The sequence below is a fragment of the Streptosporangium sp. NBC_01639 genome (genome assembly GCF_045209755.1).
In the GTDB taxonomy this organism is placed as follows: Bacteria; Actinomycetota; Actinomycetes; order Streptosporangiales; family Streptosporangiaceae; genus Streptosporangium.
In genome coordinates this window covers 4858885-4916555 of record NZ_CP109272.1, presented here as the reverse complement: position 1 = coordinate 4916555, position 57671 = coordinate 4858885, and the positions used below count along the sequence as shown (strand labels likewise).

At 69.7% G+C, this 57671-nt stretch carries 51 protein-coding genes (2 of these 51 only partly in view); 35 read left to right on the top strand and 16 right to left on the bottom strand.

The window, feature by feature from the left end; all coding sequences use genetic code 11:
* Positions 1-1082, top strand: the 3' portion of a protein-coding gene (locus OHA77_RS22460; protein WP_406311501.1) for a hypothetical protein. It extends 178 nt beyond the left edge of the window; 1082 of the gene's 1260 nt are visible here — the last part of the coding sequence; its start codon lies beyond the left edge, outside the window; its stop codon occupies positions 1080-1082.
* Between the two features lie 134 nt (positions 1083-1216).
* On the opposite strand, the gene OHA77_RS22455 is transcribed toward OHA77_RS22460, so the two are convergent.
* Complete coding sequence (locus OHA77_RS22455) at positions 1217-2236, bottom strand: LacI family DNA-binding transcriptional regulator (RefSeq protein WP_326826314.1); 1020 nt, start codon at positions 2234-2236, stop codon at positions 1217-1219.
* Positions 2237-2375: 139 nt separating this feature from the next.
* On the opposite strand from OHA77_RS22455, the gene OHA77_RS22450 reads away from it, so the two are divergent.
* The 4 genes from OHA77_RS22450 to OHA77_RS22435 are packed head-to-tail and all read left to right on the top strand — an operon-like array spanning position 2376 to position 7099.
* Positions 2376-3638, top strand: coding sequence for an ABC transporter substrate-binding protein (locus OHA77_RS22450; RefSeq protein WP_406311500.1), 1263 nt, complete (start codon positions 2376-2378; stop codon positions 3636-3638).
* The gene (locus OHA77_RS22445; protein ID WP_406311499.1) at positions 3635-4549 is read left to right on the top strand and encodes a carbohydrate ABC transporter permease; all 915 of its coding nucleotides are present in this window, start codon (positions 3635-3637) and stop codon (positions 4547-4549) included. Before OHA77_RS22450 ends, OHA77_RS22445 begins: the two co-directional genes overlap by 4 nt.
* A complete protein-coding gene (locus tag OHA77_RS22440; RefSeq protein ID WP_406311498.1) occupies positions 4546-5310 on the top strand; it encodes a carbohydrate ABC transporter permease in 765 nt (254 codons plus the stop codon). The genes OHA77_RS22445 and OHA77_RS22440 overlap by 4 nt, the downstream gene beginning before the upstream one ends.
* Positions 5303-7099, top strand: a complete 1797-nt coding sequence (locus OHA77_RS22435) for a glycoside hydrolase family 127 protein (protein ID WP_406311497.1) — start codon at positions 5303-5305, stop codon at positions 7097-7099. Before OHA77_RS22440 ends, OHA77_RS22435 begins: the two co-directional genes overlap by 8 nt.
* A 140-nt stretch (positions 7100-7239) precedes the next feature.
* Here the strand turns inward: OHA77_RS22435 and OHA77_RS22430 are convergent, their stop codons facing one another.
* Positions 7240-8127, bottom strand: coding sequence for a MurR/RpiR family transcriptional regulator (locus tag OHA77_RS22430; RefSeq protein WP_406311496.1), 888 nt, complete (start codon positions 8125-8127; stop codon positions 7240-7242).
* Between the two features lie 92 nt (positions 8128-8219).
* Here OHA77_RS22430 and OHA77_RS22425 point away from each other — a divergent pair, with 92 nt between their 5' ends.
* Genes OHA77_RS22425 through OHA77_RS22395 form a run of 7 tightly spaced genes read left to right on the top strand, consistent with a single transcriptional unit; the run spans position 8220 to position 16253 of the window.
* A complete protein-coding gene (locus tag OHA77_RS22425) occupies positions 8220-9764 on the top strand; it encodes an ABC transporter substrate-binding protein (protein WP_406311495.1) in 1545 nt (514 codons plus the stop codon).
* A gap of 2 nt (positions 9765-9766) precedes the next feature.
* Positions 9767-10738 (top strand): ABC transporter permease, encoded by a 972-nt coding sequence (locus tag OHA77_RS22420; RefSeq protein WP_406311494.1) that lies wholly within the window; start codon positions 9767-9769, stop codon positions 10736-10738.
* The gene (locus tag OHA77_RS22415; RefSeq protein WP_326826322.1) at positions 10735-11562 is read left to right on the top strand and encodes an ABC transporter permease; all 828 of its coding nucleotides are present in this window, start codon (positions 10735-10737) and stop codon (positions 11560-11562) included. Before OHA77_RS22420 ends, OHA77_RS22415 begins: the two co-directional genes overlap by 4 nt.
* Complete coding sequence (murQ, locus tag OHA77_RS22410; RefSeq protein WP_406311493.1) at positions 11559-12458, top strand: N-acetylmuramic acid 6-phosphate etherase; 900 nt, start codon at positions 11559-11561, stop codon at positions 12456-12458. Before OHA77_RS22415 ends, murQ begins: the two co-directional genes overlap by 4 nt.
* Positions 12455-13621: an anhydro-N-acetylmuramic acid kinase gene (locus OHA77_RS22405; RefSeq protein ID WP_406311492.1), complete on the top strand. Its 1167-nt coding sequence runs from the start codon at positions 12455-12457 to the stop codon at positions 13619-13621. Before murQ ends, OHA77_RS22405 begins: the two co-directional genes overlap by 4 nt.
* On the top strand, positions 13618-14652 hold the full coding sequence (locus OHA77_RS22400) for a serine hydrolase domain-containing protein (protein ID WP_406311491.1): 1035 nt from the start codon (positions 13618-13620) through the stop codon (positions 14650-14652). The genes OHA77_RS22405 and OHA77_RS22400 overlap by 4 nt, the downstream gene beginning before the upstream one ends.
* Positions 14649-16253: an ABC transporter ATP-binding protein gene (locus tag OHA77_RS22395; protein WP_406311490.1), complete on the top strand. Its 1605-nt coding sequence runs from the start codon at positions 14649-14651 to the stop codon at positions 16251-16253. Before OHA77_RS22400 ends, OHA77_RS22395 begins: the two co-directional genes overlap by 4 nt.
* A gap of 163 nt (positions 16254-16416) precedes the next feature.
* Here the strand turns inward: OHA77_RS22395 and OHA77_RS22390 are convergent, their stop codons facing one another.
* The gene (locus tag OHA77_RS22390; RefSeq protein ID WP_326826327.1) at positions 16417-16827 is read right to left on the bottom strand and encodes a hypothetical protein; all 411 of its coding nucleotides are present in this window, start codon (positions 16825-16827) and stop codon (positions 16417-16419) included.
* A gap of 56 nt (positions 16828-16883) precedes the next feature.
* Here OHA77_RS22390 and OHA77_RS22385 point away from each other — a divergent pair, with 56 nt between their 5' ends.
* Positions 16884-17507 carry a TetR/AcrR family transcriptional regulator C-terminal domain-containing protein gene (locus tag OHA77_RS22385; protein WP_326826328.1) on the top strand — a complete coding sequence of 208 codons (624 nt, stop codon included), beginning with the start codon at positions 16884-16886 and terminating at the stop codon, positions 17505-17507.
* 258 nt (positions 17508-17765) lie between these two features.
* On the opposite strand, the gene OHA77_RS22380 is transcribed toward OHA77_RS22385, so the two are convergent.
* Positions 17766-20765 (bottom strand): discoidin domain-containing protein, encoded by a 3000-nt coding sequence (locus OHA77_RS22380; RefSeq protein WP_406311489.1) that lies wholly within the window; start codon positions 20763-20765, stop codon positions 17766-17768.
* Positions 20766-21144: 379 nt separating this feature from the next.
* Between OHA77_RS22380 and OHA77_RS22375 the strand changes: the two genes are divergently transcribed.
* From OHA77_RS22375 to OHA77_RS22360, 4 genes are all read left to right on the top strand, one after another.
* Complete coding sequence (locus tag OHA77_RS22375) at positions 21145-22494, top strand: DUF1996 domain-containing protein (RefSeq protein ID WP_406311488.1); 1350 nt, start codon at positions 21145-21147, stop codon at positions 22492-22494.
* An 88-nt stretch (positions 22495-22582) separates the two neighbouring features.
* Positions 22583-23224 carry a DUF305 domain-containing protein gene (locus tag OHA77_RS22370; protein ID WP_406311487.1) on the top strand — a complete coding sequence of 214 codons (642 nt, stop codon included), beginning with the start codon at positions 22583-22585 and terminating at the stop codon, positions 23222-23224.
* Between the two features lie 136 nt (positions 23225-23360).
* On the top strand, positions 23361-25910 hold the full coding sequence (locus OHA77_RS22365) for a glycoside hydrolase family 3 C-terminal domain-containing protein (RefSeq protein WP_406311486.1): 2550 nt from the start codon (positions 23361-23363) through the stop codon (positions 25908-25910).
* Between the two features lie 7 nt (positions 25911-25917).
* On the top strand, positions 25918-26967 hold the full coding sequence (locus tag OHA77_RS22360) for a LacI family DNA-binding transcriptional regulator (RefSeq protein ID WP_406311485.1): 1050 nt from the start codon (positions 25918-25920) through the stop codon (positions 26965-26967).
* Between the two features lie 286 nt (positions 26968-27253).
* On the opposite strand, the gene OHA77_RS22355 is transcribed toward OHA77_RS22360, so the two are convergent.
* Positions 27254-27988, bottom strand: coding sequence for a helix-turn-helix domain-containing protein (locus tag OHA77_RS22355; RefSeq protein WP_406319857.1), 735 nt, complete (start codon positions 27986-27988; stop codon positions 27254-27256).
* Between the two features lie 221 nt (positions 27989-28209).
* Here OHA77_RS22355 and OHA77_RS22350 point away from each other — a divergent pair, with 221 nt between their 5' ends.
* Together OHA77_RS22350 and OHA77_RS22345 are read left to right on the top strand one after the other, a co-directional pair.
* Entirely contained in the window at positions 28210-28878 is a 669-nt protein-coding gene (locus OHA77_RS22350) for a DUF4097 family beta strand repeat-containing protein (protein ID WP_406311484.1), read from the top strand.
* A gap of 75 nt (positions 28879-28953) precedes the next feature.
* Positions 28954-30090, top strand: coding sequence for a serine hydrolase domain-containing protein (locus tag OHA77_RS22345; RefSeq protein WP_406311483.1), 1137 nt, complete (start codon positions 28954-28956; stop codon positions 30088-30090).
* 483 nt (positions 30091-30573) lie between these two features.
* Here OHA77_RS22345 and OHA77_RS22340 read toward each other — a convergent pair whose 3' ends face one another.
* Positions 30574-31302 carry a helix-turn-helix domain-containing protein gene (locus OHA77_RS22340; RefSeq protein ID WP_406311482.1) on the bottom strand — a complete coding sequence of 243 codons (729 nt, stop codon included), beginning with the start codon at positions 31300-31302 and terminating at the stop codon, positions 30574-30576.
* Positions 31303-31668: 366 nt separating this feature from the next.
* Here OHA77_RS22340 and OHA77_RS22335 point away from each other — a divergent pair, with 366 nt between their 5' ends.
* Both OHA77_RS22335 and OHA77_RS22330 read left to right on the top strand, forming a co-directional pair.
* Positions 31669-32898, top strand: a complete 1230-nt coding sequence (locus OHA77_RS22335) for a serine hydrolase domain-containing protein (RefSeq protein WP_406311481.1) — start codon at positions 31669-31671, stop codon at positions 32896-32898.
* A gap of 243 nt (positions 32899-33141) precedes the next feature.
* Positions 33142-35316: an ATP-dependent RecD-like DNA helicase gene (locus tag OHA77_RS22330; RefSeq protein WP_406311480.1), complete on the top strand. Its 2175-nt coding sequence runs from the start codon at positions 33142-33144 to the stop codon at positions 35314-35316.
* 150 nt (positions 35317-35466) lie between these two features.
* On the opposite strand, the gene OHA77_RS22325 is transcribed toward OHA77_RS22330, so the two are convergent.
* A complete protein-coding gene (locus OHA77_RS22325) occupies positions 35467-36279 on the bottom strand; it encodes a class I SAM-dependent methyltransferase (protein WP_406311479.1) in 813 nt (270 codons plus the stop codon).
* Between the two features lie 296 nt (positions 36280-36575).
* Here OHA77_RS22325 and OHA77_RS22320 point away from each other — a divergent pair, with 296 nt between their 5' ends.
* Both OHA77_RS22320 and OHA77_RS22315 read left to right on the top strand, forming a co-directional pair.
* Positions 36576-38309, top strand: a complete 1734-nt coding sequence (locus OHA77_RS22320; RefSeq protein WP_406311478.1) for a pyruvate dehydrogenase — start codon at positions 36576-36578, stop codon at positions 38307-38309.
* Between the two features lie 89 nt (positions 38310-38398).
* On the top strand, positions 38399-38767 hold the full coding sequence (locus OHA77_RS22315) for an MmcQ/YjbR family DNA-binding protein (RefSeq protein ID WP_406311477.1): 369 nt from the start codon (positions 38399-38401) through the stop codon (positions 38765-38767).
* 161 nt (positions 38768-38928) lie between these two features.
* Here OHA77_RS22315 and OHA77_RS22310 read toward each other — a convergent pair whose 3' ends face one another.
* Positions 38929-39474, bottom strand: a complete 546-nt coding sequence (locus OHA77_RS22310) for a hypothetical protein (protein WP_406311476.1) — start codon at positions 39472-39474, stop codon at positions 38929-38931.
* Positions 39475-39565: 91 nt separating this feature from the next.
* Here OHA77_RS22310 and OHA77_RS22305 point away from each other — a divergent pair, with 91 nt between their 5' ends.
* Positions 39566-39916, top strand: coding sequence for a hypothetical protein (locus tag OHA77_RS22305; RefSeq protein ID WP_406311475.1), 351 nt, complete (start codon positions 39566-39568; stop codon positions 39914-39916).
* Between the two features lie 115 nt (positions 39917-40031).
* Here the strand turns inward: OHA77_RS22305 and kynU are convergent, their stop codons facing one another.
* Positions 40032-41255, bottom strand: a complete 1224-nt coding sequence (kynU, locus tag OHA77_RS22300; RefSeq protein WP_406311474.1) for a kynureninase — start codon at positions 41253-41255, stop codon at positions 40032-40034.
* Positions 41256-41436: 181 nt separating this feature from the next.
* Between kynU and OHA77_RS22295 the strand changes: the two genes are divergently transcribed.
* The 4 genes from OHA77_RS22295 (at position 41437) to OHA77_RS22280 (ending at position 44120) form a co-directional block, all read left to right on the top strand.
* A complete protein-coding gene (locus OHA77_RS22295) occupies positions 41437-42135 on the top strand; it encodes a dienelactone hydrolase family protein (RefSeq protein ID WP_406311473.1) in 699 nt (232 codons plus the stop codon).
* 187 nt (positions 42136-42322) lie between these two features.
* Positions 42323-42865 (top strand): VanZ family protein, encoded by a 543-nt coding sequence (locus tag OHA77_RS22290; protein ID WP_406311472.1) that lies wholly within the window; start codon positions 42323-42325, stop codon positions 42863-42865.
* Positions 42866-43015: 150 nt separating this feature from the next.
* Positions 43016-43768, top strand: coding sequence for a GntR family transcriptional regulator (locus OHA77_RS22285; protein WP_406311471.1), 753 nt, complete (start codon positions 43016-43018; stop codon positions 43766-43768).
* A 130-nt stretch (positions 43769-43898) separates the two neighbouring features.
* The gene (locus OHA77_RS22280; protein WP_326826348.1) at positions 43899-44120 is read left to right on the top strand and encodes a hypothetical protein; all 222 of its coding nucleotides are present in this window, start codon (positions 43899-43901) and stop codon (positions 44118-44120) included.
* Positions 44121-44499: 379 nt separating this feature from the next.
* On the opposite strand, the gene OHA77_RS22275 is transcribed toward OHA77_RS22280, so the two are convergent.
* Complete coding sequence (locus tag OHA77_RS22275) at positions 44500-45687, bottom strand: hypothetical protein (protein WP_406311470.1); 1188 nt, start codon at positions 45685-45687, stop codon at positions 44500-44502.
* 140 nt (positions 45688-45827) lie between these two features.
* Between OHA77_RS22275 and OHA77_RS22270 the strand changes: the two genes are divergently transcribed.
* On the top strand, positions 45828-46382 hold the full coding sequence (locus tag OHA77_RS22270) for a gamma carbonic anhydrase family protein (protein ID WP_406311469.1): 555 nt from the start codon (positions 45828-45830) through the stop codon (positions 46380-46382).
* Positions 46383-46405: 23 nt separating this feature from the next.
* Positions 46406-47749: a hypothetical protein gene (locus tag OHA77_RS22265; protein WP_326826351.1), complete on the top strand. Its 1344-nt coding sequence runs from the start codon at positions 46406-46408 to the stop codon at positions 47747-47749.
* 484 nt (positions 47750-48233) lie between these two features.
* Here OHA77_RS22265 and OHA77_RS22260 read toward each other — a convergent pair whose 3' ends face one another.
* The 6 genes from OHA77_RS22260 to OHA77_RS22235 all read right to left on the bottom strand — a co-directional run bounded on the left by OHA77_RS22260 (position 48234) and on the right by OHA77_RS22235 (position 54381).
* Positions 48234-48515: a metal-sensitive transcriptional regulator gene (locus OHA77_RS22260; protein ID WP_326826352.1), complete on the bottom strand. Its 282-nt coding sequence runs from the start codon at positions 48513-48515 to the stop codon at positions 48234-48236.
* 18 nt (positions 48516-48533) lie between these two features.
* Positions 48534-49607 (bottom strand): glycosyltransferase, encoded by a 1074-nt coding sequence (locus OHA77_RS22255; protein WP_406311468.1) that lies wholly within the window; start codon positions 49605-49607, stop codon positions 48534-48536.
* Positions 49604-50398: a hypothetical protein gene (locus tag OHA77_RS22250; RefSeq protein ID WP_406311467.1), complete on the bottom strand. Its 795-nt coding sequence runs from the start codon at positions 50396-50398 to the stop codon at positions 49604-49606. The genes OHA77_RS22255 and OHA77_RS22250 overlap by 4 nt, the downstream gene beginning before the upstream one ends.
* Before the next feature lie 155 nt (positions 50399-50553).
* Positions 50554-52704: a (Fe-S)-binding protein gene (locus OHA77_RS22245; protein ID WP_406311466.1), complete on the bottom strand. Its 2151-nt coding sequence runs from the start codon at positions 52702-52704 to the stop codon at positions 50554-50556.
* A 188-nt stretch (positions 52705-52892) separates the two neighbouring features.
* Positions 52893-53519, bottom strand: a complete 627-nt coding sequence (locus tag OHA77_RS22240; RefSeq protein WP_406311465.1) for a TetR family transcriptional regulator — start codon at positions 53517-53519, stop codon at positions 52893-52895.
* Between the two features lie 49 nt (positions 53520-53568).
* A complete protein-coding gene (locus OHA77_RS22235) occupies positions 53569-54381 on the bottom strand; it encodes a sugar phosphate isomerase/epimerase (RefSeq protein WP_326826357.1) in 813 nt (270 codons plus the stop codon).
* Between the two features lie 159 nt (positions 54382-54540).
* Between OHA77_RS22235 and OHA77_RS22230 the strand changes: the two genes are divergently transcribed.
* The 5 genes from OHA77_RS22230 to disA form a co-directional block, all read left to right on the top strand.
* Positions 54541-55242, top strand: coding sequence for a class I SAM-dependent methyltransferase (locus OHA77_RS22230; RefSeq protein ID WP_406311463.1), 702 nt, complete (start codon positions 54541-54543; stop codon positions 55240-55242).
* Positions 55243-55333: 91 nt separating this feature from the next.
* Complete coding sequence (locus OHA77_RS22225) at positions 55334-55714, top strand: MerR family transcriptional regulator (RefSeq protein WP_326826359.1); 381 nt, start codon at positions 55334-55336, stop codon at positions 55712-55714.
* The gene (gene trxA, locus OHA77_RS22220; protein WP_326826360.1) at positions 55711-56025 is read left to right on the top strand and encodes a thioredoxin; all 315 of its coding nucleotides are present in this window, start codon (positions 55711-55713) and stop codon (positions 56023-56025) included. Before OHA77_RS22225 ends, trxA begins: the two co-directional genes overlap by 4 nt.
* 104 nt (positions 56026-56129) lie before the next feature.
* On the top strand, positions 56130-57530 hold the full coding sequence (radA, locus tag OHA77_RS22215) for a DNA repair protein RadA (protein ID WP_326826361.1): 1401 nt from the start codon (positions 56130-56132) through the stop codon (positions 57528-57530).
* Between the two features lie 79 nt (positions 57531-57609).
* Positions 57610-57671 carry the beginning of a DNA integrity scanning diadenylate cyclase DisA gene (disA, locus tag OHA77_RS22210; RefSeq protein WP_326826362.1) on the top strand. Its footprint extends 1024 nt past the window's final position, so only the first 62 of its 1086 coding nucleotides appear in the window; it begins with the start codon at positions 57610-57612; its stop codon lies beyond the right edge, outside the window.

Sequence of the window (57671 nt, the reverse complement as noted above, 5' to 3'; positions counted from 1 at the left end):
CGACCTCAAACGACACCGCCAACCCGCGCTGGGGCACCTGGCCCAACACCGGAGAGCAGTGGGCGCTGCTGACCTGGCCCCAGGCGCAGACGCTCACCTCGGCACAGGTCTACTTCTTCGACGACGGCGGCGGCGTGCGGGTGCCGTCGTCATGGCGGCTGCAGCAGTGGAACGGCAGCGCTTATGCGGACATCCCCGGTAGCTATCCGCGGGCGCTCAACGCCTACAACACGGTCACGTTCTCCGCGGTGACCACCACCCGGATACGCGTCCTGCTGCAGAGCGGCCAGGGCTCCGTCGGCCTGCTGGAGGTCAAGGCGATGGGGCAGGGCTCGCCGCAGACCGGCTGGAGCCCGCCGACCGGCCTCGTCACCCCCCTGAACGAGGTGTGGCAGCACGTCGAGTCGACCTACCCCAACCTGTACGGCTTCCGCAACTATGCCTGGGACCAGGTCATGGCCAACAGGGGGAGCATCAACTACTGCGTGCGCTGGGACTCGAGCGCTCCCGTGTCGGCCACGCTGCGCGACCAGATCCAGACCGCGCTCAGCCGCCAGTTCAAGAAGTGGATGGATGTCATGGCGGGCCACAACGGCTGGCCGTACCAGAGCGTGCCGGTGAAGGTGGTCGGCTGGGCGGTGCGCGACCGCTCCACACTGCAGTGGAGCGACACCTCCGTCGACGTCTACGTCAACGACATCAACGAGAACGCGCCGCAGTGCGCGCCGGCGTGCGGCCGGTTCTTCAACCAGAGCGGGAACTACCCGAACTGCCCCGGCGGGATCGCCCACCACTACGACATGTCGCTCTGGCTCACCTCCGGCTTCGCCGGGGGTGCGGGCGGCGACTGGGGGCAGCGGGTCGGCAGCGAGTATGCCGTGAGCAACGTCAACGCCGACAACATCCATATCCTGCTCCACGAGATAGGGCACAGCTTCGGCCTCGACGACTTCTACGACTGGACGCCCACCGGTGTCTGCTGCTTCGTGATGAAGGCGGGCAGCGCCACCCAGATCACCGATTTCGACGCGTGGATGCTGCGCGACTGGTGGCGTCACCTCAAGAACCGCTACGGCTACTGAGTCCGCGGGCGCCCCCGCCGATCGGGGGCGCCCGCCGGCAAGCGCCCGGTCACCGCGCCGGGCGGCCTCGCCCTGCGCGAGTCCGCCCGCGTCGCGAACCCCCGAGCGCCTGAGGCGATCTCACCGCGGGCCGGTCAGATCGAACTCGGACCCGTCGAGTCACGGATGACCAGGCGGCAGGGTGTCCGGTGCACACCCGGGGTGGCCCGGCCGTCGATGGCGGCGAACAGGTGCTGCGCCGCGGTGCGGCCGAGCGCCTCCAGGTTCATGTCCACAGTGGTCAGCGCCGGACGCGTCTCGGTGGAGAGCACCTCCCAGTTGTCGTAGCCCACCACCGCGACGCTGTCGGGCACCCGGCGCCCGCGCTCCCTGGCCGCCTCCACGAATCCGGCGGCGATCTGGTCACTGCCGCAGAACACCGCGTCGACGTCCGGTTCGCCCATCAGCAGCATCTCCGCGGCGTGCCTGCCCCACCGCTGCGACCAGGGCCCGTGCAGCGTCTCCCCCACCTGGGTGAGCCCCGCCTCCGCCAGCGCGAGTCGCATGCCCTCGGCCCTGTCCTGGCTGGCCTTGTAGTTCTCCGGGCCCGTGACATGGGCGATCCTGCGGCGGCCCATCGCCACCAGATGCCGTACGGCGAGCTCCGCACCGCCCACGTCGTCGGGGACGAAGGAGACGTCGTCGGGATCGTCCGACGCACCGTAGGCGTAGACCACCGGAATCGGCAGGTCCCGGCTGATGGAGGGCCGGATGTTGGTGCTCTCACCCACCACGATGAGCCCGTCGACCCGCCTGGACAGCAGCGTGCGGACGTAGTGCTGCTCTCTGATCGCGTCACCTCTGGCGTCGCAGAGCATGACCGCCATCTTGCCCGCGCCGAACGCGTCCTCCGCGCCGAGCAGGACGGGGATGCCGAACCTGCCCACGCTGTCGCTGGTCAGCAGCCCGACCGTGCGGGTCTGGCCGGACAGCAGGCCCCTGGCCAGGGCGTTGGGCTGGAAGGCCAGCTCCTCGGCGGCCCTCAGCACCCGCTGCCTGGTCTCGGCCCGCACGTCGTTCTTGCCGTTCAGGGCCTTGGAAGCGGTGGCGATCGACACCCCGGCGCGGGAGGCCACGTCGTTGATGGTCACCGCACGCGACCGCCTGCCCACCATAATCCGAAATCCTTTTCGTTAGACCGTTTCATCTAAGGCTATACCAACCCATTGACACCGCTAGATGTTTCTCCTATGTTTCCGAAAACCTTTAATTTTAGTTTCGCAGCGTGCGGGGGGCGCACTGGAAGGAGAGGTCATGCACCCACGTTCGCCGGTCAGGGTCGCCCTGCTCGCGATGTTAGCGATAACAATCACCGCGTGCGCAGATTCGGAGCCCGCACAACCCTCCTCGGAGGGCGTCACGATCACCATGTGGACCCGTGCCGCCACGCAGGCGCAGAGCGAACGGCTGGTCGCCGCCTACAACAAGGGTCACAAGAACCAGGTGAAGCTGACCGTCATCCCGACGGACAACTACCAGCCGCGCATCGCGGCCGCGGCCGGCGCCAAGCAACTCCCCGACGTGTTCGCGGCAGACGTGATCTTCGTTCCCAACTACACCTCGCAGGGCCTGTTCCTGGACATCAGCGAGCGGCTGGCGGCCCTGCCGTACAAGGACAAGCTCGCGCCCTCGCATCTCAAGCTCGGCACGCTGGACGGCAGGCAGTACACACTGCCCCACACGCTCGACCTGTCGGTCTGGTTCTGGAACAAGGATCTCTACGCCAAGGCCGGGCTCGATCCCGAGAAGGGCCCGAAGACGCTGAAGGAGTTCGCCGAGCAGGCCACCACCGTGCAGGACAAGCTCGGCAAGGACGAGAAGGTGCACGGCACGTTCTTCGGCGGCAACTGCGGCGGCTGCTACGTCTTCACCTTCTGGCCGTCGGTCTGGGCGGCGGGCGGGCAGGTGATGAACCCCGAGGGCACCGCCTCGCTGAACGACCAGCCCGCGATGACCGACGTGTTCAAGATCTACCGCGACCTCTACGCCAAGGGGGTCTCGGGTCCCACGACGAAGGAGGAGCAGGGCCCGACCTGGACCGGGTTCTTCCCCAAGGGACAGATCGGCGTCATGCCGATGCCCTCGACCACGCTCGGCCTGATGCCCGGGGACATGAAGATCGGCGTCGCGCCGATCGCCGGGCCCGACGGCGGCGAGTCCACGTTCGTCGGCGGCGACTCGATCGGCATCTCCTCCACGAGCGCGAACCCCGACGCGGCCTGGGACTTCCTGTCCTGGACGGTCTCCGACGAAGCGCAGGTCGAGGTCATGGCCAAGAACAAGGACGTGCTGGCCCGGACCGACCTGGCGAGCAACAAATACTCGGCGGCGGACCCACGTGTCGTGCTGATCAACTCGCTGGTGGCCAAGGGGCAGACGCCGTACGCGCCGCGCTTCGGCCAGACGTTCAACGACCCGCAGGGGCCGTGGCTGCGCTTCGCGCGGGAGGCCGTGTTCGGCGACGCGGGCAAGCTGCCGCAGCTCGACACCGAGATCGACAAGTCGCTTCAGCAATGACGTTGACACTCACCCGGTCCGGCAGGCGGGGGCGGTCCGCGCCCTCGCCCTGGTGGCGCGGGCGGAAGGCGCAGGGCTGGCTGTACGCCGGCCCCACCGCGGTGATCGTCGGCGTGCTGTTCGTGGTGCCGCTGGTGCTCGTCGGCTGGATGTCGCTGAACCGCTGGCCGCTGCTCGGTAAGGCGACCCCCAACTTCCCCGGCAACTACACCGCGATCGCCGACAACCCGCTGTTCGTCGACGCGGTCGTGTTCACGCTCAAGTACACCGTCATCACCACGGTCCTGCTGTCCGCGCTCGCACTCGGCCTGGCCCTGCTGGTGCAGGAGCGCAGGCCGGGGGTCGGCTTCTTCCGCACCGCGTTCTTCCTGCCGGGCGCCGTCGGCTTCGCCGCGGCCGCGCTGCTGTTCTACGGCATGCTGAACAACGACTTCGGGCCGATCGACCCGATCCTGCGCTCCCTCGGGATCACCGACGAGCCGGTCAAGTGGATCGGCACCCCGAACATGGCGCTGTTCTCCACGATCACCCTGGTGCTCTGGCGCTTCGCCGGGTTCAACATGCTGATCCTGCTCACCGGGCTCCAGTCGATCCCGGTCGAGGTCTACGAGGCGGCCAGGACCGACGGCGCCGACCGATGGCAGATCTTCACCAAGATCACCCTCCCGCTGCTGCGTCCGACGATCGCGCTGATGCTGATCCTCAGCGTCACCGGCTCGCTGCTGGCCTTCGACCAGTTCTTCGTCTTCACCAACGGCGGCCCGGACAACAGCACGGTCTCGATGGTGATGGTCATCTACCGCGACGCGTTCTTCCGCTTCGACCTCGGTGGTGCCGCCGCCCTCTCGGTCGTGCTGCTCGTCGCGCTGGTCGCACTCAACGCCCTGCAGATGAAGGTGCTGCGCAAATGAGGTACTACACGACGATGTCGGCGCTGGCCGTGCTCTTCCTGTTCCCGCTGCTGTGGAGTGGCTGGTCGTCGTTGGAGGATCCGGGCGACTACCTGAAGATGGCCCGCTTCGGTGAGGGCGTCGGCACCTACCTCACCAACAGCGTGCTCGTCTCCTGCATGACCGTCGCGGGCACCCTCGCGGTGTCCGCGCTCGGCGGGTACGCCTTCGCCCGCTTCGACTTCCCGGGCAAGAACCTGCTGTTCCTGGCCACGCTGGCCATCCTGATGGTGCCGTACGCGACGATCCTGATCCCGCTCTACGTCCTGCTGGGCTACCTGGGCCTGCAGAACTCACTGGTCGGGCTGGCGCTGGTGTTCGTGATGTTCCAGCTGCCGTTCGCGCTGTTCATGATGCGCAACGCGTTCGAGGCGATCCCGCGTGAGCTGGAGGAGGCGGCGCTGGTCGACGGCTGCGGCACCTTCCACGCCTTCTCCAGGATCCTGCTCCACACCGTGCGCCCCGCCCTGATCACGGTCGGCCTGTTCGCCTTCCTCGCCTCCTGGAACGACTTCTTCGCGCCGCTGATCCTGCTCAACGACGGTGCCGGCTTCACTCTTCCGGTGGCCGTGGTCAGCATGACCCAGGGCACGTTCGGCTCCATCGACTACGGCATGTTGCAGGCGGGCGTCATGGTCATGGCGCTTCCATGCCTGATCCTCTTCGTCCTACTGCAGCGCCACTACGTGCGCGGATTCATGTCAGGAGCTCTGCGTGGCTAACCCCGTCCAGCCCACGTCGGGCGTCCTGTCCCCGCTCGGTCTCGACGCGGTACGGCTCGCGCCCGGTTTCTGGGGCGACCGCGTGGCGCTGAACCGGGAGGTCACCGTCTCCCACTGCCGGGAGTGGATGGAGAAGGAGGGCTGGACGGCCAACTTCCGCGGCGCGCGACCCCGGCGCGGCAGGGAGTTCAGCGACTCCGAGATCTACAAGCTGCTTGAGGCCATGGCCTGGGCCGACCACCCGGCGCTGCCCGAGCTGGCCGAGACCGTCGCCCTGGCCCAGGAGGACGACGGCTACCTCAACACCCGGTGGAGCGGCGACCGCTACGCCGACTTCGAATGGGGACACGAGCTCTACTGCTACGGCCACCTCATCCAGGCCGGCGTCGCCCGGCTGCGGATGCACGGTGAGGACGCCCTGACCCGGGTGGTGCGCGGCGTGGCCGACCACATCTGCCGGCGGTTCATGAACACCCTGGAGACCTGCGGCCACCCGGTGGTCGAGATGGCGCTGGTCGAGCTCTACCGGGCGACCGGCGTCGAGCGCTACCTGGAGATGGCCCGCAGGTTCGTCGAGCGGCGCGGGCTCCCCGCGCTCGGCGAGATCCCCTTCGGCCGCGCCTACTTCCAGGACGACCTGCCGGTACGGCAGGCCCGGGTGTTCCGCGGGCACGCCGTACGGGCCGTCTATTTCGCGGCCGGTGCGGTGGACGTCGCGGTGGAGACGGGCGACTTCGAACTGCTGAAGATGATCGAGGCGCAGTGGGAGCGGACGGTCGCCCGGCGTACCCACCTGACCGGCGGCATGGGCTCGCGCCACTCCGACGAGGCGTTCGGCGACGACTTCGAGCTGCCGCCGGACCGGGCCTACGCCGAGACGTGCGCCTCGATCGGGTCGATCATGCTGGCGCACCGGTTGCTGCTGGCCACCGGCGACGTGCGCTACGCCGACCTGGCCGAGCGGACCATGTACAACGTGCTCGCGACGGGGGTGGCGCTGGACGGACGGTCGTTCTTCTACGCCAACCCGTTGCAGGTCCGGGTGCCCGCCGAGCAGCTCACCGGGGTGAACCACGCGGCGCAGAACGGACTGCGGTCGCCGTGGTTCGACGTGTCGTGCTGCCCGAACAACATCGCCCGCACCTTGGCCTCGCTGGCCGGCTACGTCGCGACCTCCGACGCGTCGGGGGTGCAGATCCACCACCACACGCCGGGCGAGATCCGTCACGCGGGGCTGGCACTGCGGGTGGAGACGGATTATCCATGGTCGGGGACGGTGACGGTGCGGGTCCTGGAGCGCGGCTCGGGCCGGGTCTCACTCCGTGTGCCCCCGTGGGCGGCGGGCGCCACCCTCACGCACCGCGGCGTCACCGAGGAGGTGGTTCCCGGGTACGCCGCCGTCGAGCGGAAGTGGCGGGCGGGGGACGAGATCCGGCTCGAACTGCCGATGACCCCCCGGTGGACCTATCCCGATCGGCGGGTGGACGCGTTGCGCGGGAGCGTGGCGGTGGAACGGGGGCCGCTGGTGTACTGCGCCGAGTCGGTGGACGACGAGCCGCCGCTCGCGCACGTGTCCGCGCGCGTGGGGCCGGTGACCGAGCACGTCGTGGACGGGGTCGTCGAGCTCGACGTCGACGCCGTGTTCGACACCCCGGGAGGCGGCGCCTGGCCGTACGGCTCCGCTCCGGAGGGCGACGCGCCCGGGGTCGTGACGGCGCTGCGGCTGGTCCCCTACCACCGGTGGGGCAACCGCGGCCCGGTCAGCATGCGCGTCTGGATCCCGGCGTGACACCCCCGGCCCGCGTCCCGGGAGGTCGGCGACACCTGACCCGCCCGGCCGGGTCGGCCCGCTGACCGTCGCGCTCGTCACGGCCTCGTCGCGGCCTCGTCGTGCCCTCGTCGTGCCCTCGTCGCGCCCTCGTCACGGCCTCATCGGGTCCGCTTGTGGACGATGCGGTCGTGCACGACCGCGTAGGTGTCGCGCAGCGCCGCCATCGACTCGTCGTAGGAGGCCTGGGCCACGCCGGTGAACAGGCAGTCGACGACCATGAGCTGGGCGATGCGGCTGCCGAGCGCACCCGAGCGGAACTGGGTCTCCCGGGCCGCCGTGGTGAGGGTCACGTCGGCCGTGGCCGCGAGCGGTGAGTCGCGGAAGTTCGTGATGGCGACCGTCGCGGCGCCGGACTTGCGGGCGATCGCCAGGAACTCGACCGTGTCGACGGTCGCGCCCGTGTGCGAGACGGCCACGGCCACGCATGTGCCGTTGAGCGTGGCCGCGGAGGTCCAGGCCGAGTGAGAGTCGTGCCAGTTGATCGCGGTACGGCCGATGCGTGACAGCTTCTGCTGGAGGTCGAGCCCGACGAGGGCGCTCGCGCCCACCCCGAAGCTGTCGATGCGGCGGGCCGACAGCACCAGCGCCACGGCCCGGCCGAGTGCCTCCATGTCCAGCGCGCGCGCCGTGTCGGCGAGGGAGAGCGTCTCGTTCATCGCCACCTTGGACACGATCTCCCCCAGGCTGTCGTGGCGGTCGATGTCGCCGGACACCTCGGGGAGTCTCGACTTCGCGAGTTCCTCCCGCGCCGCCTCTCTGGTCAGGTCGATCCTGAAGTCCTTGAAGTGGGCGTAGCCCATGCGCTGGTAGAAGCGCACCACGGAGGTGGTCGAGGTTTCACAACGGGCCGCGAGCTCGGCGATCGAGAGATTGGCGGCATCCGCCGGATCGCCGACGATCAGCTCCGCGATGCGTCCTTCCGACGGTCGCAGGGCGGGCATGGCCGCACGTATGCGTATCAGCACGGTGCGGGAGTCTTCAGACATCGTTACCCACTCGTTTGAACCTGTTGAGGAAGATTAGTACATAGATGGTAGGGTCTGCGTAATTTTATGACCTACTGCCCCGAGGAGGCCACATGTCCCGTGGCGTATTCTCCGCTATCGGCATTGCCGCAGCGCTGTCCATCTCCCTCACCAGCTGCTCGTCCTCCTCCGGGCCCGCGACCACCACCGGCGCGGCGGGCACGACCGGGGGAAACCTCGTGGTCGGAGTCACCTCCGACCCGGACACCCTCTTCCCCTGGAAGGCCACCCAGTTCCAGGCCGTCAACGTGCTGCAGAACATCTACGGCACGCTCACGGAGTTCGACAAGGACCTCAACGTGGTGCCCGGCCTGGCCGAGTCGTGGAAGACCTCGAAGGACGGCCGTACCCTCACCTTCGTCCTCCGGCAGGGTGTCACCTACGGCGACGGCAGCGCCTTCGACTCCAAGGACGTCAAGTCCTCACTCGATGCGATCATGGACGAGTCCACGGCCGCCGTGGCGGCGACCTCGCTCGCCTCGGTGAAGTCGGTGGACGCGCCCGACGAGCACACCGTGGTGCTGAAACTGAGCGGACCCGATGCCGCGCTGCCGGCCAACCTCGCCACGATCAACATGGCGATGCTCTCCTCCGACGACACCGAGGAGAAGCTCAACACGACCCCCAACGGGACCGGCCCCTTCACCATGAAGAAGCGCGTCGCGAGCCAGTCGATCACGCTGGCCAGGAACGACAAGTACTGGGGCGCCGAGAAGCCCAAGCTCGACGGTGTCGAGTTCAGGGTGATCCCCGACGAGTCGTCCATCGTCTCCGCGATGCAGTCGGGCAACGTGCAGCTCGCGATCTTCAACGACCCGCTCGTCGCGCAGACCGCGCAGGGTGGCTCGATCACCATCGCCAAGACCCCGCAGCTCAACTACCACGCTCTCCAGCTCAACACGCGCCGCGGCGGCCTCGACGACGTCAACGTGCGGCTGGCGATCCAGTGTGCGATCGACCGCAAGCAGGTGCTCGACACCGCGGCGCTCAGCGAGGGCGAGGTGACGGGACCGATCACCTCTCCGGCGTTCAAGTCGGACCCCCAGCAGCGCCCGTGCCCCACCCGCGACCTGGCCAAGGCGGCCGAGTATCTCGGCAAGGCGGGCAAGCCGAACGGGCTGACCGTCAAGGCCATCGTCTCCCAGGGCGAGTACGCGACCTCGGTCAACGAGGGCCAGAACCTGAAGGCGCAGCTCGCCGAGGCCAAGATCACTCTCGACCTCGAAGTGCTGGAGTCGGGTGCGTTCGTCGACCGGTGGGTCGCGGGCGACTTCGACGCCGCCGTCGCGCTGAACGGCGGTCGCCCCGACCCCGACGGCATGTACGGCCGCTACTTCACCAGCAAGGGCAACCTCAACAAGGTCGCCGGCTACAGCTCGCCCGAACTCGACAAGCTCTTCGCCGAGGGCAAGGCGACGACCGACCCGGCCGCCCGCAAGGAGATCTACGGCAAGGTCTCCGCGGAGCTTGAGAACAACGCGGCGTGGATCTGGCTGTTCACCGGCTACACCTACACCGGCACCACGTCCCAGGTGAAGGGCTTCATCCCGATGGCCAGTGGATCGCTCCAGTATCTCCGCACCACGACCCTCAACTAGCCATGCGCAGAGTATTCGTGCACAACCGCGTCGTCCGGCGCGTGGCGGGCATGGCCGGCACCCTGTTCGGGGTGGCCGTGTTCGTGTTCGTCATGCTCCGGGCGATCCCCGGTAACCAGATCACCGCAGGGCTGGGCACCGAGGCCGCGGCGCTCACCCCGGTGCAGCGGGAGGCGCTCGAACGCTACTACGGCCTCGACCAGTCCCTGTTCACCCAGTTCTTCTCCTGGCTCGGCAACATGTTCACCGGGAACTTCGGCTACTCGGCGCGATCGCAGCAGAGCGTGCTCGACCTGACGCTCCACTCGTTGCCCGTCACGTTCGAACTGGCGGTGTTCTCGATCGTGCTGGCCCTGCTGATCGGTGTCCCGCTGGGCATGCTCTCGGCGTCCAGGACCAACTCGCCGAGGGACGCCCTCGGCCAGGTCGTGAGCCTGGCCGGGCTGTCGGTCCCGGCCTTCCTGCTGGCGACGACGTTGCTCTCGATCTTCGCCTCCTCCTTCGGGTTCAACCCCAACGGGCAGGGCTTCGCCTCCCTCTTCGAGAACCCGCTGCTCAACATGGAGCAGATGTTCCTGCCCGCGCTCGTGCTCGGGTTCGGCATCGCGGCGCCGATCCTGCGCACCACCCGCACCGCGGTGCTCGAAGTGCGCTCGAACGACTTCATCCGCACCGCCCGCGCCAAGGGCGTGCCGCCGCGGCGCCTGCAGGTCAGGCACGTGCTCGGCAACGCGCTCGTGCCGATCGTCACGATGACCGGCCTGCAGTTCGGCTACCTGCTCGGCGGAGCCGTCGTGGTCGAGCAGATCTTCTCCATCCCCGGCATCGGCAGGCAGGTGCTGCTGGGCATCCAGCAGAAGGAGTACGCGGTCGTCCAGAGCACGGTGCTGGTCATCGCGCTGGCGTTCGTGATCGTCAACCTGCTGACCGACATCCTCTACCGGGTCATCGACCCGCGGGTGCGCGCCTCATGAGACCTCTGTGGAAGAGCCCCAGCGGCCTTTTCGGCATCGTCATCCTCGTCCTGCTCGCCGTCGTCGCGCTGCTGTCGTACTTCGGCCTGCTCCCGCACGACCCGATCGCGCAGGACCCGCCGTCGCGGTTCCTGTCCCCATCGGGCGACCACCTGTTCGGCACGGACCAGTTCGGCAGGGACGTCTTCTCGCGGGTCGCGGCCGGGGTGGGCAACTCGGCGCTCATCGCGGTCGTCGCCGTGGCCTTCTCCGCGGTGGTGGGCACCCTGGGCGGGCTCGTGTCCGGCTTCTACCGCGGCGTCGCGGACGGCGCCATCGGCGGAGTCACCAACGTGCTCTTCGCCTTCCCGCCGCTGCTGCTCGCGCTCTCGCTCGCCTCGGTGCTCAACCGCAACTGGTTCACGATCGCCGTGGCGATCGCGATCGTCTACGTGCCCATCTTCATCCGCGTCACCCGGGGCCCCGTACTCTCGCTCAGAGAGATCGAGTACGTGAAGGCGGCCATCTCCACCGGGCAGAGCCGATGGATGATCATGATGCGACACGTGCTGCCGAACATCACCTCGATCATCGTGATCCAGGTGGCCCTGTCCCTGTCCTGGGCGGTGCTCACCGAGGCGTCGCTGAGCTTCCTGGGCCTGGGCACGCCCCCGCCCGCGCCCTCGCTCGGATCAATGATCTTCGAAGCGCGCAGCCTGACCTTCGTGGCCCCGTGGACGCTGATCGCACCCGGTGCGGTCGTCGTGCTGCTCGTCGTGGGACTGAACCTGCTGGGCGACGGCTTCCGTGACACTCTCGACCCGCGAAACCGAGGTAAGCGGTGAACCTCTCAGAACTGACGACGGAATCAGCGGACCCCCGCTTCGCCGACATCGACAGGATGACGGTGGCCGAGCTGGCGGCGACCATGAACGGGGCCGACGCCACGGTCCCCGGCGCGGTCGCCAGGGCACTGCCCCAGATCAGCGCGGCGATCGAGGCCACGGCCGAGCGGATGAAGAAGGGCGGCCGGCTCGTCTACATCGGCGCGGGCACCCCCGGGCGGCTCGGCGTGCTCGACGCCTCGGAGTGCCCTCCCACCTTCAGCACCCCGCCCGGGCAGGTCTTCGCGATCATCGCGGGCGGCGAGAGCGCGATCGTCTCCCCCCGCGAGGGCGCGGAGGACGATCCGGACGCCGCGGCGGAGGCCGTCGACGCCGCCGGCATCGGCCCGCTCGACACCGTGGTGGGCATCGCGTCGAGCGGCCGGACCCCGTTCGTGATCTCCGCGGTACGGCACGCGCGGGAACGCGGGGCACTGACCGTGGGGCTCTCCTGCAACCCGGGCACCCCGCTGAGCGACGAGGCGGAGCACGCCATCGAGGTGCTCGTGGGCCCGGAGGTGCTGAGCGGATCCACCCGGCTCAGGGCGGGCACCGCCCAGAAGCTCGTGCTCAACATGTTCTCGACGATCGTGATGGTGCAGCTCGGCAAGACCTACGGCAACCTGATGGTCGACGTCAAGGCCAGCAACGGCAAGCTGCGCGACCGTGCCGTCCGCATCGTCCGGACGATCACGGGCGCCGGGCGGGACGAGGCGCTGGCCGTACTGGACCGGAACGGGTTCAACGTGAAACAGGCGGTCGTGGCCTTCCGCTTCGACCTCGGTCCCCGGGACGCCGCCGCGCGGCTGGTCCGGAACGGCGGGCGGCTGCGGGCCGCCTTGGGAGAGCAGGCATGAGAATCCTCGGAATGATCTCCGGTACCTCGCACGACGGCATCGACGTGGCGCTGGTCGACTTCGACCTCCGTGACGGCGTGCTCGACGGCAGGGTCGGGCACACCGCCAGCACGCCGTACGCACCGGAGCTGCGCGCCCGGCTGGTCAAGGCGCTGCCCCCGGCGGAGACGACGCTCGCGGAGGTGTGCGTCCTCGACACCCTCATCGGCCAGAGCTTCGCCGAGGCCGCCGCCACCGCGATCGAACAGGCCGGGCCGGTGGACCTCATCGTCTCGCACGGCCAGACCGTGTTCCACTGGGTGGAGGGCGCGCACGCGCACGGCACGCTGCAGATCGGCCAGCCCGCGTGGATCGCCGAGCGCACCGGGGCTCCGGTCCTGTCCGACGTGCGGATCCGCGACATCACGGCCGGCGGGCACGGCGCTCCGCTGGTCTCCGTACTCGACGCCCTGCTGCTCGCCGGACACCGGGGCGGCGCCGCCGCGCTCAACCTGGGCGGCATCTCCAACATGACGGTGGTGCGCGGGCTCGACGGGCTGGTCGCCTACGACATCGGGCCGGCGAACGCGCTGGTCGACGCCGTCGTATCGAGCAGGGGGCTGGGCGAGCGGGGATTCGACGAGGACGGCGCGATCGCCGCCTCGGGGCGGGTCGACCAGGAGCTGCTCGACGTGCTGCTCGACGAGCCGTACTACCTGCTGCCGGCCCCGAAGAGCACCGGCAAGGAGCTGTTCCACCTCGGCTACGTCGAGGAGGCGATCGCGAAGGTGGGACACCGCGTCGGCGACGCCGACCTGGTGGCGACCCTGACCGAGCTCACCGTACGCGTGGTCGCCCGGGACGTCCTGGCCGCGGGCGTGGACCTCCTCGTCGTCTCCGGCGGCGGCTGCCACAACCCCGTGATCATGAAGGGGCTGCGCGACGCGCTCCCCGGTGTGACCGTCGCGCTCTCCGACGACTACGGCGCTCCCGCCGACGACAAGGAGGCGATCGCCTTCGCCCTCATCGGCTGGTGCACCGCACACGGCCTGCCGGGAACCGTGCCGGCCGGTACGGGCGCCCGCGCCGGCCGCATCCTCGGCACGCTCACGCCCGGAGCGGGACCGCTCGTCCTGCCCACGCCGGTCGCCGACCCGCCGCGCTCACTCACCCTGCGCCGATGAACGCGCCCGCGGGCCTCATCATGGCCGCGCGCACTCCATGGTTCGACCTGACCGAGTGCACCGGCCATCGCACCGTGCGCTGGGAGGACGGGGTACGCGTCGGTGAGGCGCCGATGACGATCGACACCCACCACGACCTCGCCTCGATCACGAAGATCCTCGCCACCACGACGGCGCTCATCCGCCTCGTCTCCGACGGCCTCGTCGACCTGGACGCGCCGGTGCGCGGATACCTCCCGGACTCCCCGGACGGCGTCACCGTGCGCGACCTGCTCCTGCACCGGGGCGGGCTGTGGGAGTGGTATCCGCTCTACATCCAGCGGGAGATGCCGCCACCGCGCTACCGCCCAGGCCGGGAGCGGCACTATTCCGACCTCGGGTTCATCCTGCTCGGGCGGATCGTCGAGGTCGCCACCGGACTCGGTCTGGATCGGGCCGTGTCCGAGCTGGTGACCGAGCCGCTCGGCCTCTCCTCGACCAGGTACGCCCGCCCCGCGGGCCCGCGGGTGGCCATGAGCGCGCGCGACGACCGGGTCGAGATGGACATGCTGGACTCGCAGCGGCCCTATCCCGTCCCCCACCGCAGTGCCGACTTCACCGGCTGGCGCCACGGACCCGTGATCGGGCAGGTCGCCGACGGCAACGCCCACCACGCCTTCGGCGGCGTCTCCGGGCACGCCGGGCTCTTCTCGACCGTCCCCGACCTGCTGCGCTACTGCACCGCGCTGTCCCGCTACCGCGAGCACGACGGGCTGTGGCGGCCCGACGTCGCGCAGGAGTTCTTCGCACCGGGCCCCGACGCCCAGCAGGCGCTCGGCTTCCGCAGGTACGAGCTCCAGGTCCGGAACGAGACCGTCACCGTGCTCGGCCACCCCGGCTATGTGGGCTGCGCCGTCGGTTTCGTGCCCGACCGTGACATCGCCCTGGTCATGGCAAGCAACCGGCTGCTGGTCGAGGGGACACCCGTGCCCACGGACACTCTCTGGCACGACCTGCTGAAGGCCACCGCACAACGATCGAGGACAGTATGACGAGCCCCGGGCCGCTCCTGGCCATCCGCGACCTGTCGGTCGCCTTCCGCACCGGCAAGCAGGACGCCACCGTCGTGAAGAACGTCTCGCTGGAGATCATGCCCGGCCAGACCGTCGCGGTCGTCGGCGAGTCGGGGTCGGGCAAGTCCACCACGGCGGCCGCGATCAACCGCCTCCTCCCCGACAACGGCCGCATCACCGGCGGGCAGGTGCTCTTCGAGGGGCGTGACCTGGCCACGGCGAGCGAGCGCGAGATGACCGCGATCCGCGGGGCGGGGATCGGGCTCGTCCCCCAGGACCCGATGTCCAACCTCAACCCGCTCATGCGTGTCGGGGAGCAGATCGCCGAGGCCCTTGAGGTGCACGGCGTCGCCTCGGGCAAGGCGGCCCGCGCGCGCGTGGCCGGGCTCCTGGACATGGTCGGCATCCCCGATCCGGAGCAGCGGATCGACCAGTACCCGCACGAGTTCTCCGGCGGGATGCGCCAGCGCGTGCTCATCGCCATCGGCCTGGCCTGCCGGCCGAAGCTGCTCATCGCCGACGAGCCGACCTCCGCGCTCGACGTGACCGTGCAACGGCGCATCCTCGACCAGCTCGCGGAACTCACCGCGGAGATGGGCACGGCCGTCTTCCTCATCACCCACGACCTCGCCCTGGCCGCCGAGCGCGCCGACGTCGTGGCCGTCATGTACCAGGGCGAGATCGTCGAGGTGGGCCCGGCGGCCGAGATCCTGGCCGACCCCACCCACGAGTACACCCGGCGCCTGCTGCGCGCCGTACCCAGCCTGTCGTCGGTGCGGATGCTCGAACCGCCGCAGGAAACCGAGGACCTCGTGGAGATCGAGGACCTGCGCAAGGTCTTCCCGATCCGGGGCAGCGCGGCGGAGTTCACCGCGGTCGACGCGGTCACCTTCGGCATTCCCCGCGGCCACACCGTGTCCATCGTCGGCGAATCGGGATCGGGCAAGTCGACGACCGCGAACCTGCTGCTCGGCCTCGACGACGTCACCTCGGGACGGATCCGCTTCGACGGCACCGACGTGACCTCGCTGGGCCGGCGCGAGCTCTTCGCGTTCCGCCGGCGCGTGCAGCCGGTCTTCCAGAACCCGTACGCCTCGCTCGACCCCCGCTACACCGTGGAGAAGTCGATCGCCGAGCCGCTGCGCGTGCACCGCGTCGGCACCGCGGCAAGCCGCAAGCAGACCGCGGCCGAACTGCTCGACCAGGTCTCCCTGCCCGCGTCGCTGGCCCAGCGGCTGCCGCACGAGCTGTCCGGCGGCCAGCGCCAGCGGGTCGCCATCGCCAGGGCGCTGGCGCTCTCGCCCGAGCTCGTCGTGCTCGACGAGGCCGTCTCGGCCCTCGACGTGCTGGTCCAGGCGCAGATCCTCGAACTGCTCGCCGAACTGCAGCGCGAGCTCGGGCTCAGCTACCTGTTCATCAGCCACGACCTCGCGGTGGTCCGCATGATCTCGCACTCGGTCCATGTGATGCAGCGCGGGCGGATCGTGGAGAGCGGGACCGCGAGCGAGATCTTCGAACATCCCGCGGCCGACTACACCCGCGAACTGCTGGCCGCGATCCCCGGAACCGGGCGCCGGTAGGCGCGAATCAGGCTCGTGCGCCGTGACAACTGCGCTCCTGACCAGTTCGGCGGACAACGCGTCGACCGCTTAGCTGCCCGATTCCGGCTCTTGGGTGCGGCCCGATCGTGGACGCCGTCCGACGTCCGAACGCCTCCCACGAGGGGCGCACCCTCCGATACCGCTATGCGTCCTTCGCGGCCTGCACCATCTTCAGCAGGTAGCTGATGTCCTTGTCGAAGGTGATCTCGCGCAGGATGGTGGTCGGCTGTCCCTCGTCCATCCGCCAGATGAAGGTATACAGCGCCGGCACGTCGTTTTCGACCCGGCGCATGATGATCGCCGCGTGGTCGCCGAAGTCAGTGGTGGCCGGGAAGGTGATGTCGTCGATGGAGTCACCCACCGACTGGCCTTGTTCACGCAGCGCACGGAAGCGCGCCATGAACTGGGTCTTGGTCAGGGTGATCGTCTGGCCGGACTCATCCACCCGCACGTTCTCGAATTCCGGGTCATACAGCTGATCCAGTTGGTCCACGTCCATGGCCAGTCCGGCCTGGAGGTAGCTCCGCATGCTGTCCACGAGTGCCTGGTTCACGATCCGCACCTCTCTATAACGACGTTACAGCAAGGCCAATGTAACACAGTTATAGGATGGTTGCCGTGGATGCCGAGACGATCGTGAAGCAAGCCCTGACGCTGCTGAAACAGGAAGGTCTGACCGGGGTGACCTTCCGCAGGCTCACCACCAGCCTGCAGGTCAAAGCCCCCGCCATCTACTGGCGCTTCAACGACAAGCAGGAACTCCTGGAAGCGATGGCCGAAGCCATCTTGCAAGAACAATTCGCCGAGCTCGCGCCACTGCCTCCCGGCCAGTCCTGGCGGCCATGGCTGGCCGCCATCTTCCACCGCCTGCGCCAGGCGATGCTGGCCTACCCCGACGGCGCCCGAGTCGTGGCCGGCGCCCGGCCACCCGGCACACCCACTCTCGCCCGCATCGCCGAACACGCGCTCCGCGCACTCGAAGACCGCGACCTGCCCCTGGCCGAGGCGGCGAACATCGTCTTCACCGGCACCCACTACACCTTCGGCCACGTCATCGAAGAGCAGGACTCCGCGGGCGCCCACACCATGGACACCCAGACCGCCGAGCAGTTCACGCGAACGTTCCCCACCATCGCCCGCGCCCTGGCGGAAGGCCGTCGCACCGGACTCACTCCCGATGACATCTTCAACGCGGGCGTATCCCTGATCATCGGAGACCGCGACATGCGGTAGCCCAGGAATGGGTTGTGGGCTTATGCGGGCCGACCCCCGGAAGGGCCGCCATCGGCGCCGACGGCGGTCGGTGCGTAGTTGCAGCTCGCCCTGGGTGCCATGTTGATGCTCGCGGGGCACATCGACCGGATCGCTCAGGGCCATGGAGCAGAGTCCGCCTGAAGTCGCACGTCTGCCATCGGGTCGTCGGCAATTCACATGGCCGGGAACGTCCGCGGGCAGCAGGCAGGGGTCTCCTGCCCGCGAACGTGCCCGGGACTAGCTGTAGATGCCGAACTCGTAGAGCGAGTAGCCGTACGCCGTGCCGCGCTGGGTGAGGTTCAGCCGGACGTACCTGGTCGACGTGCCGAGGTCGATGACGTCGAACCCGCCGTCACCGGTCGTGGTCGAGTAGGCGGTGCTCCAGTCCGAGCCGTTGGCCGAGGTCTGGAGCTGGTACGCCTTGCCGTACGCGCTCTCCCAGCCGAGCTGGACGCGCTTGATCGCGGTGGACCCGCCGAGGTCCACCTGGAGCCACTGCGGGTCGGCCCACTCGCTGGCCCACCGGGACGTGAAGCTGCCGTCGGTGGCCCGGCCGGGGTTGAACGGCCCGCCGTCGCCGGTCGCCTGGTAGCTGGAGGCGGTGGTCGGCTTGCCGAGCGCCACATTGGTCCCGTCGACCGTCGGCGGGACCACGCGGAACGACCGCTGCTCGATGCCGGCGTTGCCGTGCCCGTCGAAGGCGTACACGTACACCTTCCACACGCCCAGCTGCTCCGGCGCGGTCACCGAGAACCTGCCGGGGGCGGTCTGGGTGAACCTGACGTTGTCGAGGCCGCGGTTGCCGTTGACGTGCTTGTTGCTGAACATCAGGTTGTAGCGGACCAGGTCGCCGTTCGGATCGGACGCGGCGACCTCGACGGTGAAGGTCTTGCCGGCCTGGACGGCGGTCTGCGAGCCGACCGTCATCGAGGTGATCTGCGGGGGCGTGTTCGCCGAGGGCTGCCCGGTGTAGGCCGCCCGGAGCGCGTGGTAGCCGTGCCGGCGCCAGCCGCCGGTGGTGGTGTTGAGCCACACCCCGCCGAAGTCGTTCTCCAGGCCGTAGTGGAACTCGGTCGCGCCGAGCGCGACGCCCGGGTGGCTCTTGATCGCGTTCCAGCTGGCGGTGTACTGGTCCCGCTTCTCCAGGTCGGTCGGCTCGTCGGGGACGCCGTTGACATCGTTTGGCACCTCCCACTCACCGTCCGGTCCCGCCTCGGTGACGATGTACGGCTTGGTGTACCCGCCGTTGATCCAGTCCTGCTTGACGGTGTGGATGGCGCCGTAGGAGTTGACCGCGAGCAGGTCCAGGGCCGGGGAGTGGGCCTTGTAGTAGGTCCAGGCGTGGGTGTAGGCGTCGGTGGAGGTGACCGGGTGGCCGGGGTCGGCGGCGTGGATCGCCTGCGCCACCTCGTTGACGAACTTCGCGTACGCCACCCGCCGCTGCTCGACCACGTCGGCCGGCAGGCCGTGGTCCTGCATGGTGAGGATGACCTCGTTGCCGACGTCCCACATGAGCACGCCCTGGCGGCCCTTGAGCGCGTTGACCCGGGCGACGATCTCGTTCTTCACGCTGGTCTTGTACGCGGTGTCGTTGACGTAGTCGGCGCCCTGGTTGAGCCAGTGCCCGACGATGACCTTGATGCCCTGCTGGGCGGCCTTGTCGATCAGCGTCGGGGTGTTGACGTCGTCGACGCCCCAGATGCGGATCGTGTTGACGCCCATGGCCGCCAGGTCGCGCATGTAGCCGTCGGCCGCGGCCTGCGGCGGGCCGTAGGTCATGCCCTTGATCTCGTAGGGTGAGCCGTTCACCTGGAGCTGCCAGTTGCCCTGCGACCCGGTCACCCGGACCGTGCTCGGCCCGGCCGGGGTGGCCGGGTCGGTCATGGCGGCGGGGACGGTGCCGGTCTGCCGGGAGACCGACACCTGGTCCACGCTCAGCACGCCGCCGGAGGTGGTGGCGGCGGTCGGCGTCGTGACACCCGCGAGCGCGTTGGGCAGCGAGCCGCCGACGGCCAGGTCGAGGCGGAGGTAGAAGCCGTGGTGGACGGCGGCGTTCCAGGCGGCGACGCCGACCTGGCTCTCGCGCACGATCCAGGTCTGCCTGCCGTCGAGATAGAAGCGGATCTCCTCGTCGGTCTTGGTGCGGTCGATGACCTGGCTGTACTCGTGGTAGCCGCTCTGGCAGCCCTCGCAGGTGGCGAAACCGCTGGTGCGGCCGTTGTACTCGTTGCACACCCCGTCGGGGGCGGTGCCGCAGTGCAGGGTGTTGGCCAGCTGGCCGCGGCCGTTGACCCCGGTCATGATGTCGGTCTCGCCGACGGACGGCCAGTTGGTGTAGTTGCCCCGGTAGGCGGCTCCGGTGGCCCGGAAGCCGGGCCAGTAGCCCAGGGGGGCGGCGACGTCGGGCTGCTTGAGCCGGGCGCTGAACCTGAGCAGCTCACCCGGTTTCGGCTCGAAGTCGGTGCGCTGGGTCTCGATCCGGCCGGAGGTCCAGTTGCCGGCACCGTCCTTGATCGCCTTGATGTTCAGGTTGCCGCCGCCGTCGAGGAAGACGTTGGCGGTCGAGGCGCTCATGGTCTCGACCTCGCCGGTGCCCCAGTTCGCGGCGCCGCCGGGATAGGAGGTGCCGGTGCGCAGGATCCAGCCGGCGGCCGAGGGGGAGGTGCCGGCCGGTCCGGTGAAGTCGTCCTTCCACACCTCGGTCCAGGTGCCGGGCTCCTCGGGTTCCCCGCCGGTGCCCAGCCGGCCGTAGATCTGGAACTCCCACAGGGAGTAGCCGTAGCCGGTGCCGCGGGCGGTGCCGTAGAGGCGGACGTATCGGCCGGTGCCGGTCACGTTCAGGGTCTGGGTGCCGCCGGTGCCGGTCGTGGTCGAGTAGACGTCGGTCCAGCTCGTGCCGTTGGCGGAGACCTGGAGCTTGAACGCCTTGCCGTACGCGGTCTCCCAGGTCAGTACGGCACTGCTGATCGTCGCGGTGGCGCCCAGGTCGACCTGGAGCCACTGCGGATCGCTGAACGCGCTGGCCCACCGGGTGCCGGTCAGGTTTCCGTCGACCGCCGCCGCCGCGCTGTAGGCGGCGCCCTCGGACGACGAGGCCGTCGCCGTCCTGCCCTGCGACAGCAGCCCGTCGGCCGCCGCCGCCGGGCTGATGAGTGCCAGACCGGAAAGGACCAGGCTCGCCAGGGCGGCGATGACCAGGCCCGACCGGAACCGGCCCGAACTACGAGCTGGATGCACGATCTCTCCTTGAAAGGGGGGTGCCTGCCGCACCGGGGCGGCAGAGGAGGGAGAGCGCTCTCCGTAACCGAGAGTGCTCCCGGAGATCGAGCAGTGTCAAGGCTCTTCCTTTCACCGGTTCGAAACGCGCTGCTCAAGCACCGGAAACCTCACCTCGGCCGTCATATCCCTCAGAAATCGCCTTTTCGCAGGGATTCGCAGGGCAGAGACGCTCTCGGAGAGATGGGATGCGCGGACCGCCCGTGTCGGAAGTGTGAACAGCAGGTTTCAGATCGAGTCAGCGCCTGCCTTGACAAGCCGCGACAGCGCGGGACAAGCTGAAAGGAGAGCGCTCTCCCATCCGCCGTTCCCAACGGTTCCCCCCCACCAAGGAGAGGGCATGCACTCATCCCGAAGTCCAGTCAGGCTCCGCCTGGGACTGGTCGCCGCCACCCTCGTCGCGATGGTCGCGACCGGCCTGGCGATCATCAGCCCGGTCGCCGCGGCGGACACCCTGCTCTCACAGGGCCGGCCCGCCACCGCCTCCTCCACCGAAGGAGGCGGGTACGGCGCCGGAGCCGCCTTCGACGGCAACAACGGCACCCGGTGGTCCAGCGCCGCCGCCGACCCGCAGTGGCTCCAGGTCGACCTCGGCGCCACCGCGACGATCAACCAGGCCGTCCTCAGCTGGGAGGGCGCGTACGGCAAGGCGTTCAAGCTCCAGGTCTCCGCCAACGGCACGAGCTGGACCGACGTCTACTCGACCACGACCGGCACCGGCGGCACCCAGACCCTGAACGTGACCGGCACCGGCCGATACGTCCGCCTCTACGGCACCGCCCGCGGCACCGGCTACGGCTACTCCCTGTGGGAGTTCAAGGTGTACGGCACCGGCGGTGCCGGGACCACCCCCAGGCCGAAGCCGACGTTCACCGACGAGGTGACGCACCACGAGTTCCAGGCCAACTGCTCGTGGACGGCGAACCGGCCCGACGACCCGATCGTCTTCCCCGGCCTGCCCGGCGCCTCGCACATGCACACCTTCGTCGGCAACAGGACGACCAACGCGAGCAGCACGGCGGCGTCACTCCTCGGTGGCGGCACCTCGTGCACCAACCCGCATGACCGATCGGCCTACTGGTTCCCGAGCTTCTACAAGGGCGACCAGCTGATCCAGCCGACCGGCAACCAGGTCATCTACTACAAATCCGGCATCCTTGACTACTGGCAGGTGCAGCCCTTCCCGCAGGGACTGCGCTTCGTCGTCGGCAGCCCGACCGCGACACTGGCGGAGTTCCGCGACTCGCCCGGCGCCGTCGAGGGCTTCGAGTGCGGCGACATCTCCCACAGCTGGGACATCCCGACGTCCTGCGTGGCGGGCAGCCAGGTGAACGTCCGCTACCAGTCACCGAGCTGCTGGGACGGCGTCAACCTCGACAGCGCCAACCACAAGAGTCACATGTCCTACCCCTCCGACGGCTACTGCCCGGCCAGCCACCCGGTGGCGGTGCCGATGCTGGAATTCAAGATCGCCTTCCCGGCGAGCGGTGACCTGTCACAGGCGCGGCTGGCCAGTGGCCGCGGCTACACCTGGCACTACGACTTCTTCAACGCGTGGGACAACCCCGCCATCCTCGACGCGCTGGTGACCCACTGCATCAACGGTGGCCTCCAGTGCAACCCGCGCGGCTACGACCTGTACAAGCCGCACCGCGGCGCCGCCCTCACGGAGGACTTCGAGCTCCCCTGACCGCGCGTGCCCGGCTCCGGTCCCGGGCGCCCGGACCCCGGCGGCCGGGGCCGGGCCGGGCACGTCCCCCCGACACGGGAAGGTTCCCATGAGACGTGCCGGCCTGATCCTCGCCCTGTTCCTGCTGTTCGGCCCGGCCGTCGGTCTGGTCGCCGGCTGCGTCGCCCGTTCCGAGACGGCCGCGCCGGGCCACCGCCACGAATCCCCCGCCGCGGCCGTCACCACGCCCCCCGCCGTGGTCACCACCACGCCTCCCGCCGCCACGATGGCGGCCCCTGTGGCGAGCGGCTTCAACGCCACCGACACCGCGTGGCTCCAGCTGATGATCCCGATGGACGAGCGGACGCTGCCCCTGCTCGACCTCGGCGCCGAACGCGGGCACGACCCGGCGGTCCGGCGGCTGGCCGCCCGGATCGGGAAGGCCCACCTGGCCGAGCTCGGCCGCCTCAGGAAGACGCTGGGCCGTACCGGCCTGCCGCCGACGAACGTGCACGCGGGGCACGACATGCCGGGCATGGTCACCGCCGCCGACCTGACCGCGCTGGGGGCCGCCACCGGCCCGTCCTTCGACCGGCTGTTCGCCGATCATCTGCGCGAGCACCTCGACCAGTCGGCCGCGCTCGCCCGCTCCGAACAGACGGCCGGTGCCGACGGCGACACCAGGGCACTGGCCGCCGCCGTCGAGCGGGCTCGCGCCGCCCAGAGCAAACTGCTCGCCGGCATCCGGTGACCGGCCCGCAGGCCGGACCGGTGACGAGCCCCTCCGTGCCGACCGGCGTGCCGCGTTTCCGGCATTGACAGCGCCCATCGGGACGGTGACGCTAGGACGCATTGGAGAGCGCTCTCCAAGAATGAAGGGAAACCGTGTGATCATCGACGAGCTCGACCGTCTGGTGGAGAAGCTGGACCTGGAGCGGAAGGTACGGCTGCTCACCGGGGCGACCGTGTGGTCCACCCACGCCGAGCCGGTCATCGGGCTGCGGGCCATGGTCACCTCCGACGGCCCGGTCGGCGTGCGCGGGGAGGGGTGGGACGAACGGAGCCCTTCCCTGACCCTGCCCTCGGCGACCGCACTGGCCGCGACCTGGGATGAGGACCTGGTGGAACGGCTGGGCGGGCTGCTCGCCGCCGAGGCGCGGCGCAAGGGGGTGCACGTCCTGCTCGCTCCGACGCTCAACCTGCACCGCTCACCGCTCGGCGGGCGCCACTTCGAGTGCTACTCCGAGGACCCCCTGCTGACCGGCCGGATCGGCGCCGCCTACATCCGCGGTGTCCAGGCGGGCGGGGTGGCGGCCACCGCCAAGCACTACGTCGCCAACGACTCCGAGACCGAACGGCTCACCCTCGACGCCCGCGTCGACGAGCAAACCCTTCGTGAGCTGTACCTGGCACCGTTCGAGGCCGCGGTGGAGGCGGGCGTCTGGGCCGTCATGTCGGCCTACAACGGGGTGAACGGCGAAACGATGTCGGAGAGCCCGCTGCTCGCCGATCCGCTCAAGGGGGTGTGGGGGTTCGACGGGGTGGTCGTGTCGGACTGGGGCGGCGTCCGCTCCACCGGTCCCGCGGCCCGCGCCGCACAGGACCTCGCGATGCCGGGACCGCAGGGACCCTGGGGTGAGGCGCTGGTCGCCGCGGTGCGCGCGGGCGAGGTGCCGGAGGCCGCGATCGACGACAAGGTCCGGCGCCTGCTCCGGCTGGCCTCCCGGGTCGGCGCGCTGGACCTCGACCTCCCGGCGGACGACCCCGCCCTCCTCCCGGACCTCGCGGCGCAGCGTGGCCACGACCGCGCGCCGGACCTCGCCCTCCTCCCGGACCTCGCGGAACGGGACGGCCACGGCCCCGCCCGCGCGCTGCTGCGCCAGGCCGTCGCCGCGAGCACCGTGCTGCTGCGCAACGAGGACGCGCTGCTCCCTCTGGATCCCTCGCGGCTGCGCAGGGTCGCCGTGCTCGGGCCGAACGCCGCCGCCGTCCGGATCCAGGGCGGCGGCAGCGCGGGCGTGTATCCCCTGTCCGTCGTGTCTCCCCTCGACGGCATCCGCGACGCGCTGTCCGGCACGGCGGAGGTGCTCCACTCCCCCGGCGCGCACCTCGACGACCGGCCCACCCCGCTGGGCACGGACAACGCCCGCAACCCCCGGACCGGTGAACCCGGCGTCCTGGTCCGGCTGCTGGACGCCGCCGGCGCGGAGGTCCACGCCGAGCACCGGCTGACCGGCCGCATCCTGGAACCGGCGCGGATCGACTCCGCCGCCGCCGTCGAGATCCGCGCGCTCCTGAGCCCGGCGGCGGACGGCGTCTGGGAGCTGGCCGTCGCCGGATGGGGTCACGTCCTCCTGGAGGCGGACGGCCGCGTGCTGGTCGACGAGGAGGTGGAGCGGGACACCGACGACCCGGCCACCGTGCACCTGTCCCCGCCGTACCGGCGCGCCCGGCTCACGATGACCGCGGACCGGGACGTGGAGCTCGTCTCCCGGCGGCGGCTCGATCCCGGCAGCGGGATCGCCTCGGTCCTGGCCGCCGACCCGCCCCGGCGCGACGCCGAGGTGGAACTGGCCGCCGCGGTCGAACTCGCCCGGACCTGCGACGCCGTCATCGTCGTGGTCGGCACCACGGAGGAGATCGAGAGCGAGGGCGTTGACCGCACGCACCTGGATCTGCCGGGGCGCCAGGCCGAACTGGTCCGCGCGGTGGCCGCGGCAAACCCGGCCACCGTGGTGGTCGTCAACTCTGGCGGCCCGGTGGACCTGCCGTGGCGCGAGGAGGTGCCGGCCGTACTCCTGAGCTGGTTCCCCGGGCAGGAGGCCGGGCACGGCCTCGCCGACGTCCTGTTCGGCCGCGCCGAACCCGGCGGCCGGCTGCCCACCACCTGGGCCGGCCGGGCGCTCATCTCCACCGTCCCCGAAGACGGGACGCTCGTCTACGCCGAGGGTCTGGAGATCGGCCACCGCGCCTGGCTGCGGCGGTCCGCGCCGCCCGCGTACTGGTTCGGGCACGGGCTCGGCTACACGTCCTGGTCCTACGAGAGCCTCTCCGTGCCCGGAGACGCCGTCCCCGGCGGACCGCTCTCCGTCCGGGTACGGCTGCGCAACACCGGTGCGCGCGCCGGACGCGAGGTCGTCCAGGTCTATCTGTCCCGGCCGGAGACCGGGGTGGCCCGTCCCGTGCGCTGGCTGGCCGGCTACACCCTCGCCGACGCGGGACCGGGCGAGGCCGTCGTCGTCACGGTGGACATCCCGGCGCGGGCCTTCCGGCACTGGTCGGCCGGCCATCGCAACTGGCGGACGGAGCAGGGCGCCTTCACGGTGCTCGCCGGCCGCTCGGCCGCCGACCTGCCGTTGAGCGGCACGACGCTCGTCGGCGCACAGGCGCCTGTCCAGCCGGAACCCATCGGAGAGCGCTCTCCCATCATGCTATAAAGGCCCTATGAACGAAGGCCTCCCGCGAGTGTCGGGACCCCCCACCTTGGAGGACGTGGCGCGGACGGCGGGAGTCTCCCGCGCCACGGTCTCCCGCGTGATCAACGGAATCCGCAACGTCGATCTCGCGATCCAGGAGAGGGTCAGGGAGGCGATCGCCCTCACCGGCTACGTTCCCAACCAGGCCGCGCGTTCACTGGTCACCCGGCGGACGGGGGCGATCGCTCTGATCGTCTCCGGGGCCGGCGGCGGCGAGGAGGACTCGTTTCCCCGCCAGGTCTTCGCCGACCCGTTCTTCGGCCGCGTGGTCGGAGGCGTCGTCGGGTTCCTGCGTCCGCTGGGCATCTATCCGACCCTGATGTTCGCCGACACCCTGGAGACCCGCGACCAGGTCATCGCCTATCTGCGCCAGGGCAACGCCGACGGGGCCATCCTGGTCTCCATCAGCGCCGAGGACACGTTGCCCAAGCTGCTCGCCGACGCCGCGCTGCCCGCCGTGCTCTTCGCCAGACCGGCCCGGCCGGTCCCGATCAGCTACGTCGACGTGGCACACCGGGCCGGGGGCAAGCTGGCCGCCGACCACCTCGTCGCCCGCGGCTGCCGCCGGCTGGCCACCATCTCCGGCCCGCTCGACGTGCCCGCCAGCCAGGACCGCCTGGCGGGTTTCCAGGAGGCGATGGCCGTCCACGGCCATCCCTACATTCCCTGTGCCGAGGGCAACTTCACCCTTCCCAGCGGCGAGGCGGCGATGGAGCGACTGCTCGCCGAGCACCCCGACATCGACGGCGTCTTCGCGGCCAACGACCTGATGGCCCAGGGCGCCCTGCTGGTGCTGCGCCATCACGGGCGCCGGGTGCCCGACGACGTGGCCATGGTGGGCTTCGACGACAGCAGCGCGGCGCTGGCCTGCCGCCCACCGCTCACCACCGTCCGCCATCCCGTCGAGGACATGGCCGCCGAGATGGGGCGGCTGCTGCTGGCGCACATCGAGCGGCCGGACCATCCGGTGACCTCGCGGATCTTCGAGCCTACTCTGGTGGTCAGGGAGTCGGCCTGAGCGACTACGACGCCCTCGAAATCCCCGCCGACCTCGGCCTCACCATCGTCACTTACACCTCACCCCGCCGCACTCCACGCCACCGCCTTCGCCTGCCTTCGGCAGGCTCCACTCCGACGCCGGCACCGATCAGGGCCCCTTCGACGCCATAGCAGCTTTCGCCGTGCATTGGCCTGCGGCGACACAATCGCGGGTTCCCGGTAGGGCAAGTCTTACCGACACCCTGAAGTCGGCCGATGTCCCGGCGGTGGTCGCCGAGGCTGCCTGCCCGCGATCTGAACGTGGCTCAGGTATTGCCGTCTGAGGTCGTTTCGGGTTTCGTGTGGAGGATCTCGCGGGCCTGGTCCGCGGCGCGGGCGATGCTCTCGGAGACGAAGTCGACGAAGCGGGCAATGTTCTCCAGACGGGCGGCGGCCGGGGAATCGGGGCCGAGGATGCCGACGCCCTGCCGGGCGACCTCGCCGAGGTGGGCGGTGGCGCGGGCGCTGGCCATCGTTGACTGATACAAGACGTCGTCGTCGACGATGTAGCGCTCGCGGCGGCGTTCATCGCGTTCCCGGCGGATGAGGCCCTGGCTTTCGAGGAACGTGATCGCTTTGGAGACGGACGCCGGGCTGACCTGGAGGCGCCCGGCGAGTTCGGCGGCGGTGAGGCTGCCGGCGTCGGTGGTGTAGAGGCTGGCCAGCACCAGGGCCGTCATCTTGGGCAGGCCCGATTGCATGAAGACGGTGGCGAACACCTCCTCGTACTCTCGCACGGCCTCGGCATCGCGTCCGTAGACCTGCGGGGGCGTGTTGGGGTCCCGCGGCGCGGCGCGTCTGCGACGGTGGGTGCGGCGCTCGGTGGCGCGGTGGGCCAGGTCGGGGCGGTAGGCGGTGGGGCCGCCGTTGCGCATCACCTCACGCGTGATCGTGGAGGTGGGGCGGTCGAGGCGCCGGGCGATCTCGGCGTAGGGAAGGCTGTCGGCCAGCCCCAGCGCGATCTGCTGACGGTCCTGCTGGGTGAGTCTGCCTCCCGGCATCGCGATCTCCTTCGTGGTCCGTGGTGTCTCCAGCATAGCGTTCATCTTTGATTCATTGCAACAAGCAAGGCTTGCATTGTTGCATTAAATTCAAATCAACTGCAACGAATTATCGGCTTCTACCTGCAGCGATAACACTGAGACGCAATGAATCGATTGCCAAAATTCAAAAGGCAACGTAGCGTTTGCGTTGTCAGAAACAACAAGCGCAGGAGAGCACGATGCAGAAGTTCGACACCCCCACCCCGATCTCCGCCGTTCTCGACATCCCCGCGGGGCGCGTCCGGTTCATCGCCGCCGACCGGGCCGATGCCACGGTCGAGGTGCTGCCCGCGGACGCCTCCAAGAGCCGCGATGTGAAGGTGGCGCAGCAGACCACGGTCGAATACCGCGACGGCGTCCTGCGGATCGAGGCCTCGGCGAAGAACCAGCTCCTCGGCGCCTCCGGATCCATCGAGGTGACGGTCCAGCTACCCGCCGGCTCCCACGTCGAGGCGAAGGCGGCCAGCGCCGAATTCCGGGCCGTCGGACGGCTCGGCGACGTCGCCTTCGAAGGCGCGCACGGCCAGATCAAGCTCGACGAGGCCGCGAGTATCCGCGTCACCACCGTCGCCGGTGATGTCTCGATCGGCCGCCTGGGCGGCCCCGCGCAGATCAGCACCGGCAAGGGCGACATCCGCATCACCGAGGCCGTGCGCGGCACGGTCGTGCTGCGCACCGAGGCCGGCGAGGTGTCGATCGGCGCCGCCGCCGGAGTCTCGGCCTCCCTGGACGCCGGCACCTCCTACGGCCGGATCCACAACGCGCTCAAGAACACCGATGGCACCGCCGCCGCCCTGACCATCCACGCGACCACCGCGTACGGCGACATCACCGCCCGCAGCCTGTAAGAGGGACGCCCCTCAGACCCGGCGACCCTGTCCGTTCAGTTGAATTTCGTAACAGTTCTCAAGGAGCACACCACCATGTCCATCACCCTTACCGACCAGGACCGCCCGGAGCTGCAGAAGGCGATCGAGGAGATCGTCGATTCCGGTCTCACCGGGGTGTCGCTGCGTGTGCACGACGAGCGGGGCGAGTGGGCCGGCAGCGCCGGGGTGGCCGAGCCGGGCGGGGCCGCCAAGCCGCCGATCGACGGGCACGTCCGGATCGGCAGCAACACCAAGACCTTCACCGCGACCCTGGTGCTGCAACTGGTGGCCGAGGGCAGGATCGGGCTGGACACCCCGGCGGCCGACTACCTGCCCGAGTTCGGGCTGGACGAGCGGATCACGGTGCGGATGCTGCTGCAGCACACCAGCGGGGTGTTCAACTTCACCGGCGAGTACTACGACGACGGGACGTTCGTGCCGGGGATCCCCGCCACCCCCGCGGGCAAGGAGTGGGTGGACAACCGGTTCCACACCTACCGGCCGCAGGAGCTGGTGGAGCTGGCGCTGTCCAAGCCGGCGCGGTTCGAGCCGGGGACGGGCTGGAGCTACGCCAACACCAACTACGTGCTGGCCAGGCTGCTGATCGAGAAGGTCACCGGCCGTTCGGTCGCCGAGGAGATGCAGCGGCTGATCCTGGGCCCGCTCGGCCTGACGGGCACCGTGGCGCCGACCACCCAAACGGAGATCCCTGAGCCGCACGCCCACGCCTACTACCGCTACGAGGAGGCCGGCGAGCAGCAGACGGTCGACGTCACCCGCCACAACCCCTCCTGGATCTCCAGCGGCGGCGACATGATCTCGACCACCCGCGACCTGCACACGTTCATCTCCGCGCTGGTGGGTGGCAAGCTGCTGCCGGCTCCGCTGCTGGCCGAGATGTGCGCCCCGCACCCGACGGGCATCCCGAACATGGACTACGGCCTGGGCGTGTTCGTGCTGACCACCGACGGCGGCACCGTCATCACCCACAACGGCGGCATGGCGGGCCACGGGGCACTGATGTACAGCACACCCGACGGCGGCACGACCCTGACCGCCACACTGAACTACGTCGACGACGCCGCACTGTCCCTGGCAGAGGCGTTCCAGAAGGCGACGCAGAGGCTCGTCCAGGAGGTGTTCGGCGGCGGGCAGGCCGAGTCGGCTGACGCGGCCGAACCGGCTCAATAGACAGGGCCGAGCGGCGTGGACCCGCACGGGCCAAGCCGGCTCGCTCACCCTGGCCGATGTCCGCCGGCATGGACGACCAGGTCCACCCGGACCACACGCTGCGGCAGGTCGACGTCGAAGTCCGGCCGCGACCCGAAGTAGCCGCCATGCGCGCGCGGGCCGCCCCCCGCGGCTCCCGGCGTCCCAGGGCGGCGTGCTCCGACATCGCGTCGGAGTACGCCGCTTCATTCGTGTGCAGGGCGGCTTCGCCCGGGGGACGGACGTGGTCGGCTGGAACTCCCGTAGCGCGCCGAGCCGTTCGGGCGGCGCGAGCAACCGCACTGCGCAAGACCCTCCATGGCGAGCCCGTACAGGGCGGGGCCGCACGCCGAGAGCAGGGTGATGCCTCTCGTTCTCGTTCTCATAGATGACTATCTATGAGAACGCCACGAGGCCCCGACGTTACGCACGGCTCCTTGGTCCACGCCGAAACCAGCCGAGAGATCATTGCTGCCGCCCGGTGTTTCGGGCGGCCAGGATCTGCCGCCACTGCTCCATGACCTGCCGGAAGGCCTCGCCCACGAGGAGAAGAAGCTCGGCGGAGGACTCGAAGCGGGCACCCGCCGGGGTCGTGGCCCCGAAAATCTCGGCTCCGCGCTGCGATGCGGCCGCCAGCTCGTCGTTCATCTGCAGAGATGCGAGGAGAGACGGGAGCCAGATCTCGTTGTCGATGACATAGCGTTCGCGCCGCGCGCCGGGAACCCGTTCCCGGCCGAGCATTCCCTGCTGTTCGAGGAAGGCGATGGCGTGCGAAATCGACGCCGGGCTGACGCGAAGCCGCTGGACCAGGTCGGCGGCGGTGAGGCCGCCGGAGTCGGTGACGTACAGGCAGGCCAGCACCCTGGCCTCCATCCGGGGCAACCCCTGCTGAACGAGGAGAGCGGTGAAGGACTCCGTGAAGTCCTGCACCGCTCGGGGGTCACGCCCATGGCCGCTGTCGGGGACCGGTGGCGCAGGAGGCTGAGTCTGCTTGTGTCGGCGCGCACGATGCCGGGTGGCCTCGTGCGCCCGGTCCGCCCCGTAATCGTCGGGTCCGCCATTGCGGGTGACCTCGCGCATGATGGTCGAGGCGGGCCGCCCCAGGCGCCGGCCGATCTCTGCGTATCCGAGCCCCTCGGCCAGCCACGCGGCGATGTGCTGACGGTCCTCATTGGTGAGTCTGCCTCCGGGCATCGGTGCTCGGCTCCTATCTGTCGACGTGCGCGGAGCTCCGCGCCCCGGCACGCTCCGCTGCACAGTATGCATTCACCCGCATCCCATTGCAATTATCATCCTGATCATCCATTGCGTTCAGCATCACGCTCATTGCAATGTCAATCCAATAGGCCTTGATTAACAGGCAAGAAGCACCATCTTTGCCCGTTGACGAATTTATGAACGCAATGTATTGTCGCAGACGTTCAGAGATTCCCGAACATTTGTGAGTGCCGATGGCGCCACAGCGGGAGTCCTGCGACCGAGCTCCGATCCGCCGAGGCCGTGGGTGCCATATCGGGACGGGTCTCGCAAGATCGAACACTGTGCGCAAGGAGATTCACGATGGAAAAAAGCAACAGCGGCTTCTCCGCAGCGGGGCTGCGCAGACTGCGTGAGGTGCTGGCCCGGCATGTCGAGTCCAAAAAGATCCCCGGACTCGTCGCTCTGGTCGGCCGGGGCGAGGAGACGCACGTCGAAGCGCTCGGGACGATGCGCCATGACGGCGGCGCGCCGATGCGCCGGGACACCATCTTCCGGATGGCCTCCACGTCCAAGCCGGTCGCGGTCGCGGCCGCGATGGTCCTGCTGGATGAGTGCCGGCTGCGGCTGGACGACCCGGTGGAGCAGTGGCTGCCGGAACTCGCCGACCGGCGGGTGCTCAAGCGGATCGACAGCCCACTGGACGACACCGTGCCGGCACGGCGGCCGATCACCGTACGGGACCTGCTGACCTCCACCTTCGGGCTCGGCATGGACATGACGGCGCTGGGCACCCCGATCATGGGCGCGATCTTCGAGCAGGGACTCACCCCCGATCTGCCCACACCGATGCCCGAGCCGGACGAGTGGATGCGCCGCCTGGGCACGCTTCCGCTGATGCACCAGCCCGGAGAGCGCTGGCAGTACCAGCTCAGCAACGACCTCCTCGGCGTGCTGGTGGCCCGGGTCACCGGCCAGTCGTTCGAGGCGTTCCTGCGCGAGCGCATCTTCGACCCGCTGGGCATGCAGGACACCGCCTTCCACGTGCCCGCCGACAAGATCGACCGGATGCCGACCCTGTACGCCCCCGACCCGCAGACCGGAGAGTTCCATGTGTGGGACGAGGCCGCGGGCGGACGGTGGAGCCGGCCTCCGGCGTTCCCGGGCGGCGGCGGCGGACTGGTCTCCACCGTCGACGACTACCACGCCTACTTCCGGATGCTGCTGAACGGCGGGATGCACGGGAGTGAGCGGATCCTGTCGCGGCCCGCCGTCGAGCTGATGACCACCAACCGCCTCACGCCCGAGCAGCAGGCCGCCCGGCACGCCATGGCCGTCGACAACGTGCACATCTCCTTCGGCCAAGGCCAGCACGGCGGCTGGGGCATGGGAATGGCGGTGCGCACCTACCGCGGCGACTACGCGCCCGTCGGCCAGTTCGGCTGGGACGGCGGAAGCGGCACCTCGACCTACGCCGACCCGCACAACCGGCTCACCGGAATCCTGCTCACCCAGGTCGGGATGTCCGTCCCGGACTCGGCGCGGGTCATCCACGACTTCTGGACCACGCTCTACCAGGCGATCGACGACTGACACCCAACCCACACCCCGGCACGCCCGCACCTCACGACACCCGACGTCTGGATCTCGTTTGCCGCTCCGAAGGGAGCACGGCAGACCGGGGCCTCACACCACAGCACCGCGGGTACCTGCAGTCGGGAACAGGCATGTCCGGGACCGTACGGCCTGCTCACCGGCCGGGGAGTGCCCGGACTGTCGCAGCCGCCGGTTAGTGTCCTGTGGTGAGGTGCCGCACATGATCCCGGGGAGCGTACGGTGACCGTGCTCGCGAAGCCGGATCTGACGGCCGTGGAAGCCTCCGTCGAGCAGCTGGTCTACGTCCGCGAGGACGAATACACCGTCGCGCGGATGAGTGCCGAGGGCGGTGCCGAGGGCCTGGGCGGGTTCGTCGCTGCGGGCCGCGCGCTGGCCGGGGCCCAGCCCGGAGAGACGCTGCGGCTGACCGGGGAGTGGGACGAGCACCCGCGCCACGGCAGTCGCCTGATGGTCGGGCGGTGCGAGCGGGTGGTCCCCTCCACCGTGCGCGCGATCACGCTGTACCTCGGTTCGGGCCTGATCCGCGGGATCGGGCCGCGGCTCGCCCACGCCGTCGTCAGCCACTTCGGGCAGGAGACGCTCACGGTCATCGACACCGAGCCGGAGCGCCTGCGGGAGGTCGTCAACATCGGTGCCGCGCGGCAGGCGCAGATCGTCCAGGCCTGGGCGGAGCAGAAGGAGGTCGCCGAGCTGATGGTCGTCCTGCAGGGCTTCGGAATCAGCCCGCTGCTCGCGGCCAAGATCTACCAGGTCCACGGAAACGACTCACGCCACGTCCTGCGTTCCGATCCCTACCAGTTGATCGGCCAGGTCAGGGGGATCGCCTTCCATACCGCCGACCGGATCGCCCTGCGGTCGGGGGTACCGGAGAACAGCCCGCAGCGGATCAGGGCGGCGCTCCTGGACAGGCTGGAGACGGCGGCGGCCCGTGACGGGCACTGCTTCCTGCCGCTGCCCGCCCTCGTCGCCGCGGCGGCGGCCCTGGTCGAGCAGGAGGAGGAGCCGATCCGCCGGGCGGTCGACGCGCTGGCCGCCGAGCGCCGGGTGGTCGTCGAGGCGTCGCCGACCGGGCCGGGGCAGGTGGTGTACGCCAAGGAGCAACACGGCCGCGAGGTCGCGCTGGCGGCGCACCTGGTCAGGCTCTGGCGAGCCCGCTCGACGCTGCCGCTGCGCACGTTCGCCGAGGACGAGGGGCTGCACGAGGACCAGCGGGTGGCCGTGAACCTGGCGCTGACCAGCACCGTGTCCATCCTGACCGGCGGTCCCGGCTGCGGCAAGAGCCACACCGTGAAGGTGATCGCGGCGACCGTGCGGGCGATGGGCGGCACGGTGACCCTGACCGCGCCGACCGGCAAGGCGGCCAAACGCCTGTCGGAGCTCGTCGGTCTGCCCGCGACGACCGTGCACCGGATGCTGGCCCAGCAGCCGGAGCCGGAGGAGGGCACGCTGTTCCAGCAGTCTCCCGCGCAGGCGGACCTGGTCGTGGTGGACGAGGCGTCGATGCTGGACCTGCAGCTGGCCACCCGGCTGACGGCCGCGATCCCGGCGGGCAGTCACCTGCTGCTGGTCGGCGACGGTGACCAGCTCTCCAGCATCGGGCCCGGCAGCGTGCTGGCCGACCTGCTCCGCGTGCCGGAGATCCCGCGCATCCGGCTGACCCACATCTTCCGGCAGGCGCAGGACAGCGGGATCGTCCAGGCCGCCCACCGGATCCGGACGGGGGAGCTGCCCGTGCTGCCCGGCCGGGGCGGGTTCTGGTTCGAGGAGCTGGACGATCCCGACCAGGTGGCCGACCGGGTGGTCCATCTGGCGACGGAGGCGATCCCCCGTAAGCAGAACATCGGCGCGGACCAGGTCCAGGTGCTGTGCCCGACCCGCAAAGGGGTGACGGGAGCCGCGGAGCTCGGCCGCAGACTGCAGGAACGGCTGAACCCGGCGCGCGATGACGCGGCCGAGCACTGGGCGGGCCCGTCGGTCTTCAGGGTGGGCGACCGCGTCATGCCGATCCGCAACAACTACGACAAGGGTGTGTTCAACGGGGAGACCGCCACGGTCACCGCGGTGAACCCGCAGGAACGGCTGGTCGAGCTCCGCACCGGCGACGGGGACAGCGTGACCTACACCTTCGGCGAGCTGGACGAGCTGACCCACGCCTACGCGATCAGCGTGCACCGCTCCCAGGGCAGCGAGTATCCGTTCGTGGTGGCGCCGATCGTGGCCGAGGCCGGGGGCGTGATGCTGCACCGCAGGCTGCTGTACACCCTGGTCACCAGGGCGAAGGCGTGGGTGGTCCTCGTCGGCCGGCGCGAGGCGCTGGAGCTCGCGGTGCACCGCCTCGGCCACCGCAGGAACACCGGCCTGGCCCTCCGGATCGCCACGGGCCTGGAGGGCTGACGGCGGTGACGCCACGTCCGCCGGGTTCGGCGACGACGCCTTCGACTACGCGGCCCGCCCGCGCGACTCCCGCCCGGACCTGGTGGGAGTCATCGACCCGGTGGGAGTCATCGCCGCCCCCACCGGATCCCGGCCGCCGCACGAGAAGGGTCAGCCCGCACCGGGTCTGCGGGCGAGGACCGAGTGGACGGCGAACGAGACGGATCTGAACACCGGGTCGGCCATGACCGCCCGGACGTCCGCGAGCTGGAGCCGGGTCATACCCGCCTGCAGGAAGTGCTCCTCCAGATGGAGGCTGTTGCTGGTGAGCAGGCCGACCCCGGCCGACCCCGGGCCCCACACCTCGACCCGGCAGACCGGGTCGACGTCGACCAACCCCGCCTCGCTCATCGCCTGGGCGACGGAGCCGCCCCAGGTCGGATCGCTGCCGGCGGAGCCCAGCACGCGGGCCATGGCCGCGATGTACGTCTCATACAGCTCGCGTGCCCGCCGGTCGGAGGTGACCAGCGGCGACCAGTTGCCGATGTCGACCTCGTCGATCTGGAGCCAGCCCCCCGGGCGCAGCGCGGCGCGCAGACGCTCCAGCACCCGCTGCCGTTCGGGCAGATGGCTCAGCACGAGCCGTGCGTGGATCAGGTCGAACGCGCCGGAGGGCAACGGGTCGTTGACGATGTCGTGCTTGACGACGGTGAGTCCGGGCTGGGCGGGGATGAGACCGGGTTTGATGTCGGTTGCCAGCACGCGGCCGGTCGGCGCCACCCGCCCGGCCAGCCACCGCGCCACGCTCCCACCACCGGCTCCGACCTCCAGGCAGTTCCAGCCGTCGGTGACGCCGGTCTGCCCGAGCCGTTCCAAGGTCAGCGGATCGAGGAGTTGGGCCAGGTAGCGGTGCTGGTCCGTGGAGTGGACTCCGTCGTTGTCGAAGACATACTCGGACGCGATCATTGAGCTCTGCCCGGTCACACACTTCCTTCCAGAGAAATCTACGGCTCGTTCTCGAATGATAAACGGTCACCCTCCGAAATCATGCGACTTCGTTCCGCTTATATGGAACTCCAACTTGACGGATCCGGGGAGCCCGGATCGACACGGCGGCCGGGCGGGACGGGCATCCCGACCGCCTCCGGTGCCGCCCTCCGAAAGCTCCGGTGCCACCCTCCGAAAATCGATCAGCCACTTCGGCGAGGAGTGAGCCGATGAAATCCGGTGAGGTACCTCATGACGTGGCAGAGGGGCAGCAGCGTAAACGAGGGGGAACGATGGGCACCGTCGCCGAACAGTTCATCGAGGTGCTGCGCCAGGCCGGGGTGGAGCGGGTCTACGGGGTGGTGGGCGACAGCCTGAACCCGGTCGTGGACGCCATCCGCACGACCAAGGGCATCGAATGGGTGCACGTGCACAACGAGGAGGCCGGGGCGTTCGCCGCCGCGGCCGAAGCTCAGGTCACGGGCCGGCTGGCGGTCTGCGCGGGGAGTTGCGGCCCGGGCAACACGCATCTGATCCAGGGACTCTACGACGCCCATCGCAGCGGAGCACCGGTGCTCGCGCTGGCCTCGCACATCCCCAGCGCGCAGATCGGCACGGGATTCTTCCAGGAGACCCACCCCGAGCGGCTGTTCGTGGAGTGCAGCGGCTTCTGCGAGATGATCAGTACGGCCGGGCAGATGCCCCGGGTGCTGCGCACCGCCGTCCAGCACGCGCTCGGCCACAGCGGCGTCGCGGTCGTGGTGCTCCCCGGCGACGTGGCGGGCCTGCCGACCGAGCACGACACGGGCACCCACGACTTCCTCACCCGGCAGGGCACGGTCCAGCCGCCCGCCGACCAGGTGGCGGAGCTGGCCACGGCGCTGAACGGCGCGGAGAAGGTCATGCTGTTCTGCGGGGCAGGCGCGCGCGGGGCGCACGCGGAGGTCATGTCACTGGCCGCGCAGACGCTGGCACCGGTCGGGCACGCGCTGCGCGGCAAGGAATGGATCCAGTACGACAACCCGTACGACGTGGGGATGAGCGGGCTGCTCGGATACGGCGCGTGCTACGAGGCCATGAACGAGGCCGACCTGGTGGTGCTTCTCGGCACCGATTTCCCCTATGACGACTTCCTGCCGGGCCGGCGCACCGTCCAGATCGACCACGACCCCGCGCGGCTGGGCCGCAGAACCCCGCTGGAGCTGGCCGTACACGGCGACGTCCGTGAGACGCTGCGCGCCGTCCTGCCCCAGGTCGCCCGGAAGTCGGACCGGCGCTACCTCGACAAGATGCTGTCCCGGCACGTGAAGGCGCTGGACACCGTCGTGAACGCCTACACCCGGAACATCGAGCACCACACACCGATCCACCCGGAGTACGTGGCGAACATCGTGGACGAGCTCGCCGCCGACGACGCGGTGTTCACCGTGGACACCGGCATGTGCAACGTCTGGGCGGCGCGCTACCTCACACCCAACGGCCGGCGCCGGGTCCTCGGCTCCTTCAGGCACGGGAGCATGGCCAACGCCCTCCCGCACGCCATCGGCGCGCAGTCCGCCGATCCGGAGCGGCAGGTCGTGTCGCTCTCCGGCGACGGCGGCCTGGGCATGCTCCTCGGCGAGCTCCTCACCGTCCGGATGCACGGCCTCCCCGTCAAGATCGTGGTTTTCAACAACTCCGCGCTCGGCATGGTGAAGCTGGAGATGCTGGTCGACGGGCTTCCCGACTTCGGCACCGACCTGCCACCTGTCGACTACGCGGCGATCGCCGCCGCGATCGGACTGGGTTCGGTCCGGGTGGAGAAGCCCGCGCACGTCCGCGCGGCGCTCACCACGGCCTTCGCAACACCCGGCCCCTACCTGGTGGATGTGGTCACCGACTCCGACGTGCTCTCCATGCCGCCGCGCATCACCGCGAGACAGGTCAAGGGGTTCGCCCTGGGGGCGGGCAGGACCGTACTGACCGGCGGGGTGGGGCGCATGATCGACATGGCCCGGGCGAACCTGCGGAACATCCCGCGCCCCTGAAACCGGCCGGGCAGCACCCGGGTCGGCCGCGGGGGTCCGCGGCGGCCGTGGGCGCCGGACTGTCGGTGTCTCCGTACACAATGGCGCCCATGGAGAAATGGCGTGAGGTCCGCCAGACCGTGCACACGTTCGCGCTGAGCCTGCCGGAGGCCTACGAGGACCACCCATGGGGCGGCACCGTCGTCAAGGTCAACAAGAAGATCTTCGTCTTCCTCGGTGTCCAGGAGCCGACCGAGAAGTGGAGTCCCACCGTCGGGGTGAAGCTGCCGGAGTCGAACGGCCACGCGCTGGCGGTCGAGGGCGCCAAGCCTTCGGGATACGGACTCGGCAAGGCGGGATGGGTGACGATCCCGCTGATGGGCGAGCTGCCTGAGACCGAGGTGCTGCTCGACTGGATCGAGGAGAGCTACCGGGCGGTCGCCCCCAAGAAGCTCGTCGCCGAGCTCGACGCCTCCTGACAGGGCGGTGACCGGCACCATTCGACTGGTACGGCATCCGTTGGGCGGGACGGGCTCCGTGTCGGCGTGGCTCCGCGAAGTGACACTTGACAACTGTAAGTATATATATCGTCACGCCAGGTCGCCAAAGCGCGGGCGGGACTCACAATCCGGCCGGCGGGTTAGCCGCGGCCAGAGAGCCGTGCTCCAGGAGGAACGGTCCCTATGTTCACGCCCAACTCCCGAATGGACGCCACAACCACGCGCACCCGACCGAAGGGGAAACGGCCCACGAAAGGGCTGGCCGCGTTGACCATGGCCGGATCTCTCACCATGGTTCTCGCCGCCACCGCTTCGCCGCCCGCCACCGCATTGCCGGCCCCCTCCGAGTCCCCGAAATCCGCCGCGGCTCCGAAGCTCAAGCCATCCGGGGAGTCCAAGACGGCCCGCAGGCCCAAGACATCCGGGAAATCCGCCTCATCCCGAAAGCTCGCTGCGGCGCCGACCCCCACCCCGACGACCACCGAGGCGCCGACTCCCACCCCGTCGGCCACCGCCACCGCTACCGCCACCGCCGCCTCCGATGCCACCGTCTCTTCCACCACCACCTCCACACCCACCAGGACGCCGCACCTCAGGCTTCCCACGCTCGCCGAGCTCGCCAGCAGGAAATGCACGCCGGGCTCCTTCTTCACGATCAATTCCTTCAGGCCGAAAAACTTCTTCATTCCCCGCACCCAGACCATCGACGGCCCCGGCGGCTCGGTGACGGCGTCGGTCCGGCGGCAGCACCGCGTGTATTTCGAGGTTGAATTCGAATTGGAAAAGAACCTCGAAAAGCAGCGGGAGGCCCAGGTCACCAAGGACAAACTGCTCGACATATTCCGGCGGCTGGTCCGGCTGCGGAACAACCTGAACCCGCTGATCGCCGAAGAGCACATCGTCGATGTCGGACACGAATACACGCATCCGATCACCGACGGAATGTACGGCCACCTGTGGTACCGCGTCTTCGGCTACCGACTCGGGTTCACGCAGTGGTACAGGGTCAGCAGTTGCGGCGTGCACAGGGTCACCGCCGGTGTGGCCAGCGTCCCCGCGAGGGTGGAAGGCTGGAAATACTGGGAGACCGAGCACCCGACTTTCCAGGGGCACCGGATCTGGAAGTGATTCCGCGCGGCCGGCCGGATCGGGAAGACCGCCGGCCTGGAACGGGGTCTTCCGGACCGCGCCCCGTTCCGCGAGGCGGAACCCTCCAGGGTTCCGCCTCGCGGAACGCCGGCCCTCAGGTGACGGCCAGGCGCCGCTGGTAACGCTCCTCGCGCCAGTGCTCCTTCTCCAGCACCTCGGCCAGGACGGCGACCGCGTCGTAGATGTCGGTGAAGCGGAGGTAGAGCGGGGCGAAACCGAAACGCAGGATGTCGGGGGCCCGGAAGTCACCGTGCACACCGCGGTCGATCAGGGCGCGCATGACCGGGTAGCCCTCGGGATGACGGAGGCTGACCTGGCTGCCGCGGCGCTCCGGGTCCCGGGGAGTGACCAGCTCAAGGCCGTACGGCGCGCAGAGCTCCTCGGACAGGTCGATGAAAAGCGACGTCAGCGCCACACTTTTGGCCCGGACCTGTGCCAGGTCAGCCCGCTCCCAGATGTCCAGCGACGCGTTGAGCGGGGCGAAGGCCAGCACGTGCGGGGTGCTCACGGTGAAGCGCCGGATGCCCTCGGCGGGACGGTAGCCCGGCTCGAACGCGAACGGCGCCGCATGGCCGTGCCAGCCGGTCAGCATGTGCTCGGCCTCGGCTTGGTGACGCGGGTGGACGTAGATGAAGGCGGGGGCCCCCGGGCCGGCGTTGAGGTATTTGTAGGTGCACCCGACCGCGAAGTCGGCCGTCGACATGTCGACCTGGAAGGCACCCGCGCTGTGGCACAGGTCCCAGATCATCAGCGCACCCGCCGCCTGGACCCGCGCGGTCACCGCGGCGGTGTCGTGACGCTCCCCGGTCCGGTAGTCCACCTCCGACATCAGCACGCAGGCGACGTCGTCTCCCAGCGCCTCGTCGAGGACCCCGATGTCACGGACCTCGTAGCCGCCCAGCGCCTTGGCCAGCCCCTCCACCACGTAGCGGTCGGTCGGGAAGTTGGCCAGGTCGGAGATGATCACCCGGCGGCCGGGGCGGAGGCCCAGGGCGGCCGAGACCGCCTTGACGATCGCGATCGAGGTGGTCTCGCCGACCACCACCTGTCCGGGGCCCGCGCCGATCAGCGGGGCCAGGCGGTCGCCCGTGGTCAGCGGCAGGTCGAACCAGCCGGCGGAGTTCCAGCCGCCGACCAGTTGGCGGCCCCACTCCTCCTCCACGACCCGCGCCGTCGCGGTCGCGGCTGCCCGGGGCAGTGCGCCGAGCGAGTTTCCGACCAGGTAGATGGTCTCTTCGGGCAGGACGAACTCGTCCCTGAGGTGCTTGAGGGGGTCATCCGCGTCGAGGGCGACGCAGTGCGCACGGCTGATGGTCACGGATCATCTCCTGGTTGGGTCCTTACAGCCTCTCCATCATCCGGCATCGGCGAAAACGGTCATAGGGCGGTCCCGGGACGGGCACCCCATGGGATGTGAAACAGGGGCAACTCTCCGGGATCAACGGGTAGGGAACCGTCTGAGCACCGATACGGCCGCGACAACCCGCAGGAGGATTCTCATGGAAACCCGCACCGAGAAGGTGACCGTCGCCGGCGGCGCGTTCGACCTGCACCTCTGGCTTCCGGAGAGCGGCGGCGGCCCGGTCGTCCTGCTGCTCCAGGAGATCTTCGGGGTCGGCCCCTACATCAGGAAGGTCGCCGAGGACCTGGCGGCTCTCGGATACGTCGTCGGCGCGCCGGACCTGTTCTGGCGGATCCGTCCCAACTGGGTGTCCGACCACAGTGAGGCCGGGGTGGCGGCGTCGATGGAGCTGGCCTCCGGGTTCGACGTTCCTCATGGAGTGTCCGACTCGGCCCAGGCGCTGGCGCACCTGAGGGCGTTGCCCGAGGCCGCGGGCGGTGCCGGAGTGATCGGGTTCTGCCTGGGCGGTTCGGTCGCCTATCTCCTGGCGGCCACCACCGAGGTGGACGCGGTGCTGTCGTTCTACGGCTCCGCCGTACCGGACGCCACGGGTCTGATGGAGAAGATCTCCTCTCCGCTGCTGCTGGTGTTCGGCGGCGCGGATCCCTACATCCCCCGCGAGCGGGTCGCCCGGGTGGAGGAGGCCGCGGCCGGTCGGCCGAACGTCGAGATGCACGTCGCCGAGCAGGCCGGGCACGCCTTCCACAACCACGAGGCCCCGCAGTTCCACAGTCCGGAGGCCGCGGTGGCCGCGTGGAAGCGCGCGGTCGCGTTCCTCGGGCGTCATCTCGGGTGAACCCGGTCCGCGACGGCGGTGGCCGTCACGAGCAGGATGCTCACTCCGTCGGCCCCGGAGGCGACGACCGCCATGTGCCCGGTCCCGAAGCGACGATCGAGGAGCGGACGGAGCCCTCGCCTGAAAGCCAGGTTCGTGTATCGAACGGTGCTGTCCGGCCGGAGGCCGCTCCCGGCATCATTTCTCCATGCAACAGGCATGGCACGTATGGGGAAATATCATTATCTGGGCTGTTTCGGCGGTTCCGCCGGCCATCGTCGCCGCCTGGCTCCTCACCCTCCGCCGCATCCGTGCCGGCCATCCCTTCCCGGCCCGTACGGCCGTCGCCGACACCGCCATCGTGGTCGGCACCGCTCCCTGGGTCTGGATGATCCTCACTCCGGGAGCGGGGCGCGAGGGCATCAGCCTCATCCCGTTCGTGGACCTGTGGTCGGTGCTCCAGGGAGCCCCTGGGGCGGCCTTCGTGCAGGTCGGAGGGAATCTGCTGGTCTTCGCCACCCTCGGCGCGATGCTCCCGGTCCGCTCTGTGCGGTTCGCCGCACCGGCCAGGGTCGCGGCCGTGGCGGCCACCGCATCGCTCGGCGTGGAAGTCCTTCAGTACGTTCTGCGTCTGGGCCGGGTGAGTTCCGTAGACGACGTGCTGATCAATACGGCGGGTGCCGTACTGGCCGCGACCGTCACGCGGCGATGGTGGGCTCGGCGAATAGCGGCGGAGACCGTTCTACGGTAACGGACCGGAAAAACCCCCGAGGATCGCCACACGGGCACGATCCTCTCAAAATAAGCACGGGACCAACCTCTGTATCTGTGCGATCGTGGACAAGACGGGGCAAGTTCTCTGGAGACGCCAAACCCGGTTGGTGACAGAGGGTGATTAAACGTGCAGCAATCCCCGGTTCCTCCCGAGCCCCCGATCTATCGGCGTATTGCCGACGGGCTTCGCGAAGCGATCCTGTCCGGTGAACTCCGAGACGGGGATCGGCTTCCGGGCGAGAACGCCCTGATGGCGCAGTACGGGGTAGCCCGTGCGACCGCCAGACAGGCCCTTTCCGTACTCATCAACGAAGGACTGGCCGTGCCCAAGCGCGGCTCGGGAGTCTACGTCCGGCAGTTCCAGCCGATCAGGCGGCACGGCTCGCGGCGACTCTCCCAGCAGCAGTGGGGGCAGGGGCAGGCGATCTGGGAGTCGGACACCAGGGGCCGCCGCTATTCCGTGGACGACGTCACTATCGACAGGGAGGTGGCCGAGGACGCCGTGGCCCGGGTCCTGAACAGCGACGAGGTATGGGTGCGGCGCCGGCGCTACTCGGTGGACGGCAGGCCGGTGCAGCTGTCCGTCTCCCACTTTCCCGCCGTCCTGGTCGAGAACACCGCGATCACACGGCACGACACCGGACCGGGAGGCGTCTACGCACGCCTGGGCGACCTCGGTCACGCTCCCGTGCACTTCAGTGAGGAGGTGCGCGCCCGCATGCCCCATCCCCACGAGACCGTCCAGCTCGACCTCCCGGCCGGCACTCCGGTCATCGTGATCGGCCGGATCGCCTACACCGAGAGCGGCGTCCCGGTGGAGGTCAACGAGATGATCCTTGACGCCGCTTCTTATGTACTTCAATACGATTTCGACTCATAGATCAAGTCTGTCCGTCAACCGATAGGTTGACCTGTCTCTTGCGATCATTGATTTCTCTAGAGAGGTGCCTCACTTTCAGAAGTGGAACGTCACACAGGCGGGCCTGGGCGCGGGGAAGGTGCGTAGGTAGATGTCATTCGACCGGCATCTGGCGGAAATCGCCCGGGAGTTCGCTGATTGGACGATCTGGCGGAGTGACGCGGGTCGGTGGTGGGCCACCCGCCACCACCCGCTGACCGTCGCCCAGCGTGAGGCCGGCTGTGCGATGACCATCGACGCGGACGAGCCGGAAGGACTGCGGGAGCAGTTACGTGATCAACAGGACCGTTCCGACGGAAGGGATTCCTGGTAGCCGCCCGGTGCCGGATCAGCGGAGCTGACGCTGCTCCGGCACCGGGCCCCCAGTCGCGGAAGCCCTCGACCCTATCGGGGGCGGGGGCTTCCGCCTGATCCCGGCATGCCGGGGCGCCCCGGCATGCCGTGGAGCGACGCCCCGGGGCGGCGGGCACACCGTGGAGCGACCCCCGGGGCGGCGGGCACACCGTGGAGCGACCCCCGGGGCGGCGGGCACACCGTGGAGCGACCCCCGGGGCGGCGGGCACGCCGTGGTGCGACCTCCCTCAACGGAGGTCGCGAACCGGTGGTCGAGCACCTGAGGCCGCCGGGGGCGGCTTCCCGCCCTCGACGCCACAGGCCAGTGGGGGTCCGCGCCGCCGAAGAGGAACGGGGCATCAGCGTCCGGCGGCGTACTCGCCGCTCTCCTTCGGGGCCCGGCGCGGGTCCGTACCGGGCTCGTCGAGATCCTCGGCACCGCCGTCGGCGAAACGCCGGCCGCCGTCCTCAACCTCGTCCTCGTCCTCGTCCTCGACGATCACCCGGACCGCCTCGACATCGGCCTCGACATCCGGCTCGGCATAGGCGTCGAGCCCACCCTCCGGCTCCGGCCTGACGTCGGACCCGGCAGCGAGCACGACCTCGGACTCGTGCTCGTGCTCGGACTCGTGCCCGGTGCCCGCGGCCGGAACGGCGACGGCGGGGTGAGCGGGAGCCGGCGGGAGCACCGCGGCCTCGTCGATCAGCGCTCCGGCGGCGTTCTCCCGGTGGATCAGGTCCCCCAGCACGGCACCCATCTCGTTGAGACGGCGCATGACCTCGCGGTGGGTGTCGGTGAGATAGGAGACCCGGCGGCCGGTCGTCTCGTCCAGGACCGCGGAGCGCTGCTGGGCGGACGTCAGCATGGAGTGCGCCTCGGCGTTGGCGGAGGAGACGGTCGCCTCGGCCTCCGCCCTGGCACTGCCCAGCGTCGACTCGGCCTCGGCCCGAGCACTCCCAAGCGTCCGCTCCGCCTCGTTCCTGGCCGAGGTGACCATCCGGTCCGCCTCGGTGCGGGCGCCGCGCAGGGTCTCGTCGGACTCCGCACGGGCCGCGTTGAGGGTCTCCTCGGCGTCTCCGCCGGCCTGGGCGAGCATCTGCTCGGCGGCGGCGGTGGCCTCCGCGACCCTGCGCTCGGCCTCCTGCTGGGCGGCGTTCATTATGCCCTCGGCACGCTCCAGCGCCGAGTTGACGAGCCGCTGGGCCTCGTCGGAGGCATGCTCGCGCACCTTGCCGGCCTCGGCCTCGGCGACCTGCTTCTTGGAAGCCGCCTCCTCCTCACCCAGCTTCAGGATCTGGCTGAGCCGCTGGCCGAGCTCGTCATAGTCTTGTGGAGCGTCGGAAAGTCTCCGCCGGGCCTCGGCCAGCTCGACCCGGCTCTGCTCGGCCTGCCCGATCGACCGTGCGAGCCGTTCCTCCAGATCGCGGATCTGGTTGCGGTTGCGGTTCATGTAGTCGTGAACCTGGCGACGGTTGTAACCACGCATGACGACCTCGAACGAGTCCTCATGCATCAGATCGGGAAAGCTCTCGTGCTGGTTTGTCATGGCGCTGCCCGTGGATGTTGTGTGGCGGGAAAGGAGACGTCAGGACACGACTTTCCTGCTTACCGCCCAAGTCCGCAACCGGAACGCCCGACCTGCTTGCGGAAATATCGGACAATCTCACTCCCCGTAACATCAAACGCATGGACACCAACCCCTACATCGCCTCCCTCGACGGCGGCGCGATCCCGCAGATCCACCCAGAGGCCTACGTCGCCCCCGGCGCGGTGATCGTCGGCCGGGTACGGCTCGGCCGTGCCGCGAGCGTCTGGTACGGCGCGGTCCTGCGAGGAGACGACGAGCTCATCGAGGTCGGCGAGGAGTGCAACATCCAGGACCTGTGCTGCCTGCACGCCGACCCGCGTGAACCCGCCGTACTGGAACCCCGGGTGAGCCTGGGACACAAGGCCATGGTGCACGGCGCCCACGTGGAGACGGGCGCGCTCGTCGGCATCGGCGCCATCGTGCTCGGCGGCGCCCGGATCGGAGCGGGCTCGCTCATCGCGGCCGGCGCCCTGGTGGGGCCGGGCAAGAAGATCCCGGCCGGGGTGCTCGTCGCGGGCGTCCCCGGGAAGGTGGTCCGTGAGCTGACCGACGACGACCGCGCCTCCTTCGCCGGCACCCCCGGCAACTACATGGCCAAAGCCGGGCGGCACCGGGCCGCGACCATCGTCGCCGACGTGCCGGTGGACCACTGACGCGCCGGGACGCGATCGGTAACATGACCGCCGTGCGGCAGTGGGACTGTTTCGACACCATGGAAAGCGATGTGCGCACCATGGTCGCCGACCACCGGTGGTCGGCGCTCGCGCTGCCCGCACGCGCGCAGGCCATCGCGCTGCGCACGCTGACCACTCCGGACGGCGGACGCTGGCTGTTCGGCGCGCATGCCCGGTGGTACCGGCAGGATCCGGCCGACGGTCACTGGCACCTGTCCGCCCCGCCCGCCGATCCCGGTTTCCGGGCGGCGGCGCGCGTCGTGCACGCGACTTCGACGATCTCGCTGAACCTGGTCCCGGCCGGCCCCGACTTCACGGTGGACCGGGGGTCGGTGCAGGGGTTCGTCGGCCCGGACGTGCCCCCCGAGATCACCGAGCGGGTCCGCGAGCTGGTGATCGCCCAGCGCGGCCGGCGCCGGGAGGACTTCCCGCTCACCGGGCCGTTCACCGAACTCTTCGCCGGAGAGGTGGCCAGTCCGGTCGCCGCGGTCTGGGGCACGCTGATGTGGTGCGCCTACGCCCCGGCCTTCGACGGCAACGAGGTGCTGCTGTCGATGTTCGGTGAGTTCCTGGCCCGGCCGCTGCCCGGGGACGAGTGGGTCCGGTGGCTGCCTCCGGCCTCGCTGGACGACCTGGTGGCACTGTACGGCGAGCGGGTCAGGGCCGGGCACCCCGAGGCCGGTCTGCGGCTGGTCGCGCTGATGGCCGACACCGCCGAGGCGATCCGTGACGACCGGCGGTTCCGTCCCCGTGCCGATGCCCTGCTGACGATGGTGGAGCCGGTGCTCCGCCGTACCGGCCCCGACTCCTCCGTCGCCCATCAGGGCGACGACGCCGTACGGCGGGCCTGGCTGTCACGCTGCCCGCCTCATGTGACGCTGCCTGACTCCGCACCGGCGGAGCACTTCCAGCACGCGGTCTACGACCTGGTGCAGGCGCTGGGGTTCATCGTGCCGAAAGGCGCCGACCCCCGGGCCGTGGCGGCCTCGCTGCTGGCCGCCGACCTGGCGGCGTCCGCTCCCAGAGCGGCCGACGCGCTCTACCCGTGGCTGGACCCGGAACTGCGGCACATCCTCCACGTGGTGCTCAACGACCCGTCGCATCCGCTGCGGGGATGCTGGCCGCGCTCCGGCGAGCTGCCCGCCGCACTCCATCCGCCGGATCGGACCTCGGCTGCGGCCCTGCTGGGGGCCGCCTACGCCACCGGACTCGCATGGTGCCGCCTCAGCGGGACCACGGTGCCGGACCGGGGGTTCACCACGGCTTCGGCGCTCGTGCATCGCCTGGCGCACGAGCGGGACGACCCTGCTCCGGGCATATCAGGGACCTTCCCCGGCCACTTCTGACATATATTGTCACGCCCAACACACGAATAGAGTTATTTTTTCCCCGCTTGTCGCTGTATCCCGCTCTCCCTCGGGGCATCAGGTGATTGTCTGAATTGTGATCTCGCAATCGGGAAATGATCCTCCTGAGGTCGCGACGGTGCCGTAAGGAATGGTCCCGATGGGCCATGGGCACGAAAGACCGCCCGCCGTAACCTCGAAGTGGGTGTGGGCTGCGGAAGGAAGGACGACGCGGTGGGGCACGACGACCTGGACTCTAGAGTCCACGACCGTGTCGCGTTGGACGAGATCGCGCTCTATGCAGAGGTGCTTACCGCCGTAGCGATCAGCGAACGGCCGCTCACCTTGGCGGAGCTCGACAACGCGCTCGGATTGAGTGCTTCGGCGATCTGCTGAAGCAGATGAGAAACCGTCCAAACGAGCTAGTCCCGGACTCCTCGCCAGGGGTCCGGGACGTGGTCCGTAAAGATGGCCCGGTGACTAGTCACGAACGGACGAGGCGGGCGATCGCCGCCGAGGCCTCCTTGACCTTCTCCTCCGCCTCGGGACCTCCGGTGCTGATGGCGTCGGCGACGCAGTGCCCGATGTGGTCCTCCAGCAGGCCGAGCGCCACCGCCTGGAGGGCGCGGGTGGCGGCCGACACCTGTGTCAGCACGTCAATGCAGTAGGCATCCTCTTCGACCATTCGCTGCAGGCCTCTTATCTGCCCTTCGATCCGCCGTAGCCGGGTCAGATAGGCCTGTTTGTCTGTGCTGTACCCATGCATGTCATAACGGTACCCGCGTCAGGCGGAGCGGGAAGTGGCCAGGATGAGTTTCTCCCACTGCTTGGCCACCGAAGGCGCCGCGTGGGCGGCTGCGGCCTCCAACGCGCCGGCCGCGAGCTCCCGGCGCCGGCGCTCGTCGTCGATGAGCGCGAGCAGCGCTGAGGCGTACGCCTCGATCTCGCCCTCCCCCTCGGGGACCAGGACCCCGCTTCGGCCGTCGGTCACGAACTCGCCCGGCCCTCCGGGACTGTCGAACCCGATCACCGGCACCCCGCTGGCCATGGCCTCGATCACGGTCATCCCGAGCACCTCGGCCCGTGAGGTCACCGCGACGACCGACGCCTTGGCGAACTCCCCGGTCAGATCGGAGGTCAGTCCCATGAAGTAGACGTGGTTGTGCAGGTTGAGGTCCTGGACCAGGGCACGGAGCCGCCTGTCCTCCGGCCCTCCGCCGTAGAGGCGCAGCCTCCAGTCGGGGCGTTTGTCGGCGACGGTGGCAAACGCGCGGATCAGCCGGTCATAGGCCTTCACCGGCACCCAGCGACCGCCGGCGGCGACGATGCGGTTGTCCATCCGCGAGCGTGGCCAGGGGCCGGCGGGGAGCGCGTCCGGGATCAGCCCGACCTCGACGCCGTCCAGCAACCGGTCCCACTCCCGGCGGCTCGCCTCGGTGGCGGTGACCACCGCGTCCAGGCGAGGGTAGAACCTTCTGACCGGCCCGGGCACCGACGGGCTGCCCCACTCGCGGGCGATCCGCACGGTGTCACGGGGCGCGTGCCTGGCCACCTGGACGCTCAGCCCCGGCCGGGTACTGATGACCACGTCGGCCCTGAGCGCGCGCAGCCGCCGCCAGAGGGCGACCTCGGTGCGCATCTGCCCCTGCGGCAACAGATGCCGGGCCCCGGGCTGGGCGTCGACCACCCAGGAGAGCGTCACCCCGGACTCCACGGGGAAGAACGATCGCTCCTTGTGGCGGCGGAGACTGAGAATCTCGACGTCATGGCGGCCGGCCAGCTCTCCCGCGAGGTTGACGGCCGAGCGGACATCACCCCGCATGCCGGAGAGGGAGGGGACGAGCAGGCAGATCCTCACCCTCCGACCTCGATCCTGAGCTCGTCGTCGGCGGTGTAGCGGGGCCTGATCGGCACTCCGTCGATCTCCTCGGCCGGGTAGTGCAGGCGGCGGCGCTTGCCGTCCACGTCGTCCAACCGGGAACCGAGGCGGAGCGGCGCGGCCAGGCCGTCCACCTCCAGCGAGGGCTCCCAGATACCCGTCTGCTCGGGGGCGGCAGCGAGCACGTCGCACAGTGAGAGCGCGGCGTGGAAACGCACCCCCTGGACCGTCGCGCCCACGGTCAGCTCGGCGTCGGGATGGTTACGGCGCAACGCGAGCCGCGCAACGCGCCGGGACTCGTCGTCGTCGAAGCCGGTGAAGGCCAGCAGGCCGGTGACCTCGAAGCGGCCCTCCCGGAACCAGACCGCACGGACCTCGGCGACCGGTTCCGCGTCGTCGACCTTCAGCGCCAGGAAGCCGTTGCGCGTCCGGTAGGCCCGGTGGGCCAGCGTGCGGCGGCTCAGGGCGTAGGTGTCGAGCCGGTCGAGGGAGAAACCCGGATCGATGCTCGGCAACCGGGTGCGGATCCCCTCCTGCTCCAGGTAGACGTCCCAGCGGCCGGGGGTGAGGGGCAGCGGTGCGAGCGAGACCGCGAGGGTCGCGTCGCGCGCCTCGGCGCCCGGGGTGCCCAGCACTACCGCGCGCTCCACCGCGGTGGCGCGGTGCCGCAGCACGAGCCCGGTCCCGCTCGCCAGCGGGCCGTCGAGGGACAGGCGGAGTGAGAGGACGTCGGTCAGAGTGACCTCGGCATCCGTGACGACGACATGCATCGTCAGCTCCCTCCCCGTCGAATGAGCTACGCGACGTTGAGGTTACCGTGATTTTTCCGTAATCGACAGAAAGACTTTTGGACCTAGTGTCGTTTTCTTGACATCTTTACCGATAGTCAGGTACGGCCCCAAGACGGACCGTACCTGAATCGGGGTCAAGAAGCCTCCACCGGCTGGCCCTTGATGGACTTGATCAGAAGCTGGGCGACGTCCACGACCTCCAGCGTCTCCTTTGCCTCGCCGGAGTTCTTCTTCTCGTTGATCGAGTCGCCCAGCATGACCAGACAGAACGGGCAGGCGGTGGAGATGGTGTCCGGATCGGTGGTCAGCGCCTCGTCCACCCGCTCGGTGTTGATGCGCTTGCCGAGCCGCTCCTCCATCCACATCCGCGCGCCTCCGGCGCCGCAGCAGAAACCGCGTTCCTTGTGGCGGTGCATCTCCTGGGTCTGCACGCCCGGGACCTTGGCCATGATGTCGCGGGGCTGGGAGTAGACCTTGTTGTGGCGGCCGAGGAAGCACGGGTCGTGGTAGGTGATCTTCTCCTCGATCGGCGTGACCGGGACCAGCTTGCCCTCGTCCACCAGCTTGGCCAGCAGCTGGGTGTGGTGGACGACCTCATAGGTGCCACCGAGCTGCGGATACTCGTTGGCGAGGGTGTTGAAGCAGTGCGGGCAGGTCGCGACGATCTTCTTGACCCCGGCCTCGTTCAGCGTCTCGACGTTCTGCTTGGCCAGCATGTCGAAGAGGTACTCCATGCCCAGCCGGCGGGCCGGGTCGCCGGTGCAGGCCTCCATCGGGCCGAGCACCGCGAACTTCACCCCCGCGACGTGCAGCAGCTCCGCGACCGCCTTGGTGGTCTTCTTGGCCCGGTCTTCCAGGGCTCCGGCACAGCCGACCCAGAACAGGTATTCGGTGTCCTCGGGCATCTTCTCGTCGATGAGCCGGACCTCGATGGGATCGACGTCGCGGCTCGCGAGCTCCTCGATCCAGTCGGCCCGCTTCATCTCGGACATCCCCCACGGGTTGCCCTTGTTCTCCAGGTTCTTGACCATGACGCCGGCCTCGGACGGGAAGTTCGACTCCACCATCGCCTGGTAGCGGCGCATGTCGAGGATGTGGTCGATGTGCTCGATGTCCACCGGGCACTGCTCGACGCAGGCACCGCAGTTGGTGCAGGACCACAGCACGTCCGGGTGGATGACGCCGTCCTCGCCGACCAGCGGCTTGTCCAGCAGGGCGAGCACGTCCTCGTGCAGGTCGGCACGCTGCTCCTGGGTGGCCGTCAGGTACGGCGCGACCTTGAAGGCGTGGTCGCGCTGCTCCAGGATCAGCATCTTCGGCGACAGCGGCTTGTCGGTGTTCCAGGCCGGACACTGGTCCTGGCACCGGCCGCACTCGGTGCAGGTGTAGAAGTCGAGGAAGCCCTTCCAGGTGGTGTCCTCGATCTTGCCCCTGCCGAGCCGGTCGCCGTCGAGGTCCTCGTCCTCGAAGTCGACGAGCTTGCCGTCGATCCGCATCGGCTGGGCCGGGCCGTTCCCGTCCGGGCGGCGGGAGAACGCCACGTTCAGTGGGGCGGTGAAGATGTGCAGGTGCTTGGAGTTCACCACGATCACCAGGAACACCAGCATGACGCCGATGTGCAGGAGCAGCCCGACGTGCTCGATCACCTCGTTGGCCGAGGCGCCCAGCGGCCGCAGCACGGCCGCGACGGCATCGGAGGCGAAGGCTCCCGACGCGTAGGGAAGGTTGCCGGTGTTGGACGCCGCGCCGCGGAAGAGGAACATCGTCCAGATCACGTTGAAGATCATAAAGAGGACGAGCCAGGCGCCGCCGAGGTGCGAGCCGGAGAAGCGGGATCTGCGTCCGAGCTTCTTGGGCGAGTTCTTGACCCGGATGACCGCGAACGCGATCAGGCCGACCAGGGCCGCGACCGCGATGAAGTCCTGCAGGAAGCCCAGCACGGCCCAGGTCCCGACGATCGGGATGTGGAAATCGGGGGTGCCGGTGACCGCGCCCTGGATCAGCGAGCCGTACGCCTCCAGGTAGACGGTCGCCAGGATGAAGAACGCCCACATGACGAAAAAGTGCGCGGTGCCCGAGGCCGTCCACTTGAGCAGCTTCTTCTGACCGAAAACCTCGACGAGCTGGGCCTTGAGCTCGTCTCCCACGTTGTTCTTGGCGTATTCGATCCGCTCGGGCGCGGGTGGCCCCACGGTGGCGAGCTTGTAGAGGAACAGCACACGGCGCGCGGCAAGCGCGACCGCGACAGCTGTCATGACCAGCCCGATGATCGCTACCCAGAGCACGGGTCCTCCCACAGACGGCGTTGGCTGCCAGCGTACGACCGCCGGTCATCCACAGTGACGGCGGGTCACCATGGATACTACCGACCGGTAACTTGCTACCGGACCGCAGGCCGTGGTGACCGTGGTCACCATATGGTCAATTCGGTATACAGAACAATGCTCTGCATATGTCAGCACATAGGTTGACGTTACCCGGAATCGTCGAGATAGCGCTGGATCGTGGGCGCGAGCAGCTCCACCAGCTCCTCGACGTCCACCGAGGCGAGCGGCTCCAGCTTGACGACGTATCTCATCAGGACCACCCCGAAGAGCTGCGCGAAGGCCGCCTCCGTCCGGATCGGCGGGATCTGGAGCGCCTCCGCCACCCGGTTCAGGATCGCGTGCGTGACGAATTCACGGATCATCGCGGCCATCCGGTCGTTGGTCATCGCGGTACGGGCCAGCGCCAGCACCGGCTGGCGGGCCTCCGCGGCCGAGGTCATCGTCAGGACGAACCGGGTCAGCCGCTCGCCGACCTCCTCGCGCGGTCCAGAAACGATCATCGGGATGAGGGACTCGGGCTCGACCGGCAGCTCCATGGCCGCGACGAACATCCCCTCCTTGCTGGCGAAGTAGTGGTGGACCAGCGCCGGATCCACCCCCGCCTGCCGGGCGATGCCCCGGACGGTCGCCTTGTCGAATCCCTTCTCCGCGAAGGTCTCCCGGGCGGCCGCGAGGATCTGCCCGCGCGTGTCGGCCGAACCCGGCCTGCGCCCGGGACGCCTCCTGCCGTCCGGCTCACCCGCAGGCGGCCCGTCCGCCGGCTGCCCGCTCACCGGTCGTCCTGCCGCGTCGCGCACGGGTCGTGCGTCACCGGTCGCCCGCTCACACGTTGGAGGAGGTGGCCAGGTGCAGGCGCGCGAACGCCAGCGCCTCGGTGAGGTCGGCGATCCGTTCCGTACGGCTCGCCGCCTTGCGCGTGTTGATCTCCAGCACGACCAGACCGTCGTAACCGCTGCCCGCCAGGCGCTCCAGGATCGGCGCGCACGGCTGCCCGCCCCGTCCGGGGACCAGATGCTCGTCCTTGTTCGCCACCCCGACGCCGTCGGCCAGGTGCAGGTGGGCGAGCCGGTCACCGAGCTTGGTGAACATCTCCATCGCGTCCACCCCGGACACGGCCGTGTGCGACAGGTCCAGTGTCACCTGCGGGAAGGCGTAGTCGACCGGGTTCCAGTCCGGCGCGTAGGGCACGACCTCGTTGCCCCGGGCCTTCAGCGGGAACATGTTCTCCACCGCGAAGACCACGTCGGTCTCCTCCCGCATCCTGGCCAGACCGGTCTCGAAGTCGCGCGCGTAGTCGCGCTGCCAGCGGAACGGCGGGTGCACCACGACCGTCCTGGCGCCGACCCGCTCGGCGGCCCGCTGCGCCCGCTGGAGCTTGGCCCACGGGTCCTTGCCCCACACCCGCTGGGTCACCAGCAGGCAGGGGGCGTGGATGGCCAGGATCGGCAGCTCGTAGTGGTCCGACAGCCGCTCCAGCACGTCGATGTCCTGGCTCACCGGATCGGCGCCCACCATGATCTCGACACCGTCGTATCCCAGACGCGCGGCCAGCTCGAAGGCGTCAGGGGTGCGCTCCGGGTAGACGGACGCTGTGGACAGCGCGATCTTCGCCCTGGATCCTCGGACAACGCTCATACGGCTTCCTCGCCTCCGGCTGGAGTTCCCGTGAGCGAACTCCGCCGCGCCACAGGCCTGCACGACCGGGTTCCCTCACCCTGCCAGCCTAAGCGCGGGCGCGGATGAGTGAGCCCGCCCGCGCTGACGCGTCGGAGATCACACGGCTACGGTGAAGGCATGCCGCGGTTCACCAAGGGCGCCATCCCCAGCCCGAACATCTGGAACACGCCTCACATCTACGAACTGGAGAACCGGGCGGTGGATCCCGAGGGCCGGGCCGAGGCCGCGATGTCCGCCATCCGGTCGTGGACCGGCGCGACGGTCCTCGACATCGGCTGCGGCAGCGGTTACCACCTGCCGTCCCTGTCGGCCACCGCCGCCCGTGTGATCGGCGTGGAACCGCATGAGGACCTGGTCACACTGGCCCGGCGCCGGTGCGGTCCGCTGCCCAACGTCGAGATCCATCCGGCCACCGCCCAGGCCCTCCCGCTGCCCGACGCCTCGGTGGACGTGGCCATCGCCCGCTGGGCCTACTTCTTCGGCCCCGGTTGCGAGCCGGGCCTGGCCGAGCTGTCCCGGGTGATGCGGCGGGGCGGTGCGGCCTTCGTGATCGACCTCGACGCCACCCGCGGCGCCTTCGGCCGCTGGTTCGGCCGGTCCGTCCCCGCCGCCTACTCCGTCCAGTCCGTCGAGAGGTTCTGGAGCGGCCAGGGCTGGCAGACCCAGCGCCTCGACCTGCGCATGGTCTTCGAACGCCGCGCCGACCTGGAGGCGGTGCTCCGCATCGAGTTCACCCCCGCGGTGGCCGACCAGGCCGTCGCCGAGACCCCCGGCCTGGAGCTCGCCTACCCCAACGTCCTGCGTTGGAGACGTTTCTGACGGCGCCCGGCACCCGGGATGAAATGCCCTGCGAAACCGCTTGACCTTGACGTTGACGTCAACGCTTAGCGTGAACCCCAGGGAGGAACGGATGCGGATCGGGGAGCTCGCGAGACGGGCCGGAGTCAGCACCCGCGCGCTGCGCTACTACGAGCAGCAGGGACTGATCACGGCACGGCGGACGGCCAACGGCTACCGGGAGTACGGCGAGGCGGACCTCAGGCTCGTCACCGAGATCAGGTCGCTGCTCGGTGTCGGGTTCACGCTGGAGGACGCCAGGCCGTTCGTGGCGTGCCTGCGGGCCGGCCATGCCTCGGGAGGCTCCTGCCCGGAGTCGGTGGAGGTCTACCAGCGCAAGCTGACCGAGATCGACGACGAGATCCGCACGCTGCTCGCCCGGCGGGCCGAGGTGGCGGAACAGCTGACCGCGGCCTGTCCCGGATGCGTATTCAGAGAGCAGGGAAAATCATGATCACTTTGACCGCCGACAACTTCGCCGAGCAGGTGCTCCAGAACGACAAGCCCGTCCTGGTCGACTTCTGGGCCGAGTGGTGCCCGCCCTGCCGGATGATCGCGCCGGTCCTGGAGCAGATCGAGGCCGAGTACGGGGACCGCGTCACGATCGCCAAGCTCAACTACGACGAACACCAGGAGATCGCGGCCCGTTACGGCGTCATGGGCCTGCCGACCCTCAACCTCTACAAGGGCGGCGAGGTGGTCCGGCAGATCGTCGGCGCCAAGCCCAAGCGCCTGCTCCTCGCCGACCTCGAAGACCACATCTGACCGCATCTGACCACCGGCCCGACCGCGTCCCGCCGACGATTTTCACCCGGTACGGCGCGCCGTACCGGGTGAAAGTTGTCGGCGGGGACCTGTAACGTGCGGCCATGGCTAAGAAGGTCGGCTATCGCTGTGGTGAGTGCGGTTGGCAGACCGCCAAATGGGTGGGGCGCTGCGGCGAGTGCCAGGCCTGGGGCACCGTCGAGGAGGAGACCGCCCGCGGGGGCGTCAATGTGGCCACCGCCGGGGCCGTGTCGGCTCCGGCCGTCCCGATCGGCCAGGTCAAGGCGGAGGTGGCGCACGCGCGCGGCACCGGGGTGCCCGAGCTCGACCGGGTGCTCGGCGGCGGCCTCGTGCCCGGCGCCGTCGTGCTGCTGGCCGGGGAGCCCGGCATCGGCAAGTCCACACTCCTGCTGGAGGCGGCGGCGAAGATCGCGCGGCAGCAGACCGTGCTCTACATCACGGGCGAGGAGTCGGCTGCCCAGGTGCGGGTCAGGGCCGACCGGATCGGCGCGATCCAGGAGCAGCTCTACCTCGCGGCCGAGACCGACCTGAGCGCGCTGGTGGCCCACGTGGAGAAGGTCCAGCCGGACCTGCTCATCGTCGACTCGGTGCAGACGATCGGCTCGGCCCAGGCGACCGGGGTGCCCGGCGGGGTCACCCAGGTCAGGGAGGTCGCCGGCAACCTGGTCCGGCTCGCCAAGGAGCGCGGCATGTCCACCGTGCTGGTCGGCCATGTCACCAAGGAGGGCTCGATCGCCGGTCCCCGGACGCTTGAGCACCTGGTCGACGTCGTGCTCCACTTCGAGGGCGACCGGCACTCCCGGCTCCGGATGGTCCGCGCGATCAAAAACCGGTACGGCCCCGTCGACGAGGTCGGCTGCTTCGACCTGCACGAGGGCGGCATCGAGGGCATCGCCGACGCCAGCGGGCTGTTCGTCTCCCACCGTGCCGAGCCCGTGCCCGGCACGTGCGTCACGGTCACCCTGGAGGGCACCCGGCCGCTACCCGCCGAGGTGCAGGCCCTGGTCGCGCGGACCGAGGCCCAGCAGCCGCGCCGATCCTCCTCGGGACTCGACACCTACCGGGTGACGATGGTGCTGGCGGTGCTGGAGCGACGGCTCAACGCCAAGCTCGGGGGCTGCGACGTGTTCACCGCGACCGTGGGGGGCATCAAGCTCAGCGATCCGGCGGTGGACCTGTCGGTGATGCTCGCGGTGGCCAGCGCGGCCGGTGACAAGGCGCTGCCGGCCGGCCTGGTCGTGCTGGGCGAGGTGGGCCTGGCCGGAGAGCTGCGCCCGGTGCGCGACGTGCGACGCCGCCTGTCGGAGGCCGCACGGCTGGGCTTCACCCGCGCCCTGGTCCCGGCCGGCTCCCTCGACACCGGCAGCAGACGCGGCGGCGAACGCTCCCTGGTCCCGGTCGGCGGCCGGAACACCACCCACATACCGGGGTTCGACATCGTCGAGGCGGAGAACGTCTGGGACGCGCTCACCCACGTCACCTGAGGACGATCATCTGCCGATTCCGGACCTGGGAGGACCTTCGCCGGTAGGCTGATGGTGATACGCGGACCACGGGGGTCATGTGCCAGCAACCAACAGAGGGCTCGACGAACACCGCAGAGCCGTTCTGGCGGCGGTCGCGCC

Coding starts and splice junctions, on each gene's coding strand:
- OHA77_RS22455 (WP_326826314.1), bottom strand. CDS start 2,236: ATGGTGGGCAGGCGGTCGCGTGCGGTGACCATCAACGACGTGGCCTCC.
- OHA77_RS22450 (WP_406311500.1), top strand. CDS start 2,376: ATGCACCCACGTTCGCCGGTCAGGGTCGCCCTGCTCGCGATGTTAGCG.
- OHA77_RS22445 (WP_406311499.1), top strand. CDS start 3,635: ATGACGTTGACACTCACCCGGTCCGGCAGGCGGGGGCGGTCCGCGCCC.
- OHA77_RS22440 (WP_406311498.1), top strand. CDS start 4,546: ATGAGGTACTACACGACGATGTCGGCGCTGGCCGTGCTCTTCCTGTTC.
- OHA77_RS22430 (WP_406311496.1), bottom strand. CDS start 8,127: ATGTCTGAAGACTCCCGCACCGTGCTGATACGCATACGTGCGGCCATG.
- OHA77_RS22425 (WP_406311495.1), top strand. CDS start 8,220: ATGTCCCGTGGCGTATTCTCCGCTATCGGCATTGCCGCAGCGCTGTCC.
- OHA77_RS22420 (WP_406311494.1), top strand. CDS start 9,767: ATGCGCAGAGTATTCGTGCACAACCGCGTCGTCCGGCGCGTGGCGGGC.
- OHA77_RS22415 (WP_326826322.1), top strand. CDS start 10,735: ATGAGACCTCTGTGGAAGAGCCCCAGCGGCCTTTTCGGCATCGTCATC.
- OHA77_RS22405 (WP_406311492.1), top strand. CDS start 12,455: ATGAGAATCCTCGGAATGATCTCCGGTACCTCGCACGACGGCATCGAC.
- OHA77_RS22400 (WP_406311491.1), top strand. CDS start 13,618: ATGAACGCGCCCGCGGGCCTCATCATGGCCGCGCGCACTCCATGGTTC.
- OHA77_RS22395 (WP_406311490.1), top strand. CDS start 14,649: ATGACGAGCCCCGGGCCGCTCCTGGCCATCCGCGACCTGTCGGTCGCC.
- OHA77_RS22385 (WP_326826328.1), top strand. CDS start 16,884: ATGGTTGCCGTGGATGCCGAGACGATCGTGAAGCAAGCCCTGACGCTG.
- OHA77_RS22375 (WP_406311488.1), top strand. CDS start 21,145: ATGCACTCATCCCGAAGTCCAGTCAGGCTCCGCCTGGGACTGGTCGCC.
- OHA77_RS22370 (WP_406311487.1), top strand. CDS start 22,583: ATGAGACGTGCCGGCCTGATCCTCGCCCTGTTCCTGCTGTTCGGCCCG.
- OHA77_RS22360 (WP_406311485.1), top strand. CDS start 25,918: ATGAACGAAGGCCTCCCGCGAGTGTCGGGACCCCCCACCTTGGAGGAC.
- OHA77_RS22355 (WP_406319857.1), bottom strand. CDS start 27,988: ATGCCGGGAGGCAGACTCACCCAGCAGGACCGTCAGCAGATCGCGCTG.
- OHA77_RS22350 (WP_406311484.1), top strand. CDS start 28,210: ATGCAGAAGTTCGACACCCCCACCCCGATCTCCGCCGTTCTCGACATC.
- OHA77_RS22345 (WP_406311483.1), top strand. CDS start 28,954: ATGTCCATCACCCTTACCGACCAGGACCGCCCGGAGCTGCAGAAGGCG.
- OHA77_RS22340 (WP_406311482.1), bottom strand. CDS start 31,302: ATGCCCGGAGGCAGACTCACCAATGAGGACCGTCAGCACATCGCCGCG.
- OHA77_RS22335 (WP_406311481.1), top strand. CDS start 31,669: ATGGAAAAAAGCAACAGCGGCTTCTCCGCAGCGGGGCTGCGCAGACTG.
- OHA77_RS22320 (WP_406311478.1), top strand. CDS start 36,576: ATGGGCACCGTCGCCGAACAGTTCATCGAGGTGCTGCGCCAGGCCGGG.
- OHA77_RS22315 (WP_406311477.1), top strand. CDS start 38,399: ATGGAGAAATGGCGTGAGGTCCGCCAGACCGTGCACACGTTCGCGCTG.
- OHA77_RS22310 (WP_406311476.1), bottom strand. CDS start 39,474: ATGAAGAAGTTTTTCGGCCTGAAGGAATTGATCGTGAAGAAGGAGCCC.
- OHA77_RS22295 (WP_406311473.1), top strand. CDS start 41,437: ATGGAAACCCGCACCGAGAAGGTGACCGTCGCCGGCGGCGCGTTCGAC.
- OHA77_RS22290 (WP_406311472.1), top strand. CDS start 42,323: ATGCAACAGGCATGGCACGTATGGGGAAATATCATTATCTGGGCTGTT.
- OHA77_RS22280 (WP_326826348.1), top strand. CDS start 43,899: ATGTCATTCGACCGGCATCTGGCGGAAATCGCCCGGGAGTTCGCTGAT.
- OHA77_RS22275 (WP_406311470.1), bottom strand. CDS start 45,687: ATGACAAACCAGCACGAGAGCTTTCCCGATCTGATGCATGAGGACTCG.
- OHA77_RS22270 (WP_406311469.1), top strand. CDS start 45,828: ATGGACACCAACCCCTACATCGCCTCCCTCGACGGCGGCGCGATCCCG.
- OHA77_RS22265 (WP_326826351.1), top strand. CDS start 46,406: ATGACCGCCGTGCGGCAGTGGGACTGTTTCGACACCATGGAAAGCGAT.
- OHA77_RS22260 (WP_326826352.1), bottom strand. CDS start 48,515: ATGCATGGGTACAGCACAGACAAACAGGCCTATCTGACCCGGCTACGG.
- OHA77_RS22250 (WP_406311467.1), bottom strand. CDS start 50,398: ATGCATGTCGTCGTCACGGATGCCGAGGTCACTCTGACCGACGTCCTC.
- OHA77_RS22235 (WP_326826357.1), bottom strand. CDS start 54,381: ATGAGCGTTGTCCGAGGATCCAGGGCGAAGATCGCGCTGTCCACAGCG.
- OHA77_RS22230 (WP_406311463.1), top strand. CDS start 54,541: ATGCCGCGGTTCACCAAGGGCGCCATCCCCAGCCCGAACATCTGGAAC.
- OHA77_RS22225 (WP_326826359.1), top strand. CDS start 55,334: ATGCGGATCGGGGAGCTCGCGAGACGGGCCGGAGTCAGCACCCGCGCG.
- trxA (WP_326826360.1), top strand. CDS start 55,711: ATGATCACTTTGACCGCCGACAACTTCGCCGAGCAGGTGCTCCAGAAC.
- radA (WP_326826361.1), top strand. CDS start 56,130: ATGGCTAAGAAGGTCGGCTATCGCTGTGGTGAGTGCGGTTGGCAGACC.